Here is a 57,671-nt window from a genome sequence, read left to right as displayed (position 1 = left end):
ATCAGGAGCTGAGCCGCCTCCTGGCCGTTCTGGAGGACCACGTCGGCGAGGCCTGAGACGGGCCTCGGGACGCGTCCTGGTGGGGGTTACTTCCAGCGAAGGTGTGTGAACAGGAGCAAACCAGCGCGTTGACCTGCGGCGCAGCGGCAGCCCAAGTTCGCGGGAACAGGTCGGGCACACACCGGACATCACCGGGCCACCGCCAGCCGAGCGCCAGATAGGGCCGCGTCGACCAGGTTCCGCGTCCTGTCGATCGCCTCGGGCCACGCGGGGGACCCTGGCCCGAGTTCCCGGGATAAGTTGACCTTGAGAGTTGAGCGTCTTGGGCACGTCCGGGCAGACACCTGCGGTTGGCGCTAACGGGGGCAACCGATCCAGCTACTGAGTCCGCCGGCGGTTGGACTCCTGCCGGATAGCCTCCGTGAGATCTCGCCAGGTCCCGGCCGAGGTCTTTATCATCCGTTCGACCCATCGCGCAGGCGGATGCCTCGTCGGTGAAGTCGTACGACACCTCCTGCCCTCCGTCACCGCCGAGACGGCCACGAACCCTCCAGACGCGGCCGTCCGCGAGCAGCCAAATGTCGCGCCGAGCCATGCGACCCCAAGCGCCGTTCCACCACCGACCACGCACCTCCACTCGCAGCAGCCTAATCGAACGTATGTACGAACCGGCCACCTGCCGGCGAAGTTGACGCTCCTATTTCCGTCAAGTGGGGCAGGTTGCCCGGCTCAGGTGAGTCCGTAGAGCCGGTTGAGGTCGAGTAGGTGGTGGCCGAGGACCGAGCAGGCATGTAGGTCGAGCACGAGGACCAGGAACACGTTTGGTGTCTCGCAGTCGACCAGGACGTGTTGGTGTGCCCCGTCTGGCGACTGCCAGGCGTAGGTGACGCGGCCTTCGGAGAAGTCGTGCCCGTGGAAGTCTTCTTCGGGGATGGAGTCGAAGTAGGGCCAGAAGTCGAAGGGGGGTTCCTGGTCCAGGCCCACTCTTGTGGGGTGGGGTCCCATCGTTGCCTTGTACTCGTCCTCAGTCAGTAGCGGTGGCACCAGGCAAGGATGCCTGGTCCAGAGGTGGCGACGCGAGCAGGTGGAAGGTCTCACGTGCGATGTAGCGCTTGAGGCATCGCATGATCTCGGTCTTGGTCTTGCCACTCTGCGGTCCGGCGGGTGACGTAGTCCTTGGTGGGCTGGTGGCAGCGCATGCGGACGAGGGTGATGCGCCAGAGGGCGCGGTTGGCGTCGCGGTCGCCGCCACGGTGTAGACGGTGGCGGTCGGTTCGTCCGGAGCTGGCCGGGATGGGGGCGACGCCGCAGAGCCGGGCGAAGGCCGCTTCGGAGTGCAAGCGGTGAGGGTTGTCGCCGGCGGTGACGAGGAGTTGCCCGGCGGTGTCGACGCCGACGCCGGGCAGCGCGACCAGATCCGGGGCGGCTGCGGTGACGAGGGCGGCCAGGTGGCTGTCGAGGTCGTCGATCTCGGCCTGCAGGGCGAGCCAGCGCCGGGCGAGGCTACGCAGCGCGACTTTGGTGGCGGTCGCCGGATCAGACACCGTGCCGGGCCTTAGAGGGGCGCAGACGCGGATGAGTTTCTTGCCGGCCAGCCCGCGCACCAGCTGCCTCACGGGTTCAGGGGCCGACACGATGAGCGCTTCGACCTGACCTCCGGCTTGAATCCGAGCCTTCATCGCTCCGCGGCGGGCGACACGCAGAGCCCGGATCATCTCGACCTGGGCGTGACGGGTCTTCGGGGTGCCGCTGGCTCGGCCGGACAGGACCGCCCGGGCGGCGGACTCGGCGTCGATGGTGTCGGTCTTGCCGATCCGGCGGCGGGTGGATCGGTCTGGGCGGTCGACTTCGACCACGGTCAGGCCGTAGTCAGTCAGGAACCGCAGCAGCCCGGCGCCGTAACTGCCGCTGCCTTCCAGACCGACCTTGGCAACCGTGCCGAAGGACTCGGCCCATGTGGCGAGCTGCGCGTAGCCGCGCATCGTCGTCGGAAAGCTTCGGGTGCCCAACACCCGACCGGTCTGGTCCAACACCGCCGCGACGTGCACGTCCTTGTGCGTGTCGACTCCGACAGTCACGTCCTGGTCCTCGCTCACGCTGCCTCCCACCTGCTGCATTGACGGCAAGGCTCGACCACCGAGCACGAGGAGAACGCTGGACAGAACGGGGATGAGGGACGAACCCGAGCTCCTAATCAGGTCACCACGCCGGCCCGTGCAGGTGCCGAGAGAGGTGCCCCCGCCAACCGGGTCGACGGGTCCACATGAGGGCACGGAGCCAGTTCAAAGTCGGGTCAGGCCCGGCCGGCGGGGACACGTCCCATAATCCCCGTTCAAAGTTTCTGTACGTCTTAAAGGCGGCCCGCGACGGGCCGCACGCGCCGCCGCCTGGGCGCGCGTCTGACCCCTCCCGTGGCCGGTCGGGGCCAGCCACGCCATTGCCCGGCGGCTGGCGCGAAAGCGTGAAGCCCAAGGGGCCGCCGCAGAACGACAGGCCGTTGAACGTGGGTGTGATGGGCCGGCAGCCGGCCGGGCCGCGCGGCCAAGAGCCCGCGCGGCGTAGGGGAGCGCACGCCGGCCGCGTCGGCGAGCTGGCGGCGGTCGCGGGTTGCGGTTACTGCGCCTCCGGCGGGGGCGCTCCGGCTCCAGGATGGCTAGGGCTCCGTCGGCGGGTCGCGGTCCGTGGGTGGTTGCGGTAGGCCATCCCGCCTGCCACCGACCCGGGCATGCCGAGCAGACCACCGCCCGACCCCGCCAGCGTGCGAACGTGCGTCAAGGTCCGCTTGACGTGGCGGGCCGGACGGCGGCCCGCTCCCCAGGAGGGCGGGTCGATGGCATACGGGAAGGCACATGAGGGCTTCTAGTAAGGGGCACCTGTTATGGAGAGGTCTCCCTTCATCCACGTGTCAGCCCAAGGCGGACAGAAGCGGCTCACCTCATGGCGCAAGCGTGGCCCGAGCCTGATGCTACGCAGCTCCTCGGCGGCACCCTCGTCCATCTGCTTAGACCTCATACGCTTGCGCAATACCCGATAGAGGAGATCATTAGGATAGAGATGCCGAACGACCTCATGGAATGAATGAAGTCCCGAGTCGGTCGTCTCACACATCAAGCATGCGAGCCAGAAAAGAAGGTTTTTGAAAGTCGCCGGCTGCGCGGGCTCGACAGCGCGACGTCGGCAGAGTGATCGGTTGGGAACCCGACGGCCGCGAGTATGTACCGGTCATCGCCGTCACCCTGCCTGACGGATCGCTGCTGGGAGTTCAGAAGGCGCGGTCGGATCCTGACGGCTGCGTGCTTGGAAGCAGTCGCGAGGAAGTCACCAGGGATTAGCGCCACAAGATCCGGAACATGCGCGGAATGAGCCAGCGTCACGCTGGATGGCCGGAGGACGCACCTCCTGGTAGGACACGAGATGCCCGTGCTAGCGCTACTCCGTTCCTAAACCGTGTGCGGCAGCAGCGCCGACAGCAGCGCTGACAGCAACCGGCCAGACGGGGGCAGCCGTCGGCTGCCGAGCGCGGACAGCCGCCCGAGGGCGCAGACCTGGACGGGACCCTGCCGGACGGCGCGCACAGAGCTTGTCAGCGAGATATCCAACGCCGTGGAGCTGTGGCCTGTTGCGTGAGCACCGGGCGGGCTTGTTCTCCGGCGCTACGTTGACCTCGTGCAGTGGGTAAACATCTACAAGGACTTGCTAGGCGTAGTGATCGCGACCCTCGCCGTGGCGTTATCGCTCAGCACAGTGCTTGTGCAGCGGGCCCAACAGCGGCGCGACGCCTACCGGTACATGCACGAACAGCTAATCTCCCCAGAACTACAGCAGGGGCGACGGCTGTTGTTCGACGCCGGCAGGTCCGGGCAACTCCCCGATGATCGTTCGCAGGACTTCTACCTCATGAACCGCGCCGTCGGCATGTACGACACCCTCGGCCTGTACGTCCGGCGCAAGGTAGTGCCCCGACGTTGGGTGCTAGAGGTATGGCATCACTCGCTACGCGACTCCCGCGCCGGCGCTGAGCTGCTCGCCGCCCACCGAAGCACGCGCCATCACTCCTGGTCGCCGTGGCCACATCTATGGCCGCTGTTGTCCCAGGCAGAGCGATACAGGAGCGGTCTGCCTTGCTGTGCGCCCGCCCCGACGTCCCAGCCGCTCGTACCAAGGTCGCGCGGAGATCTTGCCGGAGAACTTCTGAAACAGCCAAGCGAGCAGCCAAGCCGACGAGCATCAGCGAACGAGCGCGGACCGGGACAACCAGGTGGGAACAGCGCCCGCGACCAGGAGCAGGAGGCGGGGACCGACTCGTAATGCGTAGGTTGATGGTGGCAGCTGCCAGTCGGTGCATTTCGAAGCCGAGAGCTACCAGCTGGAGACCTAGATTGCCATCAAACTTGCGAGTGAGGACGTAGAGGCGGTCAACCGCAGGTGCCGGGACAGGACCCAGCGAACCTGGCGACGCGAACGCGGCCACCTTCATGCCGGCAGACGCAGACCGTCTGGGGGCTGATCCTCCGGCCAATGATCGAACTCGGGTGCGACGGTGAAGATCGCGCCGTCGAAAGACACCTGTCCCCCGCGGAATTTCGCCCCAAAGAAGAACACGGGACTCCCGCTGAACACGGGACTCCCGCTGAACTCTGCCCGCTTGAAGGACACCGTCCCACCGGTGAACTCCGCTCCAGTGAAGGGCACTCTCGCGCCACTGAACTCCGCTTCGGTGAAGTCCACTTCTCCACCGTCGAACGAAGCCTCGCAGAAGGAAACCTCCCAAGTGCTGAAGGTGGCAGCAAGAAACGAGACCTTCCCACCGTCAAAGGTCGTGAAGTCGAAGGAAACAGGTCCGGCGAAGTGAGCTCCAGCAAAGGAGATCTCTCCACCGCTGAACGACGCCCTGGAGAAGGCCACTTCGGCGCCGCTGAAGTTCGCCTTGCTGAAGGACACAAGCCCGCCGATGAACTTTGCCCCAAGAAACGACACAAGACCGCCGCTGAACGTCGCCCCAAGAAAAGACACAAACCCGCCGGCGAACGTCGCTCCAGCAAAGGACGCTTTCCCGCCGCTGAAGTCCGCTCCCGAAAGGTCAGCGCCGTCAAAGACAGCGCCGGTGAAGTCGAAGTCAAGGCCCTGCCACGAGACAACCCCTTCGGTCGCCGCACGGAGGTGTCTGCCAATGAGCCGAATTGCGGTCTGACGCACCTCCCGCTCCTCGCGCGCGGCCTGCCCAATCTCACCCTCGCTCAATGCCGCCTCATTCGCAGGCATTGGCGTATCGAGTGAGTGCGCCGGGGGTGGGCTGTATGGCATGCGAAGGTATGCGCAGAGGACGTCAACGCACGTCTGTCGACCATCCTGCCAGTCGTCTGCGAGACCGGCTAGGGCGTGAATTCCCGCCAGACGTACTGCGGCCTTCTCGGACCCGAGTTGCTCGGACGCCTTGGCGAAACGTTCGTTAAGCAATCGGACACCGTTACGGTCCGTTTCCACCTTCGCTCGCTCATCTGCTGCTTTAGCCAGGGCCTGCGTCGCTTCGGCTCGTTGGTCAGCAGCATGCGCCAAATGATGAGCAAACTCAGCCAGCGCGTTTGTGTGCTCCGCGACTCTTTGCCTGCGGTAGGCGACCACCAGAGCCGCCACGCCGCCGACGCCCGCAACGACGGCGAAGACGAGCTTCAAGAGCTCGAACAGCGTACTTGGCGTGACCATGGCGTCGCGCTTGACGCTCGGCCATCCCGCGTACCAAAGAGCGCCCGCGAGCATGGCTGCCACGAGCAGGAGAGCAAAGGTAACAGCGATGGTGATCGACCGGCGGATGCTCCAGAGTCGTAGTGCCGGCACCGGGCCGTCCGCAGCCGAGATCGGCCGGACCACGATGCTGGTATCTAGACGGGACGGCGGTTGATCGGCGGGCAGCTGCACGTCTTACCTTGTAGCGCATCTGCGCCCAACGGAAGGCGTTTCGGCTGGTCGCGGGCCATGTCGGGGGAAGCGTGGGAGGCCAGCAGCCGGGGCTCTTACTTCCAGCGAAAGTGCACGAAGAGGCGGCCGAAGTTCTTCGAGTCCTTCTCGACCCGGTGGTAGAGCTGCTTGACGTCCTTCTGGTCGAGGAACCGCAGCACCCGCTTCTTGAGCTGACCCGACCCCTTGCCAGGGATGATCTCCACGAGGGTGGCCTTCTTCGCCACCGCCTCGTCCATGATCCCGCGCAGCGCGCGGTCGATGTCCTGCCCCTTGTTGAAGATCTCGTGCAGGTCGAGCTTGAGCTTCACGCCGTACCCACCTCCGGGCCCATCGTACGAAAGCGGGGACGCGTCACCGCGTCCCCGCCCTCCCGTACTCCGTCAGCGCCCCGCGCCGACCCGGCTCTCCACCCGGCGCAGCGCCGTGGCGTAGTCGTCGTTGTGGCTGTGCATCGCCGCCGCGATACGCAGGTGCCGCAGCGCGTCGGCGGGCCGGTTCAGCCGTTCCAACGTCCGGCCCAGCACGTGGTGGGCGTAGTGGTCGCTGGGGTCCCGGTCGATCAGCTCCCGGAGCTGCTCCTCGGCCCGGCTGAGCTGGGCCGACTGGAAGTAAGCCCGGGCCAACAACTGCCGCACCGAGGCGTTGCCGGGTTCGGCCGCCACGATCGGCTCGAGCAGCCGGGCCGCCCCGGTCGGGTCACCGGCCTCGAAGAACATGGTCGCCCGCCGGTACTCGGCCAGAAAATCCATTTCGACCCACCCCCTCGTGTCCCGCCGTCACACCACCGACGCTGGCACAACACTCGTCGTACCGCGACTGTTCCCGGGCCGGATCGTCCCTAGACCGGCCGGGAGGCGGCGAGGTCCCAGGCGCGTACGCCGCCGACGATGCCGGCCGTGTTCGGCACCACCACCACGTCGTCACCCATCCGGGCCAGCTGCTCCGGCCGGATCAGCCGGGAGTTGCCCCCGCCCAGATAGAGCCGGTCCCAACGGAACACCGGACGCAGCCCGTCCACCACCTGCCGGATCCGCCGGGACCAGAACGCGTCGCCCAGCCGGCGCCGCTCGGGCTCGCCGACGTACGTGTCGTAGGTGGTGCCCCAGCGCACCGGGGCGTGCGACAGCTCCAGGTGTGGGGCGAGCACACCGCCGTCGAAGAGCGCGCTGCCCAGCCCCGTACCGAGGGTCAGGACCAGCTCGCAGCCGGTGCCCGCGACCACCCCGGCGCCGTGCACCTCGGCGTCGTTGAGGACCAGCGCCGGTACGCCGAACGCGTCGGCGAGGGCGGTCCGCGCGTCGTACCCGGACCACTCGGCGAGCAGCCCGGGGTCCACCTTCGTGCGGGGGCCGGACCGGGTGACGTAGTGCGGGGTCGCCACCACGACCCCGTGCCGGATCATGCCGGGCAGGCCGACCGTGAGGCGGTCCGCCGTCGGCAACCGGCCGCCCAGGGCCAGCAGCGTCTTGACGAAGAGCGCGGGCGGCAGCGGGTACGGCGTCGGCACCCGCAGCGGGCGGGCCCGCATCGTCCCCGCGGCGTCGAGGACGGACGCCTTGATCCCCCCGCCGCCGCAGTCGATCGCCAGTGTGGTCACCACCCGGATGAGTCTGCCTCGTGTTCCCGCCCCCCGTCCCCCCGGACGCCCACCGCCGCCTTCCCGCCGAACGCCGACCGCCGTTAGGAAGGGACCCTTTTACTACACCAGGCGTTAATAAGGGGCCCTTCCTTGCACCGGATAGGGTCGGCGGCGATGAGTGGGACGTTGGTAGTCAAGGGGCTGGCGGCCGGGCACGGGGACCGGGAGCTGTTCAGCGGGCTGGACCTGGTGGTCGGGCCGGGAGACGTGGTCGGGCTGGTCGGGCCGAACGGGGCGGGGAAGTCGACGCTGCTGCGTACCCTCGCCGGCCTGACGCCGGTCGAGGCCGGCGACGTGACGCTCAGCCCGCCCACCGCGAGCGTCGGGCACCTGCCGCAGGAGCCGGAGCGGCGGCCGGGCGAGACGGTTCACGCGTTCCTGGCCCGGCGGACCGGGGTGACCGACGCGCAGGCCGCGCTGGACGCGGCGGCCGAGGCGTTGGGCGCCGGGGCGGCCGGTGCCGACGACGCCTACGCCGAGGCGCTGGAGCGGTGGCTCGACCTCGGCGGGGCCGACCTGGACGAGCGGGCCGAGCAGGTCGCCGCCGAGCTGGGGCTCGCCGTCGACCTGGGGCAGCAGATGACCGGCCTCTCCGGCGGCCAGGCGGCCCGCGCGGGACTGGCGTCGCTGCTGCTCAGCCGGTACGACGTCTTCCTCCTCGACGAGCCCACCAACGACCTGGACCTGGCCGGCCTGGAGCGGCTGGAGGAGTTCGTGACCGGGCTGCGCGCCGGCACGGTGCTGGTCAGCCACGACCGGGAGTTCCTCACCCGGACGGTCACCCGGGTGCTGGAGTTGGACCTGCACCAGCGGCAGGTCAACCACTTCGGCGGCGGCTACGCGGCATACCTCCAGGAGCGCGAGGTGGCCCGCCGGCATGCCCGCGCGGATTTCGAGGAGTACGCCGACACCCGCGCCGATCTGGAGGCCCGCGCCCGCACCCAGCGCTCCTGGATGGAGAAGGGGGTGAAGAACGCCCGGCGCAAGGCGACCGACAACGACAAGATCGGGCGCAAGTTCCGCGCCGAGTCGACCGAGAAGCAGGCCGCGAAGGCCAAGCAGACCCAGCGGCTGATCGAACGCCTGGAGGTGGTCGAGGAACCCCGCAAGGAGTGGGAGCTGCGCATGGAGATCGCCGCCGCGCCCCGCGCCGGCGCCGTCGTGGCCACCCTCCGGGACGCCGTCGTACGCCGGGGAGCCTTCACCCTCGGGCCGGTCAACCTCCAGGTCGACTGGGCCGACCGGATCGCGCTGACCGGGGCCAACGGGTCCGGCAAGTCGACGCTGCTCGCCGCGCTGCTCGGTCGGCTCCCGCTGGACGCCGGGCAGGCCGCGCTCGGCCCGGGTGTGGTGGTCGGCGAGGTGGACCAGGCCCGTGGTCTGTTCCTCGGCGACGCGCCGCTGATCGACGCCTTCCGCGCCGCCGTACCGGACCTGGCGCCGGCCGACGCGCGGACGCTGCTGGCCAAGTTCGGCCTCCGCGCGGCGCACGTGCCCCGGCCGGCCGCGACCCTGTCGCCCGGCGAGCGGACCCGCGCGGCCCTCGCCCTGCTCCAGGGCCGGGGCGTGAACCTGCTGGTGCTGGACGAACCCACCAACCACCTGGACCTGCCGGCGATCGAGCAGCTGGAGTCGGCGCTGGCGACCTACCCGGGCACCCTGCTGCTGGTCACCCACGACCGCCGGATGCTGGACGCGGTGACGACCACCCGGCGGCTGCGGGTGGACGCCGGACGGATCGCCGAGGATTGATCCGTGCCGGCCCGGCCGCGCCGGGTGAGAATGACCCCATGCTCAAGTGGGAGTACGCGCTGCTGGTCCGTCGCCGCCAGGCGGCCTCGAACGACGCCGGCTGGGAGGTCGTCTTCGTCTGGTACGGGCCGGACGGCTCGATGGTGGACGTGACGGCGTACGGGGACACCGCGCTGACCCATCTCAACCGGGCCGGTGACCAGGGGTGGGAGTTGGTCGCGATGAGCGAGGATCCGTCCCTGCCCGGCAACAACGAACTGCACCGGTACCACCTGAAGCGGCCCAAGCCGGCCGCTCCGCAGCCCCGGCAGCGGATGCGGGCGCCGGGCCGGTCCCGGCGGACCATCTCCGGCTGACCGTCGCGCCGCCCGGCCCGGCGGTGGAACGAGTTACGCATAACGGGCGCGGATCCGGGTAACGGGCGGCCGGAGGTGGGCCGATGGTCGCGCTGGCACAGACTCCGCCCTCGGCCGAACGGCTGCGGGCGGTCGACGGGTTCCTCACCGAGGCGTGGGCCGACCAGGCCCGGCACGACGACCGGCTGCGCGGCCTGGCGGTCGACGTGCGCTTCGACCGTGGGGTGGCGCACCTGAGCGGGGAGGTCGCCGACCCGGACGAGCTGCGGCTGGTCCGGGACCGGGTGGGCCGGCTCGCCGGGGTGCTCGCCGTCTGGTGCAAGGTGCGCGTCGGCGGCCGCGACCCGGTGGTGGTGGACCTGGGCTGTGGCCCGACCAAGCAGTGGTCGGGCAACCTCGGGCTGGACATCTACCCGGCGCCCGGCGTGAACGCCGTGGCCGACCTGTCCCGGTCACTGCCGCTGGCCGACGACTCGGTGGACGTGTTCTTCGCGGTCCACATCCTGGAGCACCTGATCGACTTCCTGCCGCTGGTCGACGAGGCGCACCGGGTGCTCCGGCCCGGCGGCGTACTGCACGTGATGAGCCCCTGGTGGGGACACGTCAACGCGGTGGCCGACCCGACCCACGTGCGGCTGCTGGACGTCCAGACGTTCAAGGGCATCTGCCTGCAACGCCCGCCCGGGACACCGCGCTGGTACCCGCTGCACGCCGGCTGCGACGGCGCCTCCATCTTCGCCGACCTGACCCCCGTACCCCCCGACGCGGATCCCCCACCCGAATCCCACCTCTCCCGCTTCTTCGCCTGACCGTGAGCTGATCCCCGACTGCCGTCCCACTGCGTCGATCATGGGGTTAGCGGGTGGATGGGAGATCGAACCACCCGCCAACCCCATGATCACCCGAAGCGAAGCGGGGTGGGGTGAGGCCGGAGCGGGGTGGGGGGGTGGGGTGGGGGTGGGGGGTTAGGGGCCCTGGGTGCTTTCGCGGAGTTCCAGGCGGTAGGGGGCGGGCAGTTCGCGGGGGCTGGCGGTGCGGTCGCCGTCGATGCGGTCGGCGAGGAGTTCCACCGCCAGGCGGGCGATGCGCTCCTTGTCCGGGGCGACGGTGCTGAGCGTGGGCACCGAGAAGCGCCCGTCCTCGATGTCGTCGAACCCGGCCACCGCGACGTCCTCCGGCACCCGCAGGCCGGCCTCGTGCAGCGCGCGCAGGGCACCGAGGGCGAGGGTGTCGTTGAAGCAGAAGACGGCGTCGGGGCGTACCGGAAGGGACAGCAGGGACCGCATCGCGACCGCGCCCTCCGCGCGGTGCCAGGCCGGCGCGGGCGCCACCAGGGTCTCGTCGAAGTCGAGGCCGGCGTCGGCGAGCGCGGCGGCGTAGCCGGCGAGCCGGAGCCGGGCGCTGGCCCCCTCGGGAGTGCGTTGGGAGCCGATAGCGGCGATCCGTCGGCGGCCGAGCCCGATCAGGTGGGCGGTGATCTCGCGGGCGGCGGCCACGTTGTCGATGCCGACGTGGTCGGCGGGGCCGCGGTCGACCCGCTCGCCGAGCAGCACCATCGGCGTGCCGTCCAGGCCGGCGAGATCCTCGGCGGTGAGCGCCAGCGGGCTGAAGATCAGTCCGTCGATGAGGTGCTCGGTGATGCCGCCGGCGACCACCCGTTCCTGCTCCCGGCCGCCGCCGGTCTGGTCGATCAGCACCGTCCAGCCCAGCTCGGCGGCGGCGGTCACGACGTGCCGGGCCAGCTCCGCGAAGTAGGGGATGTCCAGTTCCGGGACGGCCAGGGCGATCACCCCGGTACGCCCCTTGCGCAGGTTGCGGGCGGAGAGGTTGGGCCGGTACTTCAGCTCGGCGATGGCCTCCTCGACCCGGGCCCGGGTGTCGGGTTTGACGTGTACGTAGCCGTTCACGACGTTCGACACGGTCTTCACCGAGACGCCGGCCCGCTCCGCCACGTCCTTGAGCCTGTGCCGCACTTGACGCCTCCCCGATGCCACTCGACCGCACCTTACCGTGTCACAGCCCGATCACGACCCTTTACAACGTTGCTTACAACGTTGTAGAAAGCAACGTAGACGGGTGACCCCGGCCACCCGTACCGGCAACAGGAAGGTGGCATCCCCGTGCGGAGCGCGCAGCTCACCATCGACCCGGCCTTCGCGATCGGCCCCGCCGACCGGCGCCTCTTCGGCTCGTTCGTCGAGCACATGGGCCGCTGCGTCTACGGCGGCATCTACGAGCCCGGGCACCCGACGGCGGACGCGCGCGGCCTGCGCGGCGACGTGCTGGAGCTGACCCGGGAGCTGGGCGTCTCGGTGGTCCGCTACCCCGGCGGCAACTTCGTCTCCGGCTACCGCTGGGAGGACGGCGTCGGCCCGGTCGGCGACCGCCCGCGCCGGCTGGACCTGGCCTGGAAGACGATCGAGACCAACGCGTTCGGCCTGCACGAGTTCATGACCTGGGCCGACGAGGCCGGCGTCGAGCCGATGATGGCGGTCAACCTGGGCACCCGTGGCGTGCAGGAGGCGCTGGACCTGCTGGAGTACGCCAACCACCCGGGCGGCACCCACCTGTCCGACCTGCGCCGCAAGAACGGCGCCGAGGACCCCTTCGGCGTACGGCTCTGGTGCCTCGGCAACGAGATGGACGGCCCGTGGCAGGTCGGCCACAAGACCGCCGACGAGTACGGCCGGCTCGCCGCCGAGGCCGCCCGCGCGATGAAGATGATCGACCCCTCGATCAGCCTGGTCGCCTGCGGCTCCTCCAACCGGCGGATGCCCACGTTCGCCGCGTGGGAGGCGACCGTGCTGGAGCACACCTACGAGCACGTCGACTACATCTCGGCGCACACCTACTACGACCCGTCCGACGGCGACCGGGCCAGCATCCTGGCCTCGGCGGTCGACATGGACAACTTCATCACCGAGGTGGTCGCGACCGCCGACCACGTGGCCGCCAAGCAGCGGCACAAGCGCAAGCTGAAGATCTCCTTCGACGAGTGGAACGTCTGGTACGAGTCCCGCCTCCAGGCCGACCTGGACCGGCGCGGCTGGGTCGAGGCCCCGGCGCTGATCGAGGACGACTTCACCGCGGTCGACGCGGTGGTCGTCGGCGACCTGCTGATCACCCTGCTCCGGCACGCCGACCGGGTCGGGGTGGCCGCCCAGGCCCAGCTGGCCAACGTGATCGCCCCGATCCGTACCCGCAACGGCGGCCCGGCCTGGCGGCAGAGCATCTTCCACCCGTTCGCACTGACCGCCCGGTACGCCCGCGGCACCGTACTGCGCACCGAGCCGGTCGGACCGACGTACGTGACCAAGCGGCACGGTGAGGTGCCGGTGCTGGACACCGTCGCGGTGCACGACGAGGAGTCGGGCGCGCTGACCGTCTTCGCGGTCAACCGGGGCGAGACGGACCTGCCCCTGGACCTCGACCTGCGCGGGCTGCCGGCCCTGCGCGCAGTGGAACACCTGAGCCTCGCCGCCGGAGACGACCCGACGGCGACGAACACCGAGGCCGAGCCCGACCGGGTGACGCCCCGGGAGATGACCACCCCCACCCCCGACGGCGGCCGGTGCTCCGTGCTCCTGCCGGCCGCCTCCTGGAACGTCCTGCGCTTCGCCCCCGCCGCCGGCTGATGGCGATCCTGCTCCGCCGAGGCACAATTCATCCCGTCCCCCCAAGGAGTGAAAAATCATGATCCACACCGAAATGAGCCGACGGCGTCTCCTCGGTCTCGGCGTGGGCCTCGGCGCCGCGGCGTCGCTGACCCTCGCCGGCTGTGGCGGCGGTGGTGACGACGCGGGTCCCGCGGCCGGCAACGGCGGCAAGGACTACACCGGCCCGAAGGTCGACCTGAAGCTCTGGAACGGGTTCACCGGCGGCGACGGCGACATCTTCAAGGCGCTGGTCAACCAGTTCAACACCGAGCACCAGAACATCGCGGTGGGCGTCGCCACGTACCAGTGGGAGGACTACTACAACAAGCTCCCCGGCGCCGCCTCCACCGGCAACGGCCCGGACATCGCGGTCATGCACATGGACCAGCTCGCCACCTTCGCCGCCCGCGGCGTGATCACCGAGCTGGACGACGTGGCGAAGAACCTGGAGCTCACCGAGGGTGACTTCGCCCCGACCGTCTGGAAGGGCGGTCTCTACAACGACAAGCGGTACGGCATCCCGCTGGACATGCACCCGCTGGGCTTCTACTACAACAAGTCCCTGATGCAGAAGGCCGGCCTGGACCCGGAGAAGCCGCCGACCACCCGCGAGGAGTACGAGGCCGCGCTCACCGAGCTGAAGAAGTCCGGCGTGCAGGGCTTCTGGGTCAGCCCGTTCCAGTTCACCGGCGGCATGACCTTCTACTCGCTGCTGCACCAGTGGGGCGGCAGCGTCTTCGACGCCGAGGCGAAGGCGGCGACCTTCAACTCCGACCAGGCGGTCGAGGCGGCCACCTGGCTGATCGACATGGTCAAGCTCGGGCACTCCCCCGCCAACGTCGGCCAGGACGCGGACTACCTCGCCTTCAAGAGCGGCAAGAACGCGTTCACCTGGAACGGCATCTGGCAGATCAACGACCTGAAGAAGAGCCCCGACGTGCAGTGGGGCGTCGCCGAGCTGCCGCAGATCGGCTCCGAGAAGGCCGCCTGGGCCAACTCGCACAACTTCACCATCGTCAAGGGCCGGGCCAACGACGCCAACAAGGTCACCGCGGCGAAGGTCTTCATCAACTGGCTCAGCGAGCACTCCCTGGACTGGGCCAAGGGCGGCCAGGTGCCGGCCCGCAAGACGGTCCGCGAGGACGCCGGCTTCAAGGCCCTCACCGAGGTCAACGCGCTCGCCCCCGAGCTGGAGTACGCGGCGTTCCCGCCGGCGGCCCCCGGCCTGGGCGAGGTCATGACCACCTTCTACAACTCCTTCAACGAGGCGGCGCTGGGCAAGAAGTCGCCCAAGCAGGCCCTGGACGACGGCGTGGCCAAGGCCAACAAGCAGCTCGAGGACAACCGCAAGAAGTACGGGAGCTGATCTCCCGTGGCGGACGTGATCGAGGTCGGGGCGGCGCGTGGTGACGCGCCGCCCCCGGCGGCGGGCCCGGCCCGGCGCAAGACCCCGGTGAAGCGGACCGGACGGGCGATCCCGTACCTCTTCCTCGCTCCGTACCTGGTCCTCTTCGGGGTCTTCGGCCTGCTGCCCATCGTGCTCGGGCTCTGGCTCAGCGTGCACCAGTGGGACTTCCAGCTGCCCAACCGGCCGTTCGTCGGGTTGGACAACTACCAGGACCTGTTCTCCAGCGAGTCGGCGATCTACAGCGACTGGTGGCAGAGCGTACGGGCCACCGGATCTTCACGCTCTTCGCGGTGCCGCTGCTCGTGGTGGTGCCGCTGGGGCTGGCGCTGCTGCTGAACCGCTCGTTCCCCGGCCGCACCTTCTTCCGCGCGGTCTACTTCGCCCCGTACGTCCTGGGTGTCGCGGTCATCGGCCTGCTCTGGCGCTTCCTGCTGGACGCGAACCTGGGCCTGGTCAACCGGATCGCCGGTGTGCTCGGCCTGCCGGCGGACACCCCGTGGGTGACCAGCACCCCGTGGGCCTGGGTCTCGCTGGTCGGGGTGACCGTCTGGTGGACCTCCGGCTTCAACGCGGTGATCTACCTGGCCGGTCTCCAGGACATCCCGCAGGAGCTCTACGAGGCGGCGAAGGTCGACGGCGCGAGCACCTGGGAACGGTTCCGGCACGTCACGCTCCCCGGCCTGCGGCCGGTGCTGCTCTTCGTGATCACCACGACCGTGCTCGCCTCGGCGAACGTGTTCGGCCAGTCGTTCCTGATCACCCAGGGCGCGCCGGGCACCGAGACCCGCACGGTGGTCTGGTTCATCGTCGAGGAGGGGCTGCGGGACAACGACGCCGGCCGGGCCGCCGCGATGAGCATCGTGTTCGCCCTGATGCTGGCGGTGGTGAGCATCGCCAACTTCCGCCTCTTCCGCTACCGGGAAGACTGAGGGACCGCCATGACGACGCCCACCACCGAAACCCGCCCGGCGCCGCCGGACCTCCCGACGCCCGTGAAACGGGCACCCGGCACCGGTCTGCGCCGGGTCGGCCTCTACGCGGTCCTGATCGCCCTGGCGCTGGTCTTCCTGGCCCCGCTGCTGTGGATGGTCATCACCTCGCTGAAGACCTACACCGCCGCTCAGCAGATCCCGCCTACCTGGCTGCCGGACCCGTTCTCCGGGTACGGCTACGAGCAGATCCTGGGCAACACCGCCAACCCGGTGCTGCGCTGGTTCCTCAACAGCATGCTGGCCGCCACGCTGCACGCGGTCCTGGTGCTGGCGACCGCCTCGATGGCGGCGTACGCCCTGGCCCGGCTGGAGTTCCGCGGCCGCAAGGTGCTGTTCGCGCTGATCGTCGGCACCCTGTTCATCCCGCCGACGTCGCTGATCATCCCGAACTTCCTGGTCGTCGACTCACTGAACTGGATCGACACCCTCACCGTGGTGATCGTGCCCGGCGCGGCGAGCGCGTTCGGGGTGTTCTTCCTGCGGCAGTTCTTCCTCTCCCTGCCCCGGGAACTGGAGGAGGCCGCGACCCTGGACGGGGCCAGCCAGTGGCAGATCTTCTGGAAGGTCGTGCTGCCGCTGTCGAAGCCGGCCCTGGCCACCCTCGCGGTGCTGTCGTTCCTCACCAACTGGAACGACTTCCTCTGGCCGATCTTCGTGCTGTTCAGCCCGGAGACGCTCACCCTGCCGCCGGGCCTGGGCCTGCTCCAGGGCTCCTACGTCACCGACTACCCGGTGATCATGGCCGGTGCGGTGCTGGCCAGCGTGCCGGTGCTGATCCTCTTCGTGCTGGCCCAGCGGCACATCATCACGGGTGTCTCGCGCAGCGGCCTCAAGGGATGAGGGCCGGAACCTCCCGGCGACGCGGTGCGGCGGCGGTTCTCGCCGCCGCGCTGCTCGTCGCCGGTTGCGGACAGGACCCCACAAGCACGAGTACGGGAGACGACGTGCCCACGTTCACCAACCCGGTCGTCCGGAGCGACAACCCGGACCCGCAGGCGATCCGGGTGGGCGACACCTGGTACCTCTTCTCGACCAACGCCGGTGGGCGCAACGTCCCGGTGCTCACGTCGCCGGACCTGGTGGAGTGGTCCCCGGCCGGGGACGCGCTGCCGGACCTGCCGGCCTGGGCGCTGACCGGGAAGACGTGGGCGCCGGAGGTGATCGAGCTGGCACCGGACCGGTTCGTCCTCTACTACACGGTGGCCGACAAGGAATCCGGCCGGCAGTGCGTCGGGCGGGCGGTGGCGAGCGCGCCGCAGGGGCCGTACCGGGACGAGTCCACCGGGCCGCTGATCTGCCAGGCGGACGAGGGCGGGTCCATCGACGCCAGCCCGTTCCGGGACACCGACGGCAGTCTCTGGCTGCTGTGGAAGAACGACGGCAACGCGGTCGGCGTGGACACCTGGCTGTGGTCGCAGCGCCTCGCCGACGACGGCCTGACCCTGGTGGGTGAGCCGACGAAGCTGCTCAAGCAGACCGAGCCGTGGGAGGGCACCCTGGTCGAGGGCCCGTTCCTGCACCGGCAGGACGGGAAGCTGTACCTCTTCTTCGCCGCCAACGCGTACGACCGGGCCGAGTACGCCCAGGGCTACGCGGTCTGCGAGTCGCCGGCCGGCCCGTGCGTGAAGGCGCCGGAGAACCCGATCCTGAAGAGCAACGACGTCGCCTCCGGCCCGGGTCACGCGAGCATGGTGGTCAAGGACGGGCGCACGTGGCTGATCTACCACGCCTGGGTGCCGGGCCAGGAGGGCACGGTCGACCCGGGCCGCCAGGTCTGGCTCGACGAGGTCGTCTGGGAGGACGGCAAGCCGGTCGTGAAGGGCCCCACCGGAACCCCCCAACCCCGCCCCTGAGATGTAAGGAAGGGCCCCCCGTTAACGCCTGGCGTTGTACAGGGGGCCCTTCTTAACGCGCAGCACGCGGCCCGCACGCGCCGCACACCGCGCTCAGCACACCGCGCTCAGCGCACCGCGCTCAGCGCACCGCGCGTGCGCGCCGCGCTCAGCCGGCGGCGTGGTGTTCGCGTTCGGCCAGCCGGTTGCGGCGGTAGCCGTAGCCGAAGTAGATGATCGCGCCGAGCAGCATCCACGCGCCGAACCGCAGCCAGGTCTCCACCGACAGGTTCAGCATCAGGTAGAGGCAGGCCACCGCGGACACGATCGGCAGCACCGGGTTGAACGGCACCTTGAACGGCCGGTCCAGTTCGGGCCGCTTGCGGCGCAGGATCGGCACCGCGACCGACACCAGGACGAAGGCGCAGAGCGCCCCGATGCTGACCAGGTCGGCCAGGGCGGACAGCGGCAGGAAACCGGCGAGCAGCGCGACCACCACGGTCATCACCGCCGAGATCCGGTACGGGGTGCCCCAGCGCGGGTGGATCGTGGCCACCGAGGGCGGAATGAGCCCGTCCCGGGAGATGGCGAAGCCGATCCGGCCCATCGCCACCAGGTCGACCAGGATGACGCTGGTCAGGCCGGCCACCGCGGCGATGGAGACGAGGATGCCGGCCCAGCTGGCACCGACCGCCTCGAAGGCGGCGGCGATCGGGGCGCCCCGGTCGATCTGGTCGTACGGGACCATGCCGACCAGCACCAGCGAGACGCCGATGTAGAGCACGGTGGAGATGAGCAGCGTGCCGAGCAGGCCGAGGGTGAGGTCCCGGCGGGGCCGGCGGGTCTCCTCACCGAGGTTGGCCACCGCCTCGAAGCCGGTGTACGCGAAGAACACCACCGCGGCGGCGCTGAGCACCCCGACGAAGCCGAAGACCGAGGGTTCCAGCCCGAACAGGGCCTGGGTGACGGGTTGCTTGATGCCGCCCTCGCCGCCACCGGCGGGCTCGGCCGGCGGGACGAACGGGGTCAGGTTGGCGGCCTTCACGAAGAACGCGCCGGCGATCACGATGAACACGCAGATGGCGACCTTGACCAGGACGAGCACGTTGGTGACCCGGGCGGACTCGCGGACGCCGATGATCGCCACCACACCGAGCAGCAGCACGATGCCGATGGCGCCGAGGTTGACCACGCTGCCCTCCTCGCCGAACCAGGCGACCGGCAGGTCGAACAGTTCGGCCAGGTAGCCGGACCAGCCCCGGGCGACCACCGCCGCGCCGAGCGCGAACTCCAGCAGCAGGTCCCAGCCGATGATCCAGGCGACGATCTCGCCCATCGTGGCGTACGCGTAGGTGTAGGCGCTGCCGGCGGCCGGCACGCTGGACGCCAGTTCGGCGTAGCAGAGGGCCGCGAGCAGGGCGACCACGCCGGCGATGGCGAAGGAGATCACCACCCCCGGCCCGGCGCTGTCCCGCGCCTCCAGGCCGGTGAGCGTGAAGATGCCGGTGCCGATCACGATGCCGATGCCGAAGCCGGTGAGGTCGCGTGCGCCGAGCCGTCGCTTCAGGCCGGGCCGGCCGTCCTCACCGTCCGCCTCGCTCTGCGCGATCACGTCACTGATCGGCTTGGTACGCAGCACGGACACCGCGCTCTCCCCTCCCTCGACACCCCCGTGATGGGTCGGTGCCGGGCGATGCTACCCAGGGTCGACCCTCCCCAACCGTCACGTCCCACTCGATCGGTGCGTGACCAGACGTGTGTGGCTGGTCACGGAAAGCACGGCGGACGGGGCCGCCGGGCCGCCGGCCGAACCGGACGGACGTATCGATCGGCGCGCACCCCTTGCGCGAGACACGCACGGTGTGAAAATTTCCTACCAGCGGCAAGTTGACTCCGGCGAATTGTGCCGACCGTGCCGCGACGGACCCTGCCACGGGAGCCCCAACGAAGGGACACACCGCATGAAGGCAACTCGGCTCGGAGCGGCCGGGCTGGCCGCAGCCCTGCTCGGCGCGCTCGTCGCCGTCACCCCGGCCGGCGCGGCACCCGCCGCGCCCGCCGCCGACACCACCACCTGCGTCACCGACCCGGCCACGCCGAAGCGGCAGTTCCGCGCGATGTGGATTTCCTCGGTGGTCAACATCGACTGGCCCAGCAAGGCGTCCCAGACCGCGCCGGACCAGATCGCCGCCCAGCAGGCCGAGTACCGGAGCCTGCTCGACCTGGCCGAGCGGCTGAACCACAACGCCGTCGTGGTCCAGGTCCGGCCGACCGCCGACGCCTTCTGGCCGTCGCCGCACGAGCCCTGGTCGGAGTTCCTGACCGGGGTCCGGGGCCAGGACCCCGGCTGGGACCCGCTGGCGTTCCTGGTGGGCGAGGCGCACGCCCGGAACCTGGAGTTCCACGCCTGGTTCAACCCGTACCGCGTCTCCATGCCGGCGCCCGGCGGTGCCGGCGCCGACATCTCCCAGCTCGCGCCCGGCCACCCGGCCCGCGAGCACCCGGAGTGGACCTTCGCGTACCCGCCGGCCGGCGTCGCCGGCAGCCGGCTCTACTACAACCCCGGCATTCCGGCGGTCCGCGAGTTCGTCCAGACCGCGATGATGGACGCGGTCCGGCGGTACGACGTCGACGGCGTCCACTTCGACGACTACTTCTACCCGTACCCGAGCGGCACCTACCAGGTGCCCGACGACGCGACGTTCGCCGAGTTCGGCCGGGGTATCACGGACAAGGCCGACTGGCGGCGGGACAACATCAACCTGCTGGTCCGGGAGATGGGCGAGAAGATCAAGGCGGCCAAGCCGTGGGTGAAGTTCGGGGTCAGCCCGTTCGGCATCTGGCGCAACCAGTCCGCCGACCCGCTCGGCTCGGACACCACCGGCAGCCAGTCGTACGACATCATCTCCGCCGACACCCGTAAGTGGATCAAGGAGGAGTGGATCGACTACGTGGTGCCGCAGCTCTACTGGTACATCGGCCAGTACCCGGCCGCCGACTACGCCCGGCTGGTGCCGTGGTGGGCCGAGCAGGTGCGCGGCACCCGGGTCCAGCTCTACATCGGGCAGGCCGACTACAAGAGCGGCGAGGCGGCGTACGGGCCGTTCTGGCAGAACCCGAGGGAACTGTCCGACCACCTGACGCTCAACCGGTCGTACCCGGAGGTGCTCGGCAACGTGCACTTCTCGGCCGTCCAGGTGCGGGCCAACCGGCTGGGCGCCACCGACATCTACGCCGCCGAGCACTACTCCCGCCCGGCGCTCGTGCCGGCGATGCCGCACCTGCCGCGCAAGCCGCTGCTGATGCCGGTGGTCACCGGGGCGCAGCGGCAGGACGACGGGGTCCGGCTGCGCTGGCGGCAGCCGGCCGACGGGGTGGGCCCGCTGGGCACCGCCACCTCGTACGCCATCTACCGGCTGGACGGGATCCGCCTGGCCGGCCGGTGCGACCTGGCCGACGCCGCGCACCTGGTGGACACCGTCCGGGCCCGGCCCGGCACCGCCGCACAGACCTGGGTGGACACCACGGCCGAGCCAGGCAAGCGGTACACGTACCTGGTGACCGCCGTGGACCGGGTGGCCAACGAGGGCCCGGTGAGCCCACCGGCCTTCGTACGCTGACGTCCGATCGATCCCACCGAATGCCCCGGGCCGACCGCCCGGGGCATTCGTCTGTTTCCGCACTGGCCATCAAAGGTTGACCCGGCCCACAGATCTTGGCCCATCGACTGATCGAAACTTGTCTACATCCGGTTACCCGCCGGTTAACAAATCCCCCGTCCCACCCGCACACCCCCGCGGAGGTAACCGTGCCCAGACGTCTCGCCACCGGACTCGCCTCGGTCGCACTCGCCCTGCTCGGCGTGCTCGGGGTGGCCTCGCCGGCCGCCGCCGTCACCACCGCCGAGAAGGTCGCCGTCCTGTCCAGCTTCACCCAGACCAGCGCCAGCAGCTACAACGCCTGGAACTCCGCGCGGCTGAACAAGGCCGCCTGGTCGGCGTACAGCTTCGACTGGTCCACCGACTACTGCTCGTCGAGCCCGGACAACCCCCTCGGGTTCCGGTTCGACCTGTCCTGCAACCGGCACGACTTCGGCTATCGCAACTACAAGGCGGTCGGCCAGTTCTCCGCGAACAAGGCACGCGTGGACAGCGCCTTCTACGAGGACATGAAGCGGTCCTGCGCCACCTACGGCTCGGTCGTCCGGCCGGCCTGCTACAGCCTGGCCTGGACCTACTACCAGGCGGTCAAGGTGTTCGGCTCGACGGCCGCGGTGAAGCAGTCCGACATCGACCGCGCGGCGAAGATGAAGGCCGACGCCGAACGCCGCGCCACCGCCCGCGTCTGACCCCCACCCCCGCGCCACCCGCGCCCGGCCGGCGTCGATCTAGATCGACGCGGGCCGGGCGTGCGGGTCCGAACCGGCAGAGGTGGGGAAGCGCCCCGAGTCGGCGGCCAGGTCCGGGTGCTCCACGTCGAGGGCCAGCTCGGCGGCCTCCTCCAGGCTCAGGTTCGATCCCTCGCCGTACGCGTCGTCGAAGGTCGCGTCGCCCATCCGCCGCCGCAGCTGCGCCTGCTGTGCCGCCCAGTAGTCCCCGTAGATGCCGGGCGTGGACCGCATGCTCGTCCGGGTCGCCTGCGCGGCGCCGAACAGACGCGCCGCGGTCACCAGGTCGCCACCGGCGGCGCAGCGCACCGCGAGCGCGTGCAGCGTGTCGCAGGCCCGGCCGTGGAAGCCGTGCGCCATCCGGGACCGCAGCGCCACCACCAGGTGCTCGTGCGCGGCGACCAGGTCACCCCGGGCCAGCGCGACCATGCCGAGCAGCATGTCCACCGAGCGCCGGCCACGATCGAGCGGACGGGCCGCCTCCACCGGCCGGGCCGCGCCCAGCAGCTCCGCCGCCTCCTGCAGGGCGCCGCGCCGCCACAGCAGCTCGGCCAACGCGTACACGGCCAGCAGGGCGTCACCCACCACGTCCTGCCGGTACGCCCAGTCGATCACCTCCCGGCAGACCCGTTCCGCCTCGGCGAGCTGCCCCATGTCGACAAGCGGAGCCGCCCGGCCGGCCAGGACCCGGGCCAGCAGGCCCACGTCACCCGCCTGCCGCGCCGCCGCCTCCGCCCGCTGCGAGAAACGCAGCTCCTCGAAGAACTCGCCGTCCGCGCCGGCGTGCAGCGAGTGCATGTGGTACGCCGCCGCCAGCTCGGCCTCCGGAATCCGCTCCCCGGTCTCGGCCTGCCGTCCGTACAGCCGGGACAGCCACAGCCGCCCCTCGCGGGCCAGCCCGCGTTCCCGCCACCACTGGTCCAACCCACCGGCCAGCCGCAGCCCCGCCCGGGCGTTGCCGCCGGTGGCGCACCACCGCAGCGCGGCGCGCACCTCACCGGCCAGCGGGTCCAGCGCGTACAGGGACAGGGTGACCGGCTGGCCGTCGGCGCCCAGGTGGGCCCGCTCCAGCGTGTGCGTGGACCAGGCCACGTGCCGGTTCCGGGCAGCCTGCTCCTCCCCCGCCTCGGCCAGTCGCCGGGCCGCGTACGCCCGGATCGGGTCGAGCATCCGGTACGAGCTGCCGGCGGCTTGCGGCTCGGCCAGCACCATCGACTTGTCCACCAGCACGGACAGCGGGTCGAGCGGGTCGTCGCCGAGCAGCCACTCCACCGTGGACAGGTCCACCGGCCCGACGAAGACCGACAGCCAGCGCAGCAGCCGGGCCGCGCGCGGCCCGAGCGTCCGGTACGACCACGTCACCGTCGCCTGCATCGTCTGGTGCCGTTCGGTCGCGGACCGGTACACCGCCCGCGTGGCCGGGGACGGCGGCGACTGGCCGACGGCCGCCGCCACCAGGTCCACCGTGTCCTGCTGGTTGCCCATCCACGCCCGCTCCGTCGGCAGCGGCTCCGGCGCGTCCCGCCCGGCGTCCAGGGTGCCCAGCACGTCGTCGAGGCGTTCGGCGAGCTGCCCGACCGACAGCACCCGCAACCGGGCCGCGGCCAGCTCGATCGCCAGCGGCAGACCGTCCAGGCGCTGCACCACCCGACGCAGGTCGGCCGACTCGGCCGGGTCCGGCGCCCGACCACCCCGGGCCGCCGCCGTCCGGTCCAGCAGCAGGGCCACCGCGTCGCTCTCCGCACCGTCCACCGGCGGATCGACCGACAGCGGCGGGATCCGCCACACCACCTCACCGGGCACGCCGAACAGCTCCCGGCTGGTGGCGAGCACCTGGACACCGGTGCCGCCGGTCAGCAGACGGGAGATCACCTCGGCGGACGCCGCCGGTTGGGCGTCGCAGGTGTCCAGCACGATCAGCATCCGGCGGCCGGCCGCGTGCTCGACCAGGGTGTCCACCACCGGCCGGCCCGGCTCGGGACGCAGGCCGAGCACGGCCGCGATGGCGAACGCGACCAACCCGGGGTCGGTGACCGTGGCGATGTCCACGAACCAGACCCCGTCCGGGTGCGAGTCCACCAGGTCGGCGGCGAGCTCCACGGCGAGGCGGGTCTTGCCCGTACCGCCCGCGCCGAGCACCGTCACCAGCCGGCGGGTCTCCACCAGCCGGCGCAGTTCCGCCCGCTCCGCGTGCCGGCCGACGAACGACGTGACCTGGGTGGGCAGGTTGTGCGCGACCGCGTCGGCGGTACGCGGCCGGGGGAACTGCCGCTCCAGGCCGGGAGCGACGAGCTGGAACAGCCGTTCCCGGTCGTCGAAGCCCCGCAACCGGTGCAGCCCGAGGTCGAGCAGGGACGCGCCGGGCGGCAACGGGTCGGCGTGCCGGGACGTCGACGCCGAACAGAGCACCTGACCGCCGTGCGCGGCGGCCGAGACGCGGGCCGCCCGGTGCACCTCCGGGCTGGCGTACTCACCGTCGCGCGGCTCGGCCCACCCGGTGTGCAGTCCCATCCGGACCCGGGGCGCGGCCTCCGGGGTGGGCCAGTCGTGACTGGCCAGTGCCCGCTGGGCGGTCAGGCAGGCGGTCAGCGCGGCGGACGCGTCGGCGAAGGCCAGGAAGAACGAGTCGCCCTCGGTCAGCAGCTCGGCGCCCTCGGTCGCGGCGATCGTCCGGCGCAGCAGGCGGCGGTGCTCGCTGAGCACCGGCCGGTAGTCGGGACCGAGCAGCTGGGCCAACCGGGTGGATCCCTCGATGTCGGTGAACACGAAGGTCACCCACCCGGTCGGGAGGTGGATCCGTGGCGACATGCGGGGAACCTCCGCCTGTGACATCGGGTTCATGCTGCCCGAACCCGCGCCATCACGCATCGTGAGAACGGTCGGCCCGGTTCCGCACAAACGTGCCACTTGAGGACGGATGCCGGCAAGGGTCACCGGCCGTCCCCTCCGGACCGCCCGGACCGCGGACACCGGGCCCGGACCGCGGCGACGTCCGGTTCAGCAGCCGCAGCCACCGCCGCAGCAGCCGCCTCCGGCGGCCGGACCGGGTGCGGCGGCCGTTCCGGGCCCACCGCGACCGGTGACCGCGACCGCCGACAGCAGCTTCACCGTGTCGTCGTGCCCCTGCGGGCAGGACGCGGGCGCGCCGGCCTGCGCCATCGGGCGGTTGACCTCGAAGGTGTCGCCGCAGGCGCGGCAGCGGAACTCGTACCGGGGCATGGCACCAGGGTACGACCGGACCTGACGTACCGCCGCGCATGGGTGATACTCGACGGGTGGTGGACGGCGAGGACAGATCGGCCCTTCGGCCCCTACGCCCGGCCGCGCCGCTGGACGGGCCGGTCGCGGGCTCCGGAGCTGCGCCGGACGAACCGGGACGGCTGGTGCCGCGACCCCGCCGACCCTGGCTGAGGTCCCGCACCCCGGCCCCGGCGGGGCCCGACGAGTCGAAGACCGGCGACCCGGCGACCACCGGGACCCGCACGGCCGACGCCGGGACCGCCGACGCCAAGGCCACCGACGCCGGGACCGCCGACACCAAGGCCACCAACGCCGGCGCATCGGGCGCCGACGCCGCGACGGCCGCCGACCGGAAGGCCGCCGGACCGCAGGTCGGCGAGGAGAAGGCCGACACCGCCCCGGTGACCGGCGAGTCGAAGGCCGGCACTCCGCCACCGTCGGACCAGGCGGAGGACGGCGGGACGAAGGCCGGCGGGGGCGCGGCGGACGGGAGCCGGGAACTCACGGTCACCCGGGTGGACGGCGTCATCCCCGTCGTACCGGCGGCAGCCCGGCGACGCCGGGTTCCCTTCGCGCACGCCGTACGCACTCCGCCCGGCCGGGTCGCGGTGACCGCCGCGCGCGCGACGCGCGACTGGTCGCGGCGCCCCAGCGGCCGGCTCACCCTGCCCGGCGTCTTCCTGCTCGCCCTGGTCGCGGCGACCGCCGCCGCCGGCGCCCTGCTGGTGCCGGCGACGGTGCGCGCCCCCCGCCCGGTCGCCGTCGACGCCACCGTCGGTGCGCCGACCGCACTGCCCACCGGGTTGCCCGGCGAGCTGCCCAGCGGATTGCCCAGCGGGTCGCCGCCGCCCCTCGGCGCGCCGCTGCCGAGCGGGTCGGCGCCGGTCGGGGCACCGACGGTGGGGGTGCCGACCGGGGGGCCGGTGGTCGGCCTGCCCGGCACCGGCCGGCCGGCGGACGCCCTCGCCGGCTGGGCCGCCCAGATCAGCCCGAAGGTGAACATCCCGGCGACCGCCCTCCAGGCGTACGGGTACGCCGAGCTGGTCCTCGCCCAGACCAACCGCAGCTGTGCCCTGAGCTGGACCACCCTCGCGGCGATCGGGCACGTCGAGTCTGGACACGGCAGCGCCAACGGCGCCCGGCTCGGACCGGACGGCAAGGCGCTACCGAAGATCATCGGCCTGCCGCTGGACGGCAAGGGCGGCCGGATGCTGATCCGGGACACCGACCGGGGTGAGCTGGACGGTGACGCCGTGCTCGACAAGGCGATCGGCCCGATGCAGTTCATCCCCACCACCTGGCAGGAGATCGGCGCCGACGGCGACAACGACGGCACCAAGGACCCGCACGACATCGACGACGCCGCCCTCGCGGCCGGCAACTACCTCTGCAAGGGCGGCCGGAACCTCACCATCCCGGGTGACTGGTGGAACGCGATCCTGTCGTACAACGACGTACGCCGGTACGCCCAGGACGTCTACGACACCGCCAACCGCTACGGACGGGCCAGCCGTACGTGACGTGATCGTCCGCGCACATTGGAGAACTGGATACTTCCCCCGGGCAGCCGTTAGCGGCAAGCTAGACAGGTGATGGTGCGCGAGTGGGACCCCAGGAACGCGTCGTCCGCCGAGATCGCGTCACTGCTGGACACGCTGAACGCGGTCCTGGCGGCCGATCTTCCGGAGGATCCGGCGTGGCGGGAGAACTCCCTGCGGGAGTACCTCACCGAGGTGATGCCGGGCGAACGGCGGATCTCCTGGGTGGCGCAGGCCGAACCGGCCGCCGACGGCACCCCGGGCGCAATCCTCGGGCAGGTGCACGTGCTCCTGCTCGGCGACATCGGCGTGCTGGAGGTGCTGGTGCACCCCGACGTGCGGCGCACCGGTCTCGGCCGCACGCTGGTCCTGGTCGCCGCCCGCCGGGTCTACCAGGAGGGTTTCCGGTCGATCGGGGTCGAGGTCGTCGGCGACACACCGGCCGTCGCGTTCTACGAGTCGATCGGGTTCACCCGGGAATACGTGGAGACCCGCAGCGTGCTCGACCTGTCCACGGTCGACTGGTCCGAGCTGACCGCGATGGCCGGCGGCATCGGCGCCGGCTACCACCTGGAGGTCTTCCCCGGCGGCCCGCCGGACGAGCTGATCGAGGCGTACGCGCGGGCGAAGGCCGAGGTGCGCGACGTCGACGACGGCGAACTGCGCCCCAGCTCGTACGACCCGCAGCGGCTGCGGGACAGCCTGGACTGCCTGCACCGGCGGGGCATGAAGCCCTACATCGTGCTCGCGCTGCACGAGCAGAGCGGGGAGGTGGCCGGCCTGACCGAGGTGGTGGTGCCGGCCCAGCACCCCACCCGCGCCGACCAGTACGACACGATCGTCGTGCAGGAGCACCGGGGCTACGGGATCGACCGCGCGATCAAGGCGCGGATGCTGCTGGAGCTGCGCTCGGCGGAGCCCGGACTGGCCGAGGTGCAGACCTGGAACGCTCAGGCCAACGAGGCGATGCTCAAGGTCAACGCGGAGCTGGGCTACCGCCCGGACCGGGAGTGGTGCGAATACAGCGTGGACGTCGCCGAGCTGGTGCACCGGCTGGACGCCGGCCGCTGAGCCGACCGGAGTTCACGAAACTGTCCGGTGGGGGATGGACGCCGGTCAACCACGCCCCTTAACGTGCGTTAGTTCCCGTCCACCCATCGTGGAGGCCCCATGCGCCCGCGCCGCACACTCGCCGCGCTCGCGACCGCCACCGCCGCCGTGACCCTCACGGCCGTCGGCGTCGCACCCACCGCGGCCAGCGCCGCGCCCACCGACCTGTTCATCTCGGAGTACGTCGAAGGCTCGTCGAACAACAAGGCGATCGAGCTGTTCAACGGCACCGGCGCGGCGGTCGACCTGACCGCCGGTGGCTACCAGCTCCAGCTGTACTTCAACGGCGCGACCACCCCGGCGGCCAGCCTCGCGCTGAGCGGCTCGGTCGCCGCCGGTGACGTCTTCGTGCTCGCCAGTTCCTCGGCCAACGCGGCGATCCTCGCCCAGGCCGACCAGACCACCGGCGCGAGCCTCTTCAACGGTGACGACGCGATCGTGCTGCGCAAGGGCACCACGGTGCTCGACTCGATCGGCCAGGTCGGCGTGGACCCGGGTGCCGAGTGGGGTGGGGGCCTCACCAGCACCGCCGACAACACGCTGCGCCGGCTCGCCTCGGTGACCGCCGGCGACACCGACCCGTCGGACGCGTTCGACCCGGCCACCCAGTGGGCGGGCCTCGCCACCGACACGGTCGACGGACTCGGCGCGCACACCGTCGACGGGGGTGGCCCGGTCGACGTGCCGGCCACGCTGACCTGCGGCTCCGCCCTGGTCACCGCCGCCGGCACCGCGGCCGGGCGGGAGGTCACCGCCACCGACCCCGACGACACGGTGGTCGACCTGGCGGTCACCTCGGTCACCCCGACGCCGGCCACCGGCTCGATCGGCCGGACCGCGTTCACCCCGGCCGACGCGGCCGGCGGCACCGCCCGGGCGACGGTCACCGCGAGCGCGGACCTGACCGCCGGGGCGTACGCGGTGGTGCTGACCGCCACCGACGCCGACGGCGGCACCGCCACCTGCACGCTGTCGGTGCAGGTCACCCGGGAACTGACGGTCGGCGAGGTGCAGGGGCCGACCACCGACGACGAGTCCGGCCCCGCCGACCGCTCGCCGCTCGCGCCCGCGACCGGCGGCGGCGCCAGCAGCGCGCTGTACGACGTCCGTGGGGTGATCACCCAGCTCACGCTGGCCCGGGCCAGCAGCGGTGACGCCCAGCGGGGCTTCTTCCTGCAGAGCCGCGCGGACGCCACCGACGGCGACCCGACCAGTTCGGACGGCGTCTTCGTCTTCATGGGGTCGTTCCCGTCGCTGATCGGCGGTTACGTGCCGACCGTCGGCGACGAGGTGGTGGTACGCGCCCGCGTCGCCGAGTACTTCAACATGACCCAGCTCTCCGGCGCTTCCCTGGTCCGCCGGGTCGCCTCGGGCGTGGACGTGAACACGGCGGTGGAGGTCACCGACGCGGTGCCGCCGGCCGACCTGGCCGACGCGGAGCGCTTCTGGGAGCGGCACGAGGGTGCCCGGCTGCGGGTCCGCGCCGGCAGTGCCGCGGTCAGCGGCCGGAACGTGTTCAGCTCCACCGCCGACGCGGAGACCTACGTCGTCGACCGGGACGACCCGCTGCTGGACCGCGCCGACCCGTACGCCCGCCGGGTGTTCCGGGACGCGCACCCGTTGGACAACGACCCGACCCGCCGCTTCGACGACGGCAACGGCCAGCGGATCCTGCTCGGCAGCCTGGGCGTCAAGGGCGCCACCGGGGACACCGGCACGCTGCTGCCGCCGGCGCACACGTTCGACACGCTGGCCGCCGACGCGGTGGGCGGCCTCTACTACTCCTTCGAGAAGTACGGCGTCCAGGTCGAGTCGGCCGAGTTCACCGGCGGTGCCGACCCGTCGCGTAACAACCCGCCCCGCCCGGCCGAGCGGTCCCGTGAGGTGGCGGTCGCGACGTACAACGTCGAGAACCTGTACGACCACCGCGACGACCCGTTCGACGGCTGCGACTTCACCGGCAACACCGGCTGCCCCGGCGTCCGGCCGCCGTTCGACTACGTGCCGGGCAGCGAGCAGGAATACCGGGAGCAGCTCGCCGCACTGGCCGACCAGATCACCACCGACCTGCACTCGCCCGACCTGATCCTGGTGCAGGAGGCCGAGGACCAGGACATCTGCACGGTGTCCGGCACCGAGCTGGCCTGCGGTGACACGAACGACGCCGACGGCGCGCCGGACACCCTCCAGGAGCTGGCGCTGGCCGTCGCGGCGAAGGGCGGCCCGGCCTACGCCGCCGCGTACGACCGGACCGGCGCCGACGCGCGCGGCATCACGTCGGCGTTCCTGTACCGCACCGACCGGGTGGCGCTGGCCCCGGCCACCGCCGGCGACCCGCTGCTCGGCGCAGCGCCGACGGTGGCGTACCGGGGTGCGGCGCTGCCGGGCAACGCCGACGTGCAGAACCCGAAGGCGCTCAACGCGGTGCTCCCCGCCGACGTGGACGTGAGCACCGGCCGGGACGGCGACAACGTCTTCACCCGCGCCCCGCAGCTCGGCAAGTTCACCGTCGCGGCCACGCCCGGCTCGTCGGAGCGGTTCATCCTCTGGGCGGCGAGCAACCACTACTCGTCCGGGCCGGACAGCCGGGTCGGGCAACGGCGGGAGCAGGCGGCGTACGGCGCGGCGATCGTCAGCGCGATCGAGGCGTCCGACGGAGACGCCCGGGTGGTCTACGGCGGCGATCTGAACGTCTTCCCCCGTCCCGACGATCCCATCGCCACGGCGGCGGAGCCGACCCCGTCGGACCAGCTCGCCCCGCTGTACGACGCGGGGATGCGTAACCTGTGGGAGGACCTGCTCGCCGACGCGCCGTCGTCCGCCTACTCGTACAGCTTCGAGGGGCAGGCGCAGACGCTGGACCACCTCTTCGTCAACGAGTCCCTGCACGGCGACCTGGTGCAGATGCGGGCGGCACACATCAACGCCGACTGGCCCGCCGAGTACGCCGGGGACGGCTCGCGGGGTTCCAGCGACCACGATCCGCAGGTCGCCCGGTTCCGTTCCCGGGCGTCGGTGCGGGTCGGGGACGCGTCGGTGGCCGAGGGCGACCGGGGCACCACCACGCTGGTCTTCCCGGTCACCGTCTCCCGTCCGCTGTCCCAGCCGGTCCTGGTCTGTGCCGCCACCGTCGGCCGCACGGCGCAGGCCGGGTCGGACTTCGACCCGTACGCCGGCTGCAAGGTGCTGGCCGCCGGCCAGACGTCGGTCGCCTTCCCGGTGATCGTCCGGGGTGACCGGAAGCGGGAGGCGGACGAGAAGCTGACGCTGCTGGTGGCCGGCGTGCCCGGCCTGCTCCTGGACGACCCGCTCGGCACCGGCACCATCACCGACGACGACTGACCAGCGAACGGCTCCACGACGGCCCGTCGGCCCCCGGTCATCGACCGGGGCCGGCGGGCCGTCAGTAGATGTTGGGGTTCCGGGGTCGCGGGGCGGCCCGGTTCTGCGCCACCCGCACCTCCCACACGCTCAGGAGACGTCGCATCTCCCGGTCGACCGGGCAGCGATGGTAGGTCTCGGGTGGCCGGGCCAGCCCGTAGATGTCCGCCCACCACTCCCCCGGCTCCGGGTCGAGGATCGTGTCGAGGTGGGCCGGGTAACGCCGCCCCGCGCCGTCGAGGGTGTCGTCCCACACCTCCATCGGCAGGACGAGTCGCCCGTCCTGGTCGACCACGACTAGGTAGAGCCCGGCCGCGCCGATGAGGCGTTCCAGGACCGCCAGGCTCGGTGTGAGCGTGCCGGCCTCCACCCGGGCCACGGTGGACGGCGCGACCCGCGCGAACCTCGCCATCCGCTTCTGGCTCAGCCCCACGATGCGCCGCGCCCGCCGGACAAGCCCCTGGATGGGGACGCGACCGAGGGTGGGTCCGGTGACGGGAGGATCGAATGCGGAGGTCATGTCCAGACCATCGCGTCGGATCCACCGGGCCGGCAACCCCTGTGGACAAACCTGTGGACAACCGTCGCGGTGCGTTCGACCCGCCGCCTTCGCCAGCCCGACCGGCCCGACCGGCCCGACCAGGCAGTGTGCCCTCCGGCCCCTTTGCACTGCTTCAACCCACGCACCGAAAACCGCTCCGGACGGGTGCGTCCGTTGAAGCAGTGCAAAGGGGTGCGAGGAGGTGGTCGGGGCGGCGCTCCGGGCGCACCTGGCGACGCTTCGGGCACGCCGGGCGACCCTCCGGGGCGCACCGGGCGGCGGCTTGACGCGCCGGAGGGCGACCGGGAGGCGGGGGGTGGAACCGACACGGCTCGACCGGCGTGTACCTGGCATGGGCAGTAACCCCGCACCGCCGCTCCGGCCACCGGACGAACTGACCACCGCTCCGACGGAGTGGCGCGCGGAGGTCGCGAAGCTGCTGTTCGACGACTTCTACCGCGATCACGTCGACCGGGTGCACCGGGCGCTGGCGCTCGCGGTGGGCGACGCCACCCTGGCCCGCGAGGCCGTCGACGAGGCGATGGCCCGGGCGTACGCACGGTGGGACCGGGTGCGCGGACTCGACAATCCCGCCGGCTGGGTCTTCCGGGTCGGGCTGAACTGGGCCACCTCGTGGTGGCGGAAGGTACGCCGGGAGCGCTCGCCGGTGCGCGACACCGCCCACCCGACGACGGCGGGCCCCGATCCGGACGGCCTCGCGGCCCGTGCGGCACTGGCCCGCCTGCCCGAGGGGCAGCGCGCGGTGATCGTGTGCCGTGTCCTGCTGGACCTCACCACCGCCGAGACCGCCGCGACCCTGGGTCTGACCGAGGGAACCGTCAAGAGCCGGCTCTCCCGGGGCCTCACCGGGCTGCGTGTCGCGCTGAGCGAGGAGGAGTCACGATGACCGACGTACCCGAGGATCTGGTCCGTGCGGTGCACCTGGCGGCGAGGGCGACCCCGGCACCCGCCGCGGACCTGGCGCGCGTGCACCGCCGGGTCCGTACCCGCCGCCGGCGCCGGTTGGTCGGCACCGCCGGGGCCGTGGTGGTCCTGGTGACCCTCACCGGTGGTGCCGTGCCGCTGCTCACCGCCAATCCCCCGGCGTCCCCGCCGCCGGCCGGGGTCACCGGCCCAGTGGCCACGCCCGCTCCCGCCACGCCACCACCGGTGCAACGGCTGCTGATCGCCGGTGGCGGCGGGACCTGGCAGGCCCCCGGCGGGACGGAGATCGGCCTGGTGAGCGGCACCGCCGACGAGGTGCTGTCCGACGGATCGGTACGCCGGCACCCGGTGCCGGCCGGCTGGGAACAGACGGTCGCGCTGCCGGACGGGCGGCTCGTCGGTCTCCGGCTCACCGACCTGCTGCCCGGGGTCACCCGCGAGGACGGGCCGGACGTGGCGGGGTTGTCGGTCGAACTGGTGGTCCTGGCCGCCGACGGCGCGGTGCGGCAGCGGCGCGAGGTGCGGCGACCGGGGCGGACCGTCAAGCTGGTCGGCGCGGACCAGCGGGTCGCGTACCTCACCCGGGACGAGGGCCTCGTGGCACACGACCTGGCCACCGGCCGGGAGGAGGTCCTGCTCCGCTCGGCGGCGATCGGTGTCGACCTGCTCCGGGCCACCCTCGACGTCGGCGGCGGTCGGGTGGCCGTGCGAGCGGCCCTGGAACGTCCGGACTGCCGGATCGACGTGCTGGCGCTGGCCGGCGGGCAGCGCACCGGAAGGATCACCGCTCCGGGCGACTGCGGTTTCCGGCTCTCGCCGGACGGCAGCCGGGTCGCTGTCACCTACCGGGCACGGCCGGCCGGGGACGCCCGCCGGCACGAGTACCGGCTGGCCGTGTACGACGTGCGCGGCGGCGTCCGCGGCACGGACGTCCCGGTCGGCACGGCCCGCGCCGGCGCGGGACCGGTCCGGGGTGGGACCTGGGGTACGGCGTGGAGCGACGACGCGACCGTGCGGGTGGTCTGGGCCGACCTGCCCGCGGAACCCCGGCGGGTCTACCCGGTGGCGGAGGTGTGCACCGTCGTCACGGTGCGGGTTCAGTAACGCTGGCGGAGCAGCTGGGCGGCCTCGACCGCCCAGTAGGTGAGGATGATCTGCGCCCCGGCCCGGCGGATCGAGGTGAGCGTCTCCAGCATCACCCGTTCCCGGTCGATCCAACCGTTGGCGGCCGCCGCCTCGACCATCGCGTACTCGCCGGACACCTGGTAGGCGGCGACCGGCACGTCCACCGCCGCGCGGACCGCCGACACCACGTCGAGGTACGGCAGGGCGGGCTTCACCATCACGATGTCCGCGCCCTCGGCGACGTCCAGCTCGACCTCGCGCAGCGACTCGCGCAGGTTCGCCGGGTCCTGCTGGTAGGTCCGCCGGTCGCCGTCCAGCGCCGACTCCACCGCGTCCCGGAACGGGCCGAAGAACGCCGAGGCGTACTTCACCGCGTACGCCAGCACGGTCACGTCCTGGTGGCCGGCGGCGTCCAGCGCCCGGCGTACCACCCCGACCTGGCCGTCCATCATCCCGGACGGCCCGACCACCCCGGCCCCGGCGGCGGCCTGGGCCACCGCCATCTCGGCGTACGCGGCGAGGGTGGCGTCGTTGTCCACGCCGCCGTCCGGGGTGAGCAGGCCGCAGTGCCCGTGCGAGGTGAACTCGTCCAGGCAGAGGTCGCTCATCACCACGGTGGCGTCACCGACCTCGGCGGCCACGTCCCGGATCGCCACGTTGAGGATGCCGTTCGGGTCGATCCCACCGGAGCCGGTGGCGTCCCGGGTCTCCGGCACCCCGAAGAGCATGATGCCCCCCACACCGGCCTGCACCGCCTCCGCCGCCGCCTTGCGCAGCGAGTCCCGGGAGTGCTGAAGCACCCCCGGCATCGACCCGATGGCGCGCGGCTCGGTCAGCCCCTCCTTGACGAACATCGGCACGACCAGCTCGGCCGGGTCGACGCGGGTCTCGGACACCAGCCGCCGGATCGCCGCGTTGCGGCGCAACCGGCGGGGCCGGATCTCGGGGTACGGCATGGGGGGCCTCCTGCCTCGTCTACCGGAACCTCAGGGCGGTCGGCCCCTGCACCTTCGAGCCGCGCCGCTGCTTGGCCGGCATGGCGGCGAGCTTCTCGCGCAACTCGACGGCGTAGGCGGCGAGCGCCTCCACCAGATCGGGGACCGAGGCGTGCGGCGGCTGCACGTCGACCCGCAGGCCGAACTCCGTCGCGGTCTCCGCCGTCTTGGGCCCGATAACGGCAACAACGGTACGCGCGTGCGGCTTCCCGGCGATGCCGACCAGGTTCCGGACGGTGGAGGACGAGGTGAAGAGCACCGCGTCGAACCCGCCCGACTTGATCGCGTCGCGGATCTCGGCGGGCGGCGGGGCGGCCCGGACGGTCCGGTACGCGGTCACGTCGTCGACCTCCCAGCCGCGCTCGGTGAGCCCGGCGGCGAGGGTCTCGGTGGCGATGTCGGCGCGCGGCAGCAGCACCCGGCCCACCGGGTCGAGGATCTCGTCGTGCGGCGAGAACTCGGCCAGCAGCCCCTCGGAGGACTGCTCCCCGGACGGGACCAGCTCCGGCTGGATGCCGAAGGCGCGGACCGCGTCGGCGGTCGCCTCGCCGATGCAGGCGATCTTGACGCCGCCGAAGTGGCGGGCGTCCAGACCGTGCTCGGCGAACTTCTCCCAGACCGCCCGGACCGCGTTCACCGAGGTGAAGATCACCCAGGCGTACCGGCCGTCGACCAGGCCCTTGACCGCCCGCTCCATCTGGGCCGGGGTACGCGGCGGCTCGACCGCGATGGTCGGCACCTCGCACGGGATCGCCCCGTACGCGCGCAGCCGGGCACTCATCGCCCCGGCCTGCTCCTTGGTGCGGGGCACCAGCACCTTCCAGCCGTACAGCGGGCGGTTCTCCCACCAGCTCAGCTTGTCCCGCTGGCCCACCCCGTCGCCGACGGTGAGCACCACCCGGCCGGTGAAGCCGAGTGCCGCCGCGACGAAGGAGTCCACGGTCGACGTGGTGGTGTACTGCGTCTCGCCGGTGCCGTCGCCGGTCACCCCGACGCCGGTCGTGCCGTCCACCCCGGCGGCCAGCAGGCCGTCCCGGATCGCGGCCAGGTCCCCGGCGTCCACGGCCAGCGCCAGCGAACCCCGGCCGACGGCCGCCGCCAGCGCCTCGAAGTCCAGCGCGTTGACGTCCTCGACGTCGGCCGCCGTGCGTACGCCCGGCAGCGGCACACCCGCGTACGTCGCCACACCCTCGGCCTGCCCGACACCCGGTACCACCTCGAAGTGCGCGGCGGTACGCGCGACCGCCTGCACCTCCTTGACCACCGAGTCGTGGCCGAACGGGTCGCCGGCGACCAGGTGCACCGCGTTCAACCCGGAACGGGCCGCCGAGATCAGCACCTTCGCCACGTCGCCCGGGGCGCCCTCGGCCGGGGTGAACTGCGCGTCTTCCTTCGCCTGGGCACGTACCGCGTCGAGCAGCGACTCGGGGACTCCCCGGTCGTACACCACCTGGTCGGCGTCGACCAGCGCGTCGTGCGCCCGGCGGGTCAGCAGGCCCGGGTCGCCGGGACCGGCCCCGACGAACGCGATGCGGCCTACGGGCTTACGGGTGCGGGTCATCCTGTGCTCCCAAATTGCTGGGTCCCCGGGCCGGTGTGTCCTTCCTGGCCGAGGATCGAGTCGGCGCCGAGGTCGAGGAGTTCGGCGGCGAGTGCCTTGCCGATCTCCGCCGCGTCGGCGGGCGTACCGGTGCGGGACAGCCGGAGGTCTCGCGACCCGTCCGGGCTGATCACCGCACCGCGCAGGTAGATCTCATCGCCGTCGTCGCCTTCGGCGAGTTCGGCGTAGGCGGCGACGGGTGCCGAGCACCCGGCCTCCAGGGTGGCCAGCAACGCCCGTTCCGCGGTGACCGCGGCGCGGGACGGTGCGTGGTCGAGCACCGCGAGCAGCTCGACCAGGTCCGGGTCGTCGATCCGGCACTCCACGGCCAGCGCACCCTGGGCGGGCGCGGGCAGCATCAGCATCGGGTCGAGCGTCTCGGTGATCACGTCGGCCCGATCCAGCCGGGCCAGCCCGGCCCGAGCCAGGACCACGGCGTCCAGGTCGGCGTCCGGGCCGAGCACCCGCGCGAGCCGGGTGTCGACGTTGCCCCGGATCGGGGTGACCTCCAGTTGCAGCCCGAGCGCGTGCAGCTGGGCGGTACGCCGCAGCGCACCGGTGCCGACGGTCGCGCCGGGCGGCAGCTCGGCGAGCGTACGACCACCGGTGGCGATCAGCGCGTCGCGCGGGTCCTGCCGGGGCGGCACGGCCGCGATGTGCAGTCCGGGGGCCGCCGCGGTGGGCAGGTCCTTGTAGGAGTGCACGGCGAGGTCGATGGTGCCGGCGACCAGCGCGTCCCGCAGGGCGGAGACGAACACGCCGACGCCGAGCCGGTGCACCGGCGCCGACGAGCGGTCACCGGCGGTCACCACCTCGACCAGTTCGACCCGGCGGCCGGTGGCGGCGGTCAACGCGTCGGCGACCTGACCGGACTGGGCCATCGCCAGCGCGCTGCCCCGGGTACCGAGGCGCAGTGGGGTGCTCATCGCTCACCTCCGGTGGGCGGTATGTCGGCGGCGATGCCCCCGAACGGCGGGAGGTCGGTGGTGCCGCCGAACGACGGCACGTCGGTCGTGTCCACGATGTCGGGGACGGTGTCGACCGGCGAGGTCTGCGGCACCTGGAGGTCGAACAGCTCGCGCAGCAGGGCCGCGTACTGGTCGCCGCCGGGCTCGGCGGCGAGCTGGCGGACCCGCACCGTGGGCTGGTGCAGCAGCCGCTGCACCACCCGGTGCACCGTCCGGGCCACCTCGGCGCGCTGGTCGTCGCTGAGGTCCGGGCGGCGCTGGGCCAGCCGGCGCAGCTCGGCGGTCACCACGTCGTCGGCCCGGCCGCGCAGCGCGGCCACGGTCGGGGCGACGTCGGCGCCACGCAGCCAGGTGAGGAAGCCGTCGACCTCGCCGACCACGATCCGCTCCACGGCCGCGGCGTCGGCGGCGGCCGGACCGTCGGCGATCAGCGCCGCCATCCGGTCGATGTCGATCACCTCGACGCCGGGCAGGCCGGCGACGCCCGGCTCCACGTCGCGCGGCACGGCCAGGTCGAGCAGGACCAGTGGACCGCGCTCCGGGTCCCGGTCGGCCAGCGCCCGGGTGACCACCTCGCGGGTGAGGACCGCCTCGGTGGCGGCGGTGGCGGCCACTACGATGTCCACTGTGGAGAGGGTGGCGGTCAGCTCTGCCATCGGCGCGGCGGCGGCGCCGTACGACTCGGCCAGCCGGACCGCGCGGTCGGCGCCCCGGTTGGTCACGGTCAGCGGTCCGGCGCCCAGCCGGGAGAGCGTCGCCACGCCCAGCGATCCCATCGCGCCCGCACCGACCACCAGGGCCGGACGGCCGGTCAGGTCGCCGTCGAGCAGGTCCGCGGCCAGGTCCAGCGCGGCGGTGACCACACTCTGGCCGGCCCGGTCGATGCCGGTCTCGGCGTGCGCCCGCTTGCCGACCCGCAGGGCCTGCTGCATCAGCTCGTGCAGCAGGCGGCCGGCGGTGTCCGCGCCGGTCGCCCAGTGGTAGGCGTCACGCAGCTGGCCGAGGATCTGTGCCTCCCCGACGACCATCGAGTCCAGCCCGGCGGCGACCCGGAACACGTGGTCGACGGCGGCGGAGTCGAAGTGCACGTAGAGGTTGTTGGCCAGTGCCGCCGGCTGGCAGCCGGCCTGCTCGGCCAGTACCGCGCAGATGTCGCCCAGCCCACCGTGGAAACCGGACACGGCGGCGTAGACCTCCACCCGGTTGCAGGTGGAGACCAGCACGGCCTCGGTCACGTACGGCTGCGCGACCAGGCGGTCCAGCATGCGGGTGAGGTCGGCGGGGGCGACCGCGAGCTGCTCCAGCGTGGCGACCGGGGCGGTGCGGTAGGACGCGCCGACGACGAGGAGTTTCACGTGCCGATCGCCTCCTGCGTGTCGGTGACCGCGAGCCCGCCCGGCAGGGCGGTCAGGGCGGACCCGCCGGTGGCGGGGAGCGCGGTCAGGGACGCCTTGCGGTGCTCGTGGAAGGAGAGGATCTGCAGCTCGATGGCGAGATCGACCTTGCGCACGTCCACTCCCTCCGGAACCGAGAGTACGCACGGCGCGAAGTTCAGGATGCTCGTCACGCCGACGGCGACGAGCTGGTCGGCGACCGCCTGCGCGGCGCGGGCCGGGGTGGCGATCACCCCGATCGCGATGGCCTCCTCGGCGGCGACCCGGGGCAGCTCGTCGACGTGCCGGACGACCAGCCCGTTGATCTCCTCGCCGACCCGGGAGGGGTCGGCGTCGAGGAGCGCGGCGATGCGGAACCCGCGCCCGGCGAACCCGTCGTAGCCGGCCAGGGCGTGACCGAGATTACCCACCCCGACCAGGGCGACCGCCCGACGCTGGGTGAGCCCGAGCACGTATTCGATCTGGTCGACCAGCAGGGCCACGTCGTAACCGACGCCCCGCGTGCCGTACGAGCCGAGGTGGGAGAGGTCCTTGCGGAGCTTGGCGGAATTGACCCCGGCGGCGCTGGCCAGCCCCTCGCTGGACACCGTCTCGTGCCCGCTCTCGGCCAGGTTGTGCAGGGCACGGAGGTATTCGGGGAGCCGCGCGACGGTCGCCTCGGGAAGGTCCGGGAGCGCCGGTACGGCACCGGCGCGGCCGGGCGCGCCTGGGTGACGGTGCTGACTCATGAGACTCCGTGCGGTGCGATCCTCGGCCAACTCCGCTGGTGGGCCGCTTAGGGACTCCCGCTGGCGACCGAGATTGCCGGCTGTGCTAGCAGGGCGCGTCGGAACTACAGAGTAGGCGCTTGTGAAGACGTGCACAAATCGCGATCTTGCCGACCCGCGACGCGCCCCCACCCGGCCCCCCATTCCGCAAGATCGATCAGCCGCCTCCGTCGGCGCCGCCGCGATTATTGCTCAATTACGACTTCTCTGACCAATCGCGCGCCGCCCGTCGACGTCGACGTCGACATCGACGTCGTGATCGACTCGACTCCAGTGAAGTCGCGGTGTCTCGGCCGGCCCGAACACCCGACATCAGGGAGGACGAGTTGATCATGAAGCGGATGACGCGGGGTAGGGCCAGCCCTACGGCGCGGAGACCGGCCGACAGGATGGGTAACGGACGCCGCGCTGCCTAGCCTCATCACATGACCGCAGGACCCGCCGCCGAGTCACCGCCCGGCCGCCCCGATGCCACCCCGGACGCCACCGGCCGTCCCGGCCCCGGCCGCGCCGATGCCGCGCCGACCCGAGCCGCCCCGGAACCCACCGGCCGGGCGACTAACGGCCCCGAACCCGCCGGCCGGACGACGACCGAACCCGCACCAGCCGGCCGGACGACGACCGGCCCCGCGCCGACCGTCCCGGAGCCCGCCGGTCCGGAGGAGCCCGCCACCCGGCGCCGGCCGGGGATCGTCGGGCAGCTCCTGGTCGACTCCGGGTACGTCCTGCTCAGCCTCCCGCTGGCCATCGCCTCGTTCGTGGTGCTCATCGTCGGCTTCGCGCTGGGTGTCGGGCTGCTGCCGATCGTGCTCGGGCTGCCGGTCCTCACCGGCACCCTGTACGTCGCCCGCGGGCTGGCCGACATCGAACGGCTGCGCCTGCCACCGGTCCTGCGCCGGCCCCGGATCCGCCCCCGGTACCTGGTCCCGGAGCCCGGCGCCGGCGCCTGGCGGCGGATCTTCCTGCCGATGCGTGACGCCCAGTCCTGGCTGGACCTGACCCACGGCATCTTCCGGCTGGTGGTGGCCCTGGTCACCTTCGTGATCACGCTCACCTGGTGGGCGACGGCGCTCGCCGGTCTGCTCTCCGTCACCTACGAGTGGGCGATCCCGCACGGGCCGGAGAACGTCGGGCTGCCCGAACTGCTCGGCCTCGGCGACTCGCTCGCCGCGCGGATCGGGCTGAACACCGCCATCGGGCTGTTCTTCCTGCTCACGTTGCCGCTCGTGGTGCGCGGCTGCGCCCTGGCAGAGGCCTCCCTCGGGCGGGCCCTGCTGACCGGGGTGGCCGAGATGCGCAACCGGATCACCGTGCTGGAGGAGCAGAAGCGGGCGGCCGTGTCGGCCGAGGCGATCGCGCTGCGCCGACTGGAACGGGACATCCACGACGGCCCGCAGCAGCGCCTGGTGCGGCTCGCCATGGACCTCAGCCGGGCCCGCCAGCAGCTCGCCACCGACCCGGAGGCGGCCGGGCAGACCCTGGACGAGGCGGTCGGCCAGACCCGGGAGACCCTCGCCGAGCTGCGCGCCCTGTCCCGGGGCATCGCGCCGCCGATCCTCGTCGACCGGGGCCTGCCCAGTGCCCTGGCGGCGCTCGCCGGCCGGGGCATCGTCCCGACCGAGCTGCGGGTCGACGGTGACCTCGGCGACCCGGCCGGGCGGCTCGACCCGGCGACGGAGAACACCGCGTACTTCGTCGTCGCCGAGGCGCTCACCAACGTCGCCAAGCACAGCGGCGCCGACACCTGCCAGGTCACCGTGACCCGTCAGGGGCGACGGCTGCGGGTCAGCGTCGGTGACGACGGCCAGGGCGGGGCGCACGTGGCCAAGGGGCACGGCCTCGCCGGCATCGCCGACCGGGTCCGGGCGGCCGGCGGCCAGCTCGCGGTGACCAGTCCGGCCGGTGGCCCCACCGAGGTCCGCGCGGACCTCCCGCTGTGAACCACCACACCGGCGAATGCCGGCAGCACCGCCCGGCCCGGCCGGCCCCGGCCACCGCCGCCGACCGGCAGCACCGCGACGACAGGTCCGCGCCGGTCCGGGCCACCGGCAGCCGGCGGCAGCGCCGGTGGTCCGGCCGACCGGAGGCGTACGCGGACACGGGTGGCCGCCCGCGACGGAGCGGGACGCGCGGTCACCGGCTTGCGGCGCCCGGCGGTCGCGCCGGGCGAGGGACCGGCGGGGCGGGGTCGACGTGGTAGACAGCGGCATGCGCATCGTGATCGCGGACGACGCCGTGCTGCTGCGGGAGGGGCTGGTCCGGCTGCTCACCGAGCAGGGGCATCAGGTGGTGGCCGCCGTCGCCGACGGCGACGCGCTGGTGGAGGCGGTGGTGACGCACCGGCCAGACGTGTCGATCGTGGACGTGCGGATGCCGCCGTCGCACACCGACGAGGGGCTGCGGGCGGCGGTGGAAGCGCGTCGGCTGGTGCCCCGCACGCCGATCCTGGTGCTGTCGCAGTACGTGGAGGTGTCCTACGCCGACGACCTGCTGGCCACCACGGGGGCCGGTGGGGGCGGGATCGGTTACCTGCTCAAGGACCGGGTGGCCGCGATCGACGAGTTCCTGGACGCGCTGAGCCGGGTGGCCGGTGGGGGCACGGTGCTCGACCCGGAGGTGGTGGGGCAGTTGTTCGCCCGCCGCCGCCGCGACGACCCGCTGCGACACCTGACCCCGCGCGAGCGCGAGGTGCTGGCCCTGATGGCCGAGGGCCACTCGAACACGGCCATCGCCCGCGCCCTGGTGGTCAGCGACGGGGCGGTGGAGAAGCACGTCCGGAACATCTTCACCAAGCTCGACCTGCCGCCGGACAACGAGCAGCACCGCCGGGTCAGGGCCGTCCTGGCCTACCTGCGCAACTGACCTCCGCCGCCAGGGTCACCGCCTCGGTGAGCGTGTCGGCGACCGGGTGGCCGGAGGCGTGCAGGCGGTCCGGGTCGGTGAAGCCGCCGGTGTAGAGCACCGCCCGGCCGCCGACCTCCAGCGCCGCGTCCGCGTCGTCCAGGGAGTCGCCGATCAGCACCACGTCCCGGCCGTCCACGCACAGCTCGGCCAGGTGCTGCCGCAGCGACTCGGCCTTGCGGTCGCCGCCGACGGTGGCCCGCAGTCCGTCCACCCGGACGAACCGGCCGGTCAGCCCGTAGGTGTGCACGGTCGGGACCAGTTCCTCGTGGAACCACATGGACAGCAGGGACTGGCTGCCCGGCCAGGACGACATCGCCACCTGCGCGTCGTGGGCGAGCTGGCAGGTGGTCAGCCCGTTGCGGTACGCGTCGTGGAAGATCCGGTCCAGCCGGCCGAACTCCTCGTCGTCGACCGCCTGGCCGAGCACCTCGGCGTAGTAGTCGGCGATCGGCCGGCGGAACCGCACCCGGTGCTCGTCGGCGGTCACCGCCGGCCCGCCCACGTGGGCGAAGACGGCATTGGTGGAGGCGACGACGAGATCGAGATCGTTGAGCAGGGTGCCGTTCCAGTCCCAGACCAGGTGGGGTCGCGCAGCGTCCATCGCCGCACCCTATCCAAGGCGGCGACGCCGGTGGGACCCCTCGCTACAGCTGCGGGGTGGTCAGGTCGCCGAGCAGGCGGTCCTCCTCCACCCGCCAGTAGCCGTGCTCCTTGCCGTCGAGCAGCACCACCGGCAGCCGGTCGCCGTACTCGCGCTCCAGCTCGACGTCGCCGGTCACGTCCTTCTCCGTCCACCGGTCCCCGGTGACCGCCACCACCCGGTCGAGGGCCGCCTTGGCGTCCTCGCAGAGGTGGCAGCCGGGCCGCGTGATCAGGGTGAGGCGGGGCTCACGCATCGCTGTCCTCCGTGGTGCGGGCGTCGGCCGGGGCCGACGGTCGGGTGGCCGGCACCGCCGGGGACGGCATCGCCCCGGACGGTCCCGGCCGGAGCAGGGTCTTGCGTACCTTGCCGATCGCCGAGTGGGGCAACTCGTCGACGATCTCGACGTCGGTCGGGCACTTGAACCGGGCCAGGTTCCGGGCGCAGTGGGCGAGCAGGTCCTCCCCGCTGACGGGCTGGCCCGGCGCCGGCACCACGTACGCCCGCACAGTCTCGCCGGTCCGCGGGTGCGGCACACCCAGTACCGCCGACTCGGCCACGCCCGGGTGCCCGGAGAGCACCACCTCGACCTCGCGCGGGTAGACGTTGAAGCCGTTGACCAGGATCAGCTCGCCGACCCGGTCGACCAGGAAGAGGTCGCCGTCGTCGTCGGCGTACGCGACGTCGCCGGTCGCCCACCAGCCGTCGGCGTCGGGCCCGCCCCGGCCGTCCGGCCAGTAGCCGGAGAACAGGTTCGCCCCGCGCACCACGATCTCGCCGGGGTCACTGCCGATCATGGCGTCGGAGAGGTCCGGCCCGTCCGGGTCGTCGTCGGCGGCGTCCGGGCCGGTCCCGTCGTCCGGCCACAGGTCGGTGCCGTCCGGGGAGACCAGGCGCAGGTCCACGCCGGGCAGCGGACGGCCGATCGAGCCGGGCTTCGGTTCACCGCCGACCAGGGTGGAGGTGAGCACCGGCGCGGTCTCGGTGAGGCCGTACCCGACGTGCACCGGGCGACCGGTGACCTCGGTGAAGCGGGCGGCGGCAGCCGGCTCCAGCGGCGCCGCGCCGCACACCACCACCCGGACCGACGCCAGCGCCGCGGTGACGGTGTCGGCGTCCGCCTCCGCCCAGGCGGCGACCATCGACGGTACGCCGACCAGCACGGTCACCCGGTGCCGGGCGATCTCGGCGAGCCCGGCGTCGGCGCCGGGGTCGTCGACGAGCACCCCGGTCGCCCCGTGGTGGACCACCGCGCCGAGGCCCGAGTTGAGCCCGTACGCGTGGAACAGCGGAAGCGCCAGCAGCACGGTGTCGTCCGCGCCCACCACCGGTGGGTCGATCCGGCTCACCTGGTCGTGGTTGGCGGCCAGCGCGCGGTGCGACAGCATCGCGCCCTTCGGCCGGCCCTCGGTGCCCGACGTGTAGAGCAGGACGGCCAGGTCGTCCCCACCCCGGGTGGGGAACGAGTCACTGCCGGCGGCGACCGGCGGTGCGGTGTGGACGGCGGTGAGCGCGGGCAGGTCGGCGGCGACGGCGGCGACCCGCTGCCGCACCGGCTCGGCGCAGACCAGCGCGACGGCACCGCAGTCGGCCAGGACGTGCCGCAGTTCCGGCGCGGTGAAGCCGGGGTTGACCGGCACGGCGACCAGCCCGGCGCGCAGCACGGCCAGGCAACTGACCACGAAGTCCGGGGTGTTGGGAAGGGCGATCGCGACCCGCGGCGGATGCCGGTCGACCGGGACCGCCCCGCCGTCCGGCACCGCCTCCCGGGTCGGTGGCGCACCGGCCGCGACGGTGCGGGCCAGGGCGCGGGCGGTGGCGCTCACCTTGGCGTCCAGTTCGGACCAGGTCAGGGTCTGCTCGCGCCAGCGCAGCGCGGGCCGGTCGGGGTGGGCGGCGGCCACCCGACGGAGCCGGTCGGCCAGCGTCGACCCGCCGTTCTCGGTTGCGTCCTGCACGGTGGCTGAGTCTGGCACAGCGACCCCGACCAGACCATGCCCCGACCGCCGGCGACTCCCGCTCCGGTCCCGGGGACGGTCGGTCCCGGGGACGGGACCCACCCGGGACCGTGGGTGACCACCGGGGCCGCCCCCGGCGACCTGACGGGCGGCGGGCGACACGCCGGGCCGGGCGGGTGCGCCCGTCGGCGACGGACCACCGATTCCGGGCCGGGCACCCCCACCGACCTGGAAATCCTTTCGCGACCAGCATCCGGTGACGAAGTCAATCGCACACGACGGACAACGGGTCCGCCATTCGTCCGACGGGGACGGAAATACTTCGGCCCTGTGTAACGGACTTGCCACGCGCGGGTGACGTTGGCCCTATCATCACTCGGGTCGGCTCACCCCATTTGCCGTGAGTCGACACCCCTCAGCCCGAGGAGGCCCCCGTGCCCGTGAGCGCATTGGACCAGCACCTCAGGGGGATCCGCCGCCCGTCGGCGGACCCCCGACCCGTCCTGCCCGGCCACGCCGTACCCGGTGGGTACGCGGCGGCGACACGCCGAGCGGCGTACGCCGTCGTCGGCGGGACGGAGGCGGTCCGATGACCACCTTCGGATACGCCGAACGTCCGGCCGGCCTGACCGGCCCGGCGATCCGCGCCACGGTCAACGAAAGACCGGCCGCCCGGGGCCCGCTCGACGACACCGGGAACCTCGTCGTCCGGGGTGAGGGCCGCACCCGGCACCGACCGCACCACAACGAGGCGCCGCCCCGACCGGCCGCCCCCGGTGGGAACGCCAAGCCGATCGGTGGGCGGGTCGCGTCGCCCGCCCGGCCGACGATGCCGGTGCAGGGTCGCCGGTCCGCCGAGCCACCCGCCGCGGTCGAGGAGTCGATGACCGAGACGGCGGTGCTACCGGCCGTCGCCGCGACGCCCGCGCCGGTCAACGCCGCCACCGGATACCCCAGCCGGCCGGACCCGTCCGACCCGGCCACCGAGGTGTGGACCCTGGTGGAGCGCGCCCAGGCCGGCGAGGCCGAGGCGTTCGGCCTCATCTACGACCGGTACGTGGACACCGTCTTCCGCTTCGTCTACTTCCGGGTGGGCAACCGGCAGCTCGCCGAGGACCTCACCTCCGACACCTTCCTGCGCGCGTTGAAGCGGATCGGCAGCTTCACCTGGCAGGGCCGCGACCTCGGGGCCTGGCTGGTGACGATCGCCCGCAACCTGGTGGCCGACCACTTCAAGTCCGGCCGCTACCGGTTGGAGGTCACCACCGGCGACGTGCTCGACGCCGACCGGGAGGACCGGGGGCCGGAGGGCAGCCCGGAGGCGGCGGTGGTCGAGCACATCACCAACGTCGCCCTGCTCAGCGCGGTGAAGCAACTCAACCCGGAGCAGCAGGAGTGCATCGTGCTCCGCTTCCTCCAGGGCTTCTCGGTGGCCGAGACGGCCCGCACGATGGGCAAGAACGAGGGTGCCATCAAGGCACTCCAGTACCGCGCGGTGCGCGCGCTCGCCCGGCTGTTGCCGGACGGTTTCCAACCGTAGCTCCGCCGCGGCGGGCGACTCGACCGGCGGGGACGTTCCCGCAGGTCGGGTCGATGCTGTCCGGTGACCGCGATCACTTTGCGTGAGTTCGCCCCCGCCGGCCCCGTAACCCATGGCATACGCGGCGCGTTTCTCCGGGTGCGACCGTTGGCGGTCCCGGCGTCCCCCGGGCCCCAGGTCCGGCAGTGTGGCCGGCCACGACCTCCGTCCGTGGTGAGCCGCCGTCTCCGGTCGCTGGCGACGACAGCGGCCGTCCGGCCGCGACCAGCGAGAGGAGGTGCCTGCGGTGGACAGCGACCTTTTCTCCCGTCGGCGCGCCGAGCGCTTCGCACAGCTCCTCGACGAGGCCAACGGCGGCCGGCGACACCATGTGCGTTCCCGGGCCGACGAACAGCTGGCCGCCCTCGTCGCGGTCGGCCAGCGGCTCCGCGCCGAGGTGCCGACCGTCGAGGTCGAGCCGGGTTTCCGCACCGGCCTCCGGGCGATGCTGGTGGCCACCGCCGAACGTGAGGGCGTCGGCGCACCGGCGGTCACCTCCGAGCCGGCCGCCCGACGTCTCGCCGGCGCCGTGGCCCGCAACCGGCTGCTGCCGGCCGTCACCGGCCGCCGGGCCCGCGCCCGGGGCGCCATCCTCGTCGGCATCGCCGCCGGTGCGGTGGCGGTCTCCGGGATCTCCGCGGCGAGCGAGAACGCGGTCCCCGGCGACGCGCTCTACGGGATGAAGCGCTCGACGGAACGCGCGCAGCTCGCCCTCACCGGCTCCGACCTGAGCCGCGGTCAGCTCTTCCTCGACTTCGCCCGCACCCGGCTGGACGAGGCGGCGTCGCTGCGGGGGGACCGGGCCGGGTTCAGTGGTGTCCTGGACGACATGGACGCCGACACCCGGCAGGGCGTACGCCTGCTCACCACCGCCGCGGCGCAGCGCTCCGACCCGGCGGCGCTGGACGCGGTCAACGCCTTCGTCACCGGTCAGCGGCAGGCGGTGTCCGGCCTGCTCGACGGGGCGACCCGCGCCGAGCGGGACCGTACCCGGCGGTCGTTGGCCCTGCTGGACGCGATCCGGAAGCGGTCCGACGCGCTGCGCACCGCCATCGCCTGCGACCTGCCGGCCCCCGCCGTCAGCGACGCCCTCGGCCCGGCCCCGACCAGCTGCACCGGCGGCTGACCAGCGCGGCGGCGCTGCCGTCGGAGTCACACCTGTCCCGAGCACCCGGTCCAAGCGGCCCCGGGCCGGATACCCTCGCTCGGACGGCCGATTCCGTGCCGGCCGGACGGAGGGAGGGAGGTCGGGTGGCCCGCAACCGCAAGGTGACGGTCAGCACCGACGCCCACGGGCACACCGCCGGGTGGGCGGAGGCGGAACCGTCCGCGCCGGCCCGACCCGACCCGGCCGCGGCGGCCTTCTTCGACGTGGACAACACGATGATGCAGGGCGCGTCGATCTACTGGTTCGCCCGGGGCCTCGCCGCGCGCAACTACTTCACCACCTCCGACCTGGCCCGGTTCGCCTGGGGGCAGCTGCGGTTCCGGCTGCTGGCCACCGAGCACCCGGGTGACATGTCGCGGGCCCGGGAGGCCGCCCTCGCCTTCGTCGAGGGCTGGCGCGTGCAGGACGTGGAGCGCCTCGCCGAGGAGATCTTCGACGAGCTGATGGCCCCGCGCATCTGGGACGGCACCCGCCGGCTGGCCCAGCGTCACCTCGACGCCGGTGAACGGGTGTGGCTGGTCAGCGCCGCCCCGGTGGAGATCGGGCGGGTGATGGCCGCCCGGCTCGGCCTGACCGGCGCGATCGGGACGGTCGCCGAGGTGGTCGACGGCGCGTACACCGGCCGGCTGGTCGGCGACCTGATGCACGGCCCCGCCAAGGCGGACGCGGTCCGCCAGCTCGCCGCCGTCGAGGGGTTGGAGCTGGACCGCTGCAGCGCGTACAGCGACTCCGCCAACGACCTGCCGATGCTGAGCACGGTGGGTCGGGGCGTGGCGGTGAACCCGGACGGCACCCTGCTGCGCGAGGCCCGCCAGCGCGGCTGGGAGGTCCGGGACTTCCGCACCGGCCGCCGCGCGGTGAAGATCGCCGTGCCGTCCACCGCCGCGGCCGGACTGGTCGCCGGGGCGGTCACCGCGGGGCTGGCGCTGCACCGCCGCCGCCGTACCGGCTGACGCCGGCCGGTCCTACGGCCCGAACGGGTCCGGTCGTTGCTCCAACAACCGGTGCAACGTCTGCTGGATGGTCTCCCGGACCTGGTCGGCGAGGTTGAACACGACCAGCGGGTCGTCCGCGGAGTCGACCAGGTGGGCGGTGGGGATCGGCGGGCAGAACTCGATCAGCCACTTGCTCGGCAGCGGCACCATGCCCAGCGGGCCGAGCAGCGGGAACGTGGGTGTCACCGGGAAATAAGGAAGCTTCAGCAACCGGGCCAGCGGCTTGATGTCGGCGAGCATCGGGTAGGTCTCCTCGCCGCCGACGATGGCCACCGGCACGATCGGCGTGCCGGTGCGCAGCGCCGCCGACACGAACCCGCCCCGGCCGAAGCGCTGCAACTTGTAGCGCTCGGAGTAGAGCTTGCCGATGCCCTTGAAGCCCTCGGGGAAGACGCCCACCACCTCACCACCGGCGAGCAGCCGTTCCGCGTCCGGGTTGCAGGCGACCGTGCCGCCGGTCTTGCGGGCGATCTCGGAGACCACCGGCATCCGGAACACCAGGTCGGCACCGAGCAGCCGCAGGAAGCGGTGCGCCGGGTGCTGGTCGTGCAGGACGGCGGAGAGGATCAACGCGTCCAGCGCCACCGTGCCCGAGTGGTTGCCCACCACCAGTCCGGGCCCGTCGGCCGGTACGTGTTCCAGGCCGGAGACCTCGGTGCGGAACCAGTCCCGGTAGAGCAGGCGCAGCAGCGGGTGGAACACCGCCTCGGTGATCTGCGGGTCGAACCCGAACTCGTCGACCTCGTAGTCACCGGCGAGCCGCCGCCGCAGGAACGCCAGGCCGCTGGCCACCGCCCGGTCCCACTGGTCACCCGGCCGGTCCGGCACCGCCGAACCGCCCGTCGCCGCCGGTCGCCCGGCCACACCGTTGGCCACCGCCGGCGGGTCGGTGGCCGCCGCGTCCGGCACCGCCGGCGCGTCGGTGACCGCCGGCTCGTCGGTGACCGCCGGCTCGTCGGTGACCGCCGGCTCGTCGGTGGCGGCGGTGTCGACCTCGTCGGTGACCGGTCCGGCCGGTGCCGGGTCCGGCCGCGTCGCCGGGCCGGCCGGGCGGTGTCCGTTGGCGCGCGCCGGCCGCGCGTGCGGCTCCGGCACGGTCAGCGGTACGTCGTACCGGCGGTCCCCGGAGGCGCCCTCGCGTGGGTCTCGACCGGTCACGACCGCTCCTCGACGGCGGCACGGACCTGCCGGATGCCCTCGCGCACCAGCCGCTCGGCGACGGCCAACTGGTCCCGGCTGACCACGGCGCCGCCGCGGTGGGCCGCGATGAAGTCCTCGAAGGCGGCGGCGGTCGAGCGGGGCGTGAAGCCGAACTCCCGCTCCAGCCGGCCGGTGTCGACCACCCGGCCATGCACGAAGAGGTCGACCTGGTCCAGGCCGACCCGCCCGAAACCGAGGCTGCGGGCCAGCGCGGCGGCACCGGACAGGCCCGGTTCGAGGACCGGCAGTGCCACCCGGCCGGCCCGCCGGATGGCCTGGGACAGCGCCAGCACCCCCGGACCGGCGACGTTGAAGGTGCCGGAATGGTCCTCGACGATCGACCGGTGCAGCACCTCCAGCGCGTCGTCGAAGTGCAGGAACTGCAACCTCGGGTCCCGGCCGAAGACGGTGGGCACCAGCGGCTGGGAGAAGTAGCGGGTCAGCGTGGTGTCGGCGGTCGACCCGATGAACGGCGCGAAGCGCAGCACGGTGACGGTGGTGCCGGGGCGGCGGCGGCGGAAGCCGCGCACGTACCCCTCGATGTCCAGGATGTCGCGGCCGAAGCCGCCACGCGGCACCTCGCGCGGCTCGGTGTCCTCGGTGAAGACCGCCGGGTCCCGGAAGGAGGCCCCGTACGCGGCCGTCGACGAGCGGACCACCAGCTTGCGCAGCCGGGGTGCCCGCTGGCAGGCGGCGAGCAGCTGCATGGTGCCGATGACGTTCTGGTCCTTCATCGCCGACCGCCCGCCGTGCTGCGGGTCCGGGGAACTGACCAGGGCGAGGTGGACGACCGCGTCGACGTCCAGGTCGGCGAGGAGACCACCGATCGAGCCGGCGTCGACCCGGATCCGCTCGACCCGGTCGAGCAGGTCGGTGAACTCGGCGCCCGGCTCCGGCGGGTCCACGCCGATGACCCGCTCGATGCGCGGGTCGGCGGCGAGCCGGGCGGCCACGTGCGCGCCGAGGTAGCGGCTGACCCCGGTCACGACGACGACCCCCGGAGCACCTGGGGTGCCACCGGGGGTCATGTCGTGCACCTACCCTGGCAGGACGGACCGAGCCGGAACGTGCACGGCCTGATCACCTGAGCCTCCGAGGGTCGACAGTTGGCAAGTGACGACGGGTGCCGGGCCAGGCCCGGCCCCGGTCACTTGCCGAGACGGCGACGCTGGACGCGGGTCTTGCGCAGCAGCTTGCGGTGCTTCTTCTTAGCCATGCGCTTGCGGCGCTTCTTGACCACCGAGCCCATACGACAGCCTTTCGATGCAACGTGCGGGGCGGACCGGAGAACGCCACGGATGGCGTCGGCGACCGCTTGCGGACAACGGACCGGACCAGCGGGACGAGCGGGGACGTGCTCCTGCGGTCACGGTCGGGGTCCAGGGTAGCCGCAGAGCATCAGCAGGACCAACGCGGCCCCACGATGCTCGTCACCGGGCCTCCGGTCGGCTGCCCGAGGCATCGCTCAGGCGGTCTCCTGGAAGGCGCCACGCAGGTATTCGTGCACGGCGTGCTCCGGGACGCGGAACGACCGCCCCACCCGCACCGCGGTCAGCTCACCGCTGTGCACCAGGCGGTAGACCGTCATCTTCGACACCCGCATGACCGTCGCCACCTCGGCGACGGTGAGGAACTTGACATCCGACAGCCGACCGTCGGACTGCGACCCGGCCATGGCTCACCGACCCATCCCATGCCCGGCGCGTGCCATCCCGGGGGGATGCTCCCCGCCCGGGCCGGCGACGCGCGTGTTACCAGTACCGTAGCGGGACGGCTGTGACCGGCGCGATCCCTTCGTGCAACTGAACCCGAAATCGGCGCGTCACTCGGCCCGCAGCGCCACCACCGGGTCCAGCCGGCCGGCCCGCTGGGCGGGCACCACCCCGAAGACGATCCCCACCGCCGCCGAGACGCCGAACGCCAGTGCCAGCGACCACCAGGTGATCGCCGCCGGGATCGGCGAGAGCGCGTCGACCAGCAGCGCGGTGCCGACTCCCAGCGCCATCCCGGTGAGCCCGCCGATCGAGGTGAGCAGCACCGCCTCCAGCAGGAACTGCACACCGATGTCCCGGGGCCGGGCGCCGACCGCCTTGCGCAGGCCGATCTCCCGGGTCCGCTCCCGGACCGACACCAGCATGATGTTGGAGACCCCGACGCCGCCGACCAGCAGCGAGATGCCGGCGATCGCGGCCAGCACGCCGGTCAGGATGCCGAGGATGTCGCCGAGCACGCCGAGGATCTGCTCCTGGGTGACCGCGCTGAACTCGACGCCCGGGTGCCGCCGGGTCAGCTCCGCGACGATCCGCTCGCCCAGCTCGTCGATCCGCTCCCGGTCCGGGGCCTTCACCGCGATCCCGTCGACCCGCTGGGTGCCGTAGAGCCGCTGGGCGGCGGTGACCGGCACGTGTACCTCGTCGTCGCGGTCCACGCCGAGGCTCTGGCCCAGCGGGGCGAAGACCCCGATCACCCGGAACCGCACCCCGGAGACGGTGATCTGCTGGCCGACCGGGTCCCGGTCCGGGAAGAGAGCCCGGGCCACCGACGCGCCGAGTATCGCCACCCGCCGGCTGGTGTCCACGTCGGAGCCGGTGAGGTAGCGGCCCCGGGCCAGGTCGCGGGTGAACACCGACGGGGTGGTCTCCAGGACCCCCTGCAGGGTGCTGAAGTCGGAGCGGTTGCCGGCCCGTACGGTGGCGCCGGAGGCGACGGTGACCGCCACCCGGTCCGGGTCGCCCACCACCCGGGAGACGGCGTCGGCGTCGTCCAGGGTCAGCGGGGACACCGCCGGGGCGGCACCCACGTCCAGCCGGCCGGGCACCACCAGCAGCAGGTTCGACCCGAGTCCCTCGACCTGCTGCTCCACCCGCTGCTTCGTGCCGGTGCCGATCGCCACCAGGATGACCACCGAGGCCACCCCGATGATCACACCGAGCATGGTCAACGCGCTGCGCAGCCGGTTCGCGCGCAGCGCGTCCAGGGCCACCCGCCAGGCCTCGGCCACCCTCACCGGTCGGCCCCGTCCGGCTCGCCCGGACGCGGAAGGCGCCCGGTGGCTCCGGCGGCGCCACCGGAGCCACCGGGCGGGTGCCCCGGGCCGCTTCCGGACGCGGACCGGGGCTCCGCGCTGGGAGCGGGCACCAGTGTGGCAGGTCCGCCATCGCCCCCCGACGGCGGTGGATCATGAGCGGCACCGACCAGGCCGGACGCCGGGGCGGCGGGCTCGGCGGGGCTGGCGGCGCTGTCGGCGACCACCACGCCGTCGCGCATCGCGATGCGCCGGCCGGCCCGGGCGGCCACCTCCTGGTCGTGGGTGACCATCACCAGCGCCACCCCGGACTCGGCGTTGAGGCGTTCCAGCAGTTCCAGGACGGCCGCGCCGGTCACGCTGTCCAGGTTGCCGGTCGGCTCGTCGGCGAGCAGCACCGTCGGGTCGGTCACCAGGGCCCGGGCGATGGCCACCCGCTGCTGCTCGCCGCCGGAGAGCTGGTTGGGCCGGTGGCCCAGCCGGTGCCCGAGACCGACCCGGCCGAGCATCGCCGCCGCCCGCTCCCGCCGTTGCCGGGCGCCCACCCCCCGGTAGACCAGCGGCAGCGCCACGTTGTCCACCGCGGAGGTACGCGGCAGCAGGTGGAACGCCTGGAACACGAAGCCGATGGTCTCGTTGCGCAGCACCGCCAACTCCGGCGCGGACAGGCTGGCCACGTCCCGGCCGCCGATCACCAGCCGGCCGCCGGTGGGCCGGTCCAGACCGCCGAGCAGGTGCATCAGGGTCGACTTGCCGGACCCGGACGGGCCGACCAGCGCCACGTAGTCACCCGGTGCCACGGTCAACGTCACCCCGCGCAGGGCCGGTACGGACACCCCGTCGAGCTGGTACGTCCGGGACACGTCGACCGCCTCGATCGCGGCCGGGGCGGCGCTCACCGGCGGCACCGGACCCGCCGGCACCGGCTCACCGGACCTCCTGGCCGTCGCGGACCTGGTCGGTACCGCGCACCACGATCCGGTCGCCGGCCTGCACGCCGCTGACGATCTGCACCAGGTCCTGTCCCTGCACGCCGAGGGTGACCGGCGCCCGGTCGGCCCGGCCGTCCCGGACCACCCACACCGTGTCCCGCCCGTCGGCCGAGAAGACCGCCGAGGCCGGCACGGTGATCGCGTCGGCGGCCTCCCGGACCCGTAGCCGCACCACCGCGTTCATGCCCGGCCGCGGCGCGGGCGCCGGTTCGGCCTCGCCGAAGCGACCCGGGCCGAGCGTGAGCCGTACCCGGTAGCTGACCCCGCCCCGGGCCGAGCTGACCGGCAGCACGTCCACCGAGCGGACCGTGGCGTCGTAGGTCGCACCGGTCACCGCGTCCAGCTCGACCGCGGCGGTGAGCCCGGCCCGGACCAGCAGCACGTCGGTCTCGTCGACCTCGGCCAGCAGGCCCAACTCGCCGGTGTCCACGATGGTCAACACCGGGCTGCCGGCGGTCACCCGAGCACCCTCCGGCACCGCGACGTCCACCCCGGGCGGCGGGCCGGCCGGTGCCGGGCCGAGCACGGACGGGTCGAGCCCGGCCGCCGCGCCACCGCCCAGCAGGCCGGCCAGCGCCTCCGGGGACACCCCACCGGCGGCGGTCCCGCCGGGCTGCACCACGCCGGCGATCGGGGCGCGCAGGGTCAACGCGTCGACGGCCGCCTTCGCCAGGTCGTACGCCTGCCGGGCCTGGAGCCGTTGCGCGGCGGACAGCGCGCCGACCGCGGAGTTGAGGTTGCTGACGCCGCGCTGCACCGCGCGCAGGGCCTGGTCGGCGGCGCGGGCGGCGCTGTCGTAACGCTGCTGCGCGGTGCGGACCTGGAGCAGCAGCGCGTCCCGCAGCTTCGGGTCGCTGATCCGGTCGGCGGCGGCGCGGGCCGCCGCGTACGTCTCGTCCGCGGCCTTGTCGGTGCCGCGCAGGCCGCCGCGCAGGTCCGCGCCCCCGCCACCGGTCCGGCCGGCCCGTTCGGCCGCGGTCAGCGCCCGCTTCGCCTGCCGGAGCCGGTCGCGGGCCGCCGGGGAGTCGAGCACGGCCAGCACCTGACCCCGCTTGACCCGCTGGCCGGGTTGCACCCGGAGGCTGACCAGCGTGCCGTCGCTCGGGGCGGTGAGGGTGGCGGCGGAACGGGCGACCACGGTGGCCGGGGCGTCGATCACCTCGGAGACGGCGGCGCGGGCGGCGGCGGCCAGGGTCACCGGAGACTCGTCGTCGGAACAGGAGGCGGCGGTGGTGGTGGTCAGGACGGCGACGGCGAGCAGGGCGGTGAGCAGGCGGGGCCGCGTGGCTGCACCCAGCCGCGGCGGGTCGGTGCGGGGCACGCGCACCATGCTACGGCGCAGGTCGACGGGGGACGATGCGCCGCCGGGCGGTCAGCCGACCACCGACCGGGCGTACGTCACGCAGTCGTCGTGCAGGCGCGACCACGGCTCACCGAACGCCGCCTCGGCGGCCTCGTCCAACGTCCGGCGGTCGTGCACCACCGCGCCGAAGAAGGCGAGCAGTCGGGCCGGGCCGTACCGGTCGGTGAGGTGCCGTACGGCCAGGTAGGAGATGCCGTAGCTGCCGCTCACCCGGGCGGCCGGGGCGTTGGCGGCGGGGGTCAACGTGTCCAGCCGGCCGTCCCAGCCCCCGGCGAGCAGCCGGCGCGCGTCGGCCAGCCCCGGGTACCGGCCGATCGACCGGCCGTCGGCACCCGCGTACTCGGCCAACCCCTCCACCAGCCACCACGTCGACTCGCCCGGGTAGCCGCGCTCGGGCAGCGAAGCCGCGTGGGTCAGCTCGTGGCGGAGCAGGTCGTCCAGCCCGCTGCTGGTCAGACCCTCGGCGTTCAGCACCACCTCGTGGTGGCCGCCGCCGACGGTGACCGCGTACCCACCGGTCCACTTCGGACGGCCGCCGCCGTACCAGCGCTGCCACTCCGACCGCCCGGCGTAGAACACCCGGTACCGGTCCGGCACCCGGCCGCCGACCGCCCACGCGTCGGCGGTCCGCGCCGCCGCCTCGGCCTGGGCCAGCAGGGTGGGCAGCTTGCGCCGCTGCGCCGGCGTGGTGGCCACCACGGTGCGTTTGCCGACCGCGACCACCAGGTCGCTGACCTCCCACGGCCGGGTACCGGTCTCCGCCGACCGGGACGGTTCCACGGCGGTCAGCCGGGGCGCCGGCCCGTCCCGCCAGCGGGTCGCGGTCAACACCGGGCTGGTCCGGCAGTCCCGCACCACGAAGCAGTACCGGAACTCCACCAGCAGCCGCCACTCCCCCGGCCGGCCGTCCACCGGGGTGGGCAGGCCGGTCGGCTCGGCCGCCCAACCGGTCACCCGGAGCGCCCGCAGCGCGGCGAACCGCCGGCGCAGGTCGGCGTGCGCGGCCGGCTCGGCCACCGCCAGCCAGCCCGCCCGGTCGCCACGCAGCAGCGCGGACGACTGCCGGTCCAACTGCGCGGCCATCCGCTCACCGAGCTTCCGCGCGGCCGCCGTCGCCGGGTCGTCCGACACCGCCCTCGGCCGCCCGCCGGGCGCCTCCGCCCCGGCGTCACCCACCGCGCCGGCCAGCAACGCCGCCGGCAGACCGCACGCGAGCAGGGCCACGACCGCGGCGAGCGCCGTCCACAGCGCCCAGCGCCGCCGGGGGGCAGGCGGCGCAGACCCCGGGAGTACGCCCACCGCGCCCTGCCCCGGGTCGACGACCCGGGGCACGAGTGCGGTCGGCGCGTCATCCGGAGGCCGGGCCTCCGGCGCGACCCGCGGCATGACGGTGGTCGGTGCCTCCCCGACCTTCCCCGCCTCCCCCGGCAGAGCCGGTGCGGTGGCGACCTTCGGCATCATCACGGTGGACGCGTCCCCGTCCGGGGAACGCGGCCCTGCCACGCGATCCGGCCCGACAGCCCTCGGCAGCACCGCCGTCGGCGCGTTCCGGTCCCCGTCGGCGCCCGGCCCGACCGAGGCGGTGGGCACCGGTACCGGCGGGGCGGGCACGGGCGGACCGGACGCGGGTACCGGCGGGGCGGGCACGGGCGGAACCGGCACCGAGTCGGCGGGGCGGGACGGGTCGGTCGGGGCGGGCCGGTCGGTCGGCGTGCCGGCAGCTTCGCGCCCAGCGGACCCGGACGCCGGCTGTCCCGGCTCGTCCGGCACCGGTGTCGACACAACCGCCGCCGGGGCGGACGGGACGCGCGACGTCACGGGATCGACCGAGGTGGACTCGGCGTCCGGCCCGGTCGGGCCCACCGGCGCGTCGGCGGGCGGTTCCGCGGCGGCCCCTCCGGCGGCCACCGGCGTCCCCTCGATCGCTGCTGGTTCGTCCGTCTCGGGGGTGCCGTCAGTCACCCGCGAAGGGTACGGCTCCGCGCCCCGAGGGGCGAGCACCCCCAGCGACGCCGCACCCCGAACCCGCCCATCCCGACGTCCATCCCCACGATCATGCAGTTTCGGTCGCCGCAAATCGGTCCACAAGGGGTGTAACGGCGACCAGAAGTGCAAGATCGCGGGACCGGGACCGGGACCGGGACCGGGACCGGGGGGGGGCTGCGGGTGACCACCGTACGGGACGGCCGGGGCGTGCTCTGGTACATCCGCAACGGCGAGATCGTCCGAGTGGGCCACAAGAGTCAGGGCTGGGCGCTGGTCG

Annotated in this window: 47 protein-coding genes and 3 pseudogenes (1 of these 50 running past the window's edge); 23 read left to right on the top strand and 27 right to left on the bottom strand. The window is 73.0% G+C overall.

Annotation, left to right across the window (positions count from 1 at the left end; genetic code table 11):
- A protein-coding gene (locus D7223_RS18360) for a MarR family winged helix-turn-helix transcriptional regulator (protein WP_158610907.1) crosses the window boundary here: on the top strand, window positions 1–56 show its 3' portion. 391 nt of this gene lie to the left of the window's left edge; 56 of the gene's 447 nt are visible here — the last part of the coding sequence; its start codon lies off the left edge, out of view; it ends in the stop codon at window positions 54–56.
- Between the two features lie 673 nt (window positions 57–729).
- Here the strand turns inward: D7223_RS18360 and D7223_RS18355 are convergent.
- From D7223_RS18355 to D7223_RS18330, 6 genes and pseudogenes are all read right to left on the bottom strand, one after another.
- Window positions 730–984, bottom strand: coding sequence for a hypothetical protein (locus D7223_RS18355; protein WP_120729647.1), 255 nt, complete (start codon window positions 982–984; stop codon window positions 730–732).
- Between the two features lie 40 nt (window positions 985–1,024).
- Window positions 1,025–2,108: pseudogene (locus D7223_RS18350) on the bottom strand (IS110 family RNA-guided transposase).
- 2,365 nt (window positions 2,109–4,473) lie between these two features.
- Window positions 4,474–5,916 carry a pentapeptide repeat-containing protein gene (locus D7223_RS18345; RefSeq protein WP_120729646.1) on the bottom strand — a complete coding sequence of 481 codons (1,443 nt, stop codon included), beginning with the start codon at window positions 5,914–5,916 and terminating at the stop codon, window positions 4,474–4,476.
- Between the two features lie 95 nt (window positions 5,917–6,011).
- Window positions 6,012–6,266 (bottom strand): Smr/MutS family protein, encoded by a 255-nt coding sequence (locus D7223_RS18340; RefSeq protein ID WP_007465523.1) that lies wholly within the window; start codon window positions 6,264–6,266, stop codon window positions 6,012–6,014.
- A 72-nt stretch (window positions 6,267–6,338) separates the two neighbouring features.
- Window positions 6,339–6,707, bottom strand: a complete 369-nt coding sequence (locus tag D7223_RS18335) for a tetratricopeptide repeat protein (protein WP_120729645.1) — start codon at window positions 6,705–6,707, stop codon at window positions 6,339–6,341.
- Between the two features lie 89 nt (window positions 6,708–6,796).
- The gene (locus D7223_RS18330; protein WP_120729644.1) at window positions 6,797–7,558 is read right to left on the bottom strand and encodes an ROK family protein; all 762 of its coding nucleotides are present in this window, start codon (window positions 7,556–7,558) and stop codon (window positions 6,797–6,799) included.
- Between the two features lie 153 nt (window positions 7,559–7,711).
- Between D7223_RS18330 and D7223_RS18325 the strand changes: the two genes are divergently transcribed.
- The 3 genes and pseudogenes from D7223_RS18325 to D7223_RS18315 all read left to right on the top strand — a co-directional run bounded on the left by D7223_RS18325 (window position 7,712) and on the right by D7223_RS18315 (window position 10,514).
- Window positions 7,712–9,349 carry an ABC-F family ATP-binding cassette domain-containing protein gene (locus D7223_RS18325; protein WP_120729643.1) on the top strand — a complete coding sequence of 546 codons (1,638 nt, stop codon included), beginning with the start codon at window positions 7,712–7,714 and terminating at the stop codon, window positions 9,347–9,349.
- Window positions 9,350–9,387: 38 nt separating this feature from the next.
- Window positions 9,388–9,633, top strand: a pseudogene (locus D7223_RS18320) (hypothetical protein); the annotation flags it as partial.
- Window positions 9,634–9,788: 155 nt separating this feature from the next.
- Complete coding sequence (locus D7223_RS18315; protein ID WP_120729641.1) at window positions 9,789–10,514, top strand: methyltransferase domain-containing protein; 726 nt, start codon at window positions 9,789–9,791, stop codon at window positions 10,512–10,514.
- A 156-nt stretch (window positions 10,515–10,670) separates the two neighbouring features.
- Here D7223_RS18315 and D7223_RS18310 read toward each other — a convergent pair whose 3' ends face one another.
- Window positions 10,671–11,678 (bottom strand): LacI family DNA-binding transcriptional regulator, encoded by a 1,008-nt coding sequence (locus D7223_RS18310; protein WP_120729640.1) that lies wholly within the window; start codon window positions 11,676–11,678, stop codon window positions 10,671–10,673.
- A gap of 147 nt (window positions 11,679–11,825) precedes the next feature.
- Between D7223_RS18310 and arfA the strand changes: the two genes are divergently transcribed.
- From arfA to D7223_RS18285, 6 genes are all read left to right on the top strand, one after another.
- Entirely contained in the window at window positions 11,826–13,340 is a 1,515-nt protein-coding gene (gene arfA, locus D7223_RS18305) for an arabinosylfuranosidase ArfA (RefSeq protein ID WP_120729639.1), read from the top strand.
- 58 nt (window positions 13,341–13,398) lie between these two features.
- Window positions 13,399–14,727: an ABC transporter substrate-binding protein gene (locus D7223_RS18300; RefSeq protein WP_120729638.1), complete on the top strand. Its 1,329-nt coding sequence runs from the start codon at window positions 13,399–13,401 to the stop codon at window positions 14,725–14,727.
- Window positions 14,728–14,733: 6 nt separating this feature from the next.
- Window positions 14,734–15,105, top strand: a complete 372-nt coding sequence (locus tag D7223_RS33630) for a carbohydrate ABC transporter permease (protein WP_238162114.1) — start codon at window positions 14,734–14,736, stop codon at window positions 15,103–15,105.
- Window positions 15,018–15,698, top strand: a complete 681-nt coding sequence (locus D7223_RS18295; RefSeq protein WP_238162113.1) for a carbohydrate ABC transporter permease — start codon at window positions 15,018–15,020, stop codon at window positions 15,696–15,698. Before D7223_RS33630 ends, D7223_RS18295 begins: the two co-directional genes overlap by 88 nt.
- 9 nt (window positions 15,699–15,707) lie before the next feature.
- Complete coding sequence (locus tag D7223_RS18290; protein WP_120729637.1) at window positions 15,708–16,601, top strand: carbohydrate ABC transporter permease; 894 nt, start codon at window positions 15,708–15,710, stop codon at window positions 16,599–16,601.
- 104 nt (window positions 16,602–16,705) lie between these two features.
- Entirely contained in the window at window positions 16,706–17,614 is a 909-nt protein-coding gene (locus D7223_RS18285; RefSeq protein WP_238162112.1) for a glycoside hydrolase family 43 protein, read from the top strand.
- Between the two features lie 148 nt (window positions 17,615–17,762).
- Here the strand turns inward: D7223_RS18285 and D7223_RS18280 are convergent, their stop codons facing one another.
- Window positions 17,763–19,238, bottom strand: a complete 1,476-nt coding sequence (locus D7223_RS18280) for an amino acid permease (protein ID WP_120729635.1) — start codon at window positions 19,236–19,238, stop codon at window positions 17,763–17,765.
- Window positions 19,239–19,554: 316 nt separating this feature from the next.
- On the opposite strand from D7223_RS18280, the gene D7223_RS18275 reads away from it, so the two are divergent.
- Complete coding sequence (locus tag D7223_RS18275; RefSeq protein ID WP_120729634.1) at window positions 19,555–21,213, top strand: glycoside hydrolase family 10-like protein; 1,659 nt, start codon at window positions 19,555–19,557, stop codon at window positions 21,211–21,213.
- Window positions 21,214–21,401: 188 nt separating this feature from the next.
- The gene (locus D7223_RS18270; RefSeq protein ID WP_120729633.1) at window positions 21,402–21,941 is read left to right on the top strand and encodes a phospholipase; all 540 of its coding nucleotides are present in this window, start codon (window positions 21,402–21,404) and stop codon (window positions 21,939–21,941) included.
- 39 nt (window positions 21,942–21,980) lie between these two features.
- Here the strand turns inward: D7223_RS18270 and D7223_RS18265 are convergent, their stop codons facing one another.
- Window positions 21,981–24,788, bottom strand: coding sequence for an ATP-binding protein (locus tag D7223_RS18265; protein WP_120729632.1), 2,808 nt, complete (start codon window positions 24,786–24,788; stop codon window positions 21,981–21,983).
- A gap of 189 nt (window positions 24,789–24,977) precedes the next feature.
- Window positions 24,978–25,199, bottom strand: coding sequence for an FmdB family zinc ribbon protein (locus D7223_RS18260; protein WP_120729631.1), 222 nt, complete (start codon window positions 25,197–25,199; stop codon window positions 24,978–24,980).
- 38 nt (window positions 25,200–25,237) lie between these two features.
- Here D7223_RS18260 and D7223_RS18255 point away from each other — a divergent pair, with 38 nt between their 5' ends.
- From D7223_RS18255 to D7223_RS18245, 3 genes are all read left to right on the top strand, one after another.
- Window positions 25,238–26,740, top strand: coding sequence for a lytic transglycosylase domain-containing protein (locus tag D7223_RS18255; RefSeq protein ID WP_420330325.1), 1,503 nt, complete (start codon window positions 25,238–25,240; stop codon window positions 26,738–26,740).
- A 72-nt stretch (window positions 26,741–26,812) separates the two neighbouring features.
- On the top strand, window positions 26,813–27,829 hold the full coding sequence (locus D7223_RS18250; protein ID WP_120729629.1) for a GNAT family N-acetyltransferase: 1,017 nt from the start codon (window positions 26,813–26,815) through the stop codon (window positions 27,827–27,829).
- 99 nt (window positions 27,830–27,928) lie between these two features.
- Window positions 27,929–31,210, top strand: a complete 3,282-nt coding sequence (locus D7223_RS18245) for a lamin tail domain-containing protein (RefSeq protein ID WP_120729628.1) — start codon at window positions 27,929–27,931, stop codon at window positions 31,208–31,210.
- A gap of 61 nt (window positions 31,211–31,271) precedes the next feature.
- On the opposite strand, the gene D7223_RS18240 is transcribed toward D7223_RS18245, so the two are convergent.
- A complete protein-coding gene (locus tag D7223_RS18240) occupies window positions 31,272–31,769 on the bottom strand; it encodes a helix-turn-helix domain-containing protein (protein ID WP_120729627.1) in 498 nt (165 codons plus the stop codon).
- 373 nt (window positions 31,770–32,142) lie between these two features.
- Between D7223_RS18240 and D7223_RS18235 the strand changes: the two genes are divergently transcribed.
- Together D7223_RS18235 and D7223_RS18230 are read left to right on the top strand one after the other, a co-directional pair.
- Window positions 32,143–32,697 (top strand): RNA polymerase sigma factor, encoded by a 555-nt coding sequence (locus tag D7223_RS18235; protein ID WP_120729626.1) that lies wholly within the window; start codon window positions 32,143–32,145, stop codon window positions 32,695–32,697.
- On the top strand, window positions 32,694–33,839 hold the full coding sequence (locus D7223_RS18230) for a hypothetical protein (protein WP_120729625.1): 1,146 nt from the start codon (window positions 32,694–32,696) through the stop codon (window positions 33,837–33,839). The genes D7223_RS18235 and D7223_RS18230 overlap by 4 nt, the downstream gene beginning before the upstream one ends.
- Here the strand turns inward: D7223_RS18230 and hemB are convergent.
- From hemB to D7223_RS18205, 5 genes are read right to left on the bottom strand one after another with little or no spacing between them, the layout of a single operon-like run.
- Complete coding sequence (hemB, locus tag D7223_RS18225) at window positions 33,833–34,816, bottom strand: porphobilinogen synthase (protein ID WP_120729624.1); 984 nt, start codon at window positions 34,814–34,816, stop codon at window positions 33,833–33,835. The genes D7223_RS18230 and hemB overlap by 7 nt on opposite strands.
- A gap of 19 nt (window positions 34,817–34,835) precedes the next feature.
- On the bottom strand, window positions 34,836–36,416 hold the full coding sequence (locus D7223_RS18220; protein WP_120729623.1) for a bifunctional uroporphyrinogen-III C-methyltransferase/uroporphyrinogen-III synthase: 1,581 nt from the start codon (window positions 36,414–36,416) through the stop codon (window positions 34,836–34,838).
- Window positions 36,413–37,381 (bottom strand): hydroxymethylbilane synthase, encoded by a 969-nt coding sequence (gene hemC, locus D7223_RS18215; RefSeq protein ID WP_120729622.1) that lies wholly within the window; start codon window positions 37,379–37,381, stop codon window positions 36,413–36,415. The genes D7223_RS18220 and hemC overlap by 4 nt, the downstream gene beginning before the upstream one ends.
- Entirely contained in the window at window positions 37,378–38,778 is a 1,401-nt protein-coding gene (locus D7223_RS18210) for a glutamyl-tRNA reductase (RefSeq protein WP_120729621.1), read from the bottom strand. The genes hemC and D7223_RS18210 overlap by 4 nt, the downstream gene beginning before the upstream one ends.
- A complete protein-coding gene (locus D7223_RS18205; RefSeq protein WP_120729620.1) occupies window positions 38,775–39,545 on the bottom strand; it encodes a redox-sensing transcriptional repressor Rex in 771 nt (256 codons plus the stop codon). Before D7223_RS18205 ends, D7223_RS18210 begins: the two co-directional genes overlap by 4 nt.
- A gap of 464 nt (window positions 39,546–40,009) precedes the next feature.
- Here D7223_RS18205 and D7223_RS18200 point away from each other — a divergent pair, with 464 nt between their 5' ends.
- Both D7223_RS18200 and D7223_RS18190 read left to right on the top strand, forming a co-directional pair.
- Window positions 40,010–41,524 carry a sensor histidine kinase gene (locus D7223_RS18200; RefSeq protein WP_238162111.1) on the top strand — a complete coding sequence of 505 codons (1,515 nt, stop codon included), beginning with the start codon at window positions 40,010–40,012 and terminating at the stop codon, window positions 41,522–41,524.
- Between the two features lie 268 nt (window positions 41,525–41,792).
- Window positions 41,793–42,446 carry a response regulator transcription factor gene (locus tag D7223_RS18190; RefSeq protein ID WP_120729618.1) on the top strand — a complete coding sequence of 218 codons (654 nt, stop codon included), beginning with the start codon at window positions 41,793–41,795 and terminating at the stop codon, window positions 42,444–42,446.
- Here the strand turns inward: D7223_RS18190 and D7223_RS18185 are convergent.
- From D7223_RS18185 to D7223_RS18175, 3 genes are read right to left on the bottom strand one after another with little or no spacing between them, the layout of a single operon-like run.
- Complete coding sequence (locus D7223_RS18185; RefSeq protein WP_120729617.1) at window positions 42,415–43,089, bottom strand: HAD family hydrolase; 675 nt, start codon at window positions 43,087–43,089, stop codon at window positions 42,415–42,417. The genes D7223_RS18190 and D7223_RS18185 overlap by 32 nt on opposite strands.
- 43 nt (window positions 43,090–43,132) lie before the next feature.
- Window positions 43,133–43,384, bottom strand: a complete 252-nt coding sequence (locus D7223_RS18180) for a glutaredoxin family protein (protein WP_120729616.1) — start codon at window positions 43,382–43,384, stop codon at window positions 43,133–43,135.
- A complete protein-coding gene (locus tag D7223_RS18175) occupies window positions 43,377–45,086 on the bottom strand; it encodes an AMP-binding protein (RefSeq protein WP_186832334.1) in 1,710 nt (569 codons plus the stop codon). Before D7223_RS18175 ends, D7223_RS18180 begins: the two co-directional genes overlap by 8 nt.
- Window positions 45,087–45,675: 589 nt before the next feature.
- Between D7223_RS18175 and D7223_RS18170 the strand changes: the two genes are divergently transcribed.
- The 3 genes from D7223_RS18170 to D7223_RS18160 all read left to right on the top strand — a co-directional run bounded on the left by D7223_RS18170 (window position 45,676) and on the right by D7223_RS18160 (window position 48,786).
- Window positions 45,676–46,626, top strand: a complete 951-nt coding sequence (locus D7223_RS18170) for an ECF subfamily RNA polymerase sigma factor, BldN family (RefSeq protein WP_120729614.1) — start codon at window positions 45,676–45,678, stop codon at window positions 46,624–46,626.
- 286 nt (window positions 46,627–46,912) lie between these two features.
- Window positions 46,913–47,791, top strand: a complete 879-nt coding sequence (locus D7223_RS18165; RefSeq protein ID WP_120729613.1) for a DUF5667 domain-containing protein — start codon at window positions 46,913–46,915, stop codon at window positions 47,789–47,791.
- A gap of 125 nt (window positions 47,792–47,916) precedes the next feature.
- Entirely contained in the window at window positions 47,917–48,786 is an 870-nt protein-coding gene (locus tag D7223_RS18160) for an HAD family hydrolase (RefSeq protein WP_120729612.1), read from the top strand.
- 12 nt (window positions 48,787–48,798) lie between these two features.
- Here the strand turns inward: D7223_RS18160 and D7223_RS18155 are convergent, their stop codons facing one another.
- From D7223_RS18155 to D7223_RS18120, 8 genes are all read right to left on the bottom strand, one after another.
- Entirely contained in the window at window positions 48,799–49,692 is an 894-nt protein-coding gene (locus tag D7223_RS18155; protein ID WP_120729906.1) for a lysophospholipid acyltransferase family protein, read from the bottom strand.
- Window positions 49,693–49,982: 290 nt separating this feature from the next.
- The gene (locus tag D7223_RS18150) at window positions 49,983–51,056 is read right to left on the bottom strand and encodes an NAD-dependent epimerase/dehydratase family protein (protein WP_120729611.1); all 1,074 of its coding nucleotides are present in this window, start codon (window positions 51,054–51,056) and stop codon (window positions 49,983–49,985) included.
- 119 nt (window positions 51,057–51,175) lie between these two features.
- A complete protein-coding gene (locus D7223_RS18145; protein ID WP_007465623.1) occupies window positions 51,176–51,277 on the bottom strand; it encodes a 30S ribosomal protein bS22 in 102 nt (33 codons plus the stop codon).
- A 216-nt stretch (window positions 51,278–51,493) separates the two neighbouring features.
- Window positions 51,494–51,703 carry a helix-turn-helix domain-containing protein gene (locus D7223_RS18140; protein ID WP_091079691.1) on the bottom strand — a complete coding sequence of 70 codons (210 nt, stop codon included), beginning with the start codon at window positions 51,701–51,703 and terminating at the stop codon, window positions 51,494–51,496.
- A gap of 147 nt (window positions 51,704–51,850) precedes the next feature.
- Entirely contained in the window at window positions 51,851–53,035 is a 1,185-nt protein-coding gene (locus D7223_RS18135) for an ABC transporter permease (protein ID WP_120729610.1), read from the bottom strand.
- Window positions 53,032–53,952, bottom strand: a complete 921-nt coding sequence (locus D7223_RS18130) for an ABC transporter ATP-binding protein (protein WP_120729905.1) — start codon at window positions 53,950–53,952, stop codon at window positions 53,032–53,034. Before D7223_RS18130 ends, D7223_RS18135 begins: the two co-directional genes overlap by 4 nt.
- A 28-nt stretch (window positions 53,953–53,980) precedes the next feature.
- Entirely contained in the window at window positions 53,981–55,375 is a 1,395-nt protein-coding gene (locus tag D7223_RS18125) for an efflux RND transporter periplasmic adaptor subunit (RefSeq protein WP_120729609.1), read from the bottom strand.
- Window positions 55,376–55,417: 42 nt separating this feature from the next.
- On the bottom strand, window positions 55,418–57,370 hold the full coding sequence (locus D7223_RS18120; RefSeq protein ID WP_238162110.1) for a hypothetical protein: 1,953 nt from the start codon (window positions 57,368–57,370) through the stop codon (window positions 55,418–55,420).
- Window positions 57,371–57,562: 192 nt separating this feature from the next.
- Between D7223_RS18120 and D7223_RS18115 the strand changes: the two are divergent.
- A pseudogene (locus D7223_RS18115) lies at window positions 57,563–57,671 on the top strand (mechanosensitive ion channel family protein); the annotation flags it as partial.

Origin of the sequence: Micromonospora endolithica, assembly GCF_003626595.1 — a bacterium.
GTDB classification, from domain to species: Bacteria; Actinomycetota; Actinomycetes; order Mycobacteriales; family Micromonosporaceae; genus Micromonospora; species Micromonospora endolithica.
The sequence above is the reverse complement of the archived record's forward strand: the minus strand, read 5'-3'. Positions and strand labels throughout refer to the sequence as shown.

Coding starts and splice junctions, on each gene's coding strand:
- D7223_RS18335 (WP_120729645.1), bottom strand. CDS start 6,707: ATGGATTTTCTGGCCGAGTACCGGCGGGCGACCATGTTCTTCGAGGCC.
- D7223_RS18325 (WP_120729643.1), top strand. CDS start 7,712: ATGAGTGGGACGTTGGTAGTCAAGGGGCTGGCGGCCGGGCACGGGGAC.
- D7223_RS18315 (WP_120729641.1), top strand. CDS start 9,789: ATGGTCGCGCTGGCACAGACTCCGCCCTCGGCCGAACGGCTGCGGGCG.
- D7223_RS18300 (WP_120729638.1), top strand. CDS start 13,399: ATGATCCACACCGAAATGAGCCGACGGCGTCTCCTCGGTCTCGGCGTG.
- D7223_RS18290 (WP_120729637.1), top strand. CDS start 15,708: ATGACGACGCCCACCACCGAAACCCGCCCGGCGCCGCCGGACCTCCCG.
- D7223_RS18275 (WP_120729634.1), top strand. CDS start 19,555: ATGAAGGCAACTCGGCTCGGAGCGGCCGGGCTGGCCGCAGCCCTGCTC.
- D7223_RS18265 (WP_120729632.1), bottom strand. CDS start 24,788: ATGTCGCCACGGATCCACCTCCCGACCGGGTGGGTGACCTTCGTGTTC.
- D7223_RS18260 (WP_120729631.1), bottom strand. CDS start 25,199: ATGCCCCGGTACGAGTTCCGCTGCCGCGCCTGCGGCGACACCTTCGAG.
- D7223_RS18255 (WP_420330325.1), top strand. CDS start 25,238: ATGGGTGATACTCGACGGGTGGTGGACGGCGAGGACAGATCGGCCCTT.
- D7223_RS18250 (WP_120729629.1), top strand. CDS start 26,813: ATGGTGCGCGAGTGGGACCCCAGGAACGCGTCGTCCGCCGAGATCGCG.
- D7223_RS18245 (WP_120729628.1), top strand. CDS start 27,929: ATGCGCCCGCGCCGCACACTCGCCGCGCTCGCGACCGCCACCGCCGCC.
- D7223_RS18240 (WP_120729627.1), bottom strand. CDS start 31,769: ATGACCTCCGCATTCGATCCTCCCGTCACCGGACCCACCCTCGGTCGC.
- D7223_RS18235 (WP_120729626.1), top strand. CDS start 32,143: ATGGGCAGTAACCCCGCACCGCCGCTCCGGCCACCGGACGAACTGACC.
- D7223_RS18230 (WP_120729625.1), top strand. CDS start 32,694: ATGACCGACGTACCCGAGGATCTGGTCCGTGCGGTGCACCTGGCGGCG.
- hemB (WP_120729624.1), bottom strand. CDS start 34,816: ATGCCGTACCCCGAGATCCGGCCCCGCCGGTTGCGCCGCAACGCGGCG.
- D7223_RS18220 (WP_120729623.1), bottom strand. CDS start 36,416: ATGACCCGCACCCGTAAGCCCGTAGGCCGCATCGCGTTCGTCGGGGCC.
- hemC (WP_120729622.1), bottom strand. CDS start 37,381: ATGAGCACCCCACTGCGCCTCGGTACCCGGGGCAGCGCGCTGGCGATG.
- D7223_RS18205 (WP_120729620.1), bottom strand. CDS start 39,545: ATGAGTCAGCACCGTCACCCAGGCGCGCCCGGCCGCGCCGGTGCCGTA.
- D7223_RS18200 (WP_238162111.1), top strand. CDS start 40,010: ATGACCGCAGGACCCGCCGCCGAGTCACCGCCCGGCCGCCCCGATGCC.
- D7223_RS18190 (WP_120729618.1), top strand. CDS start 41,793: ATGCGCATCGTGATCGCGGACGACGCCGTGCTGCTGCGGGAGGGGCTG.
- D7223_RS18185 (WP_120729617.1), bottom strand. CDS start 43,089: ATGGACGCTGCGCGACCCCACCTGGTCTGGGACTGGAACGGCACCCTG.
- D7223_RS18180 (WP_120729616.1), bottom strand. CDS start 43,384: ATGCGTGAGCCCCGCCTCACCCTGATCACGCGGCCCGGCTGCCACCTC.
- D7223_RS18170 (WP_120729614.1), top strand. CDS start 45,676: ATGACCACCTTCGGATACGCCGAACGTCCGGCCGGCCTGACCGGCCCG.
- D7223_RS18150 (WP_120729611.1), bottom strand. CDS start 51,056: ATGACCCCCGGTGGCACCCCAGGTGCTCCGGGGGTCGTCGTCGTGACC.
- D7223_RS18145 (WP_007465623.1), bottom strand. CDS start 51,277: ATGGGCTCGGTGGTCAAGAAGCGCCGCAAGCGCATGGCTAAGAAGAAG.
- D7223_RS18140 (WP_091079691.1), bottom strand. CDS start 51,703: ATGGCCGGGTCGCAGTCCGACGGTCGGCTGTCGGATGTCAAGTTCCTC.
- D7223_RS18125 (WP_120729609.1), bottom strand. CDS start 55,375: ATGGTGCGCGTGCCCCGCACCGACCCGCCGCGGCTGGGTGCAGCCACG.